Consider the following 57,671-nt stretch of genomic DNA (forward strand, 5'->3'; position numbering starts at 1 on the left):
CATGCAAATACCTCAGGGTGATTTTCGGGCATAAAAAAGGCGGCCTTCCTGGCCGCCCTTCGGGATCTGGTGGTAACCGCGAGTCAGGGGTTCCTGATCAGGTCGCCAACCGCAAGCGCCTTGTCGGACTCGAGCACCAGCGCCAGGCTCATTTTTTCAAAAGAGCGGAATACCATCATGAAACCGGCACGCTCGTCCGGCAGCTTGACGGCATCGCGGGCAAGGCGGTCACGCACAGTTGCGCCACGCTTGTAGATGGCCAGCACGTGGCCCGGCTGCAGGCCCTCGCGCGCGCCGCGATTCAGCGCGACCACATCGTACTTGGCGATCTGGCTCACGCCATCTTCCACCGCCATGATCTCGCCATCCACCTCCATGGCCGGCGCACCCGGCTGGAACAATGCCGCGATGGCGCGCTCCTCGACCGGCAACAGGCGGTCCTCCAGGCGCACTTCGCGTGAAGTGCGGGTCACTTCCATGGTGGCGATGGCCCAGTTGTTGCGCTTCTCGTCTTCATCCAGCTGGTACAGGTCTACGGAACCCACATCCAGCGCCTGGCGCCCCAGGATTTCCTTGGTCTGCGGATCGCGGTACACCGGGCCCGGGCGGTAGATACCGTAGGCCGGCAGTGCATCGGCAAAGTCGCCGCGGGCATAGACGGTCTCACCGGTACCCACCAGCAGGCGCTCGCCCTCACCGGAGATAATGTACGGGGTGCCATCAAACGCATTCGGGTCGACGATACGGGTCTGCGACAGGAACGCATTGATGGCATCCAGCGGGATCGCGGGGATCGCGGTGGAAAGGTCCTGGCGCCGGACACCCGGGCTCAGTCGGTTGCTGTCGGGGGAAAGCCGGTAAGGCGTCGGGCCGCGGTCAACCGTCAGGCGCGGCTGGCCATCGATATAGATAAGACGCAGCTGGTCGCCGGGGTAGATAAGGTGCGGATTCTGCACCTGCGGGTTCACGTACCAGATTTCCGGCCAAACCCACGGGTCCCGCAGGAAGTAACTGGAGATATCCCACAGGGTGTCACCGCTCTTCACGGTATACACATCCGGATGCTGGGGGTTCAGGCGATCATCGGCACTGGCCAGTGTGGCGACCAGCAGGGCGGCGATGCCCAGGACTGTTTTTTTCATAGAAGCTTTCCCATGCTCTTTATACGCCAGAGCTTATTATCGCTATAATGTCATTCCACTAACGCTTGGTACCTTGATACAGGTACCGCTATACAAGTACCCGGATACACCAAACTCAGTCAGTGGCAATTTTCAGCGCGATCATAATGTTATCAGCGCAAGTTCCACTAAGACTAGAAGTTTGTCACAGGCATTTATGGCAAAACTGGAAATCCTTGAGTTCCCCGACCCGCGCCTGCGTACCAAAGCGCAGCCAGTGGCGGAAGTAAACGACGAAATCCGCACGCTGGTGGCGGACATGTTCGAGACCATGTACGCCGCGCCGGGGGTCGGTCTCGCCGCAACCCAGGTCAATGTGCACCAGCGCGTCGTGGTCATCGACGTGTCCGAGGAGCAGGACCAGCCGATGGTTTTCATCAACCCCGAGGTGGAGGTGCTGGACCCTGCGCCGCACGAGTACGATGAGGGCTGTCTGTCCGTACCCGGTTTTTATGAAACCATCGTACGCCCGGGCCGCGTGCGCGTCTCCGCGCTGGACCGGGACGGCAAAACCTTTTCCCTGGAGCCGGACGGACTGCTGGCGGTCTGCATCCAGCACGAGATCGACCACCTCGACGGCAAACTGTTTGTCGATTACCTGTCGCCACTGAAGCGCAACCGCATCCGTTCGAAACTGGAAAAGGCACACCGGCAGCGCGCCTGAACCTGGCCCGCTGTCGCAGTTAAGTCCAATTTCCGCCAATAAGCCAACCCTATGAGCCAGTCCCTGAAAATTATTTTTGCCGGCACGCCCGATTTTGCCGCCGTGCAGCTGCGCGCATTACTCGGCTCCGGGCACCAGGTATGTGCGGTCTACACCCAGCCAGACCGCCCAGCGGGCCGCGGCAAGAAGCTGCAGGCAAGCCCGGTCAAGCAGGTTGCGGTGGATGCCGGTATCCCGGTGCTGCAACCCGCCAGCCTGCGCGATGAAACCGCGCAGGCCGAGCTGCAGGCGCTCGATGCCGACATCATGGTGGTGGTGGCCTACGGCCTGATATTGCCGCAGGCGGTGCTGGATATGCCCCGCTACGGCTGCATTAATGTGCACGCATCCCTGCTGCCGCGCTGGCGCGGCGCCGCGCCGATCCAGCGCGCCATCGAGGCCGGCGACCCGGAATCCGGCGTGGCCATCATGCAGATGGAGGCGGGCCTGGATACCGGACCCGTACTGGTGGAGTCGCGCTGCAGCATCAGTGGGCGGGAAACCGGGGGCAGCCTGCACGACAAGCTTGCCGAGCTGGGCGCACCGGCGCTGCTGCAGGCGCTTGACGAGATTGCCGGGGGCCGCGCCAGCGCCAGGCCGCAGGACGACAGCCTCGCCAACTATGCTGCAAAGATCAGCAAGGAAGAGGCCCGGATAGACTGGTACCGCGATGCCACCAGCCTCGAGCGGCTGATCCGCGCATTCAACCCCTTCCCGGTCTGCTGGACCACCCTGAACGGCGAGCGCCTGCGGGTGTTCAGTGCACAACTGGAGCAGGGTTGCCACAACGAAGTACCCGGCACCCTGCTGAACGCCGATGAGGAGGGCCTGCTGGTGGCCTGCGGTCGCGGGGCCCTGCGCCTCAAGACCCTGCAGTTACCCGGCAAGCGCACCCTGCCGGTAGCCGAATTACTACGCGGGCATGCACAGCTGTTCCAGCCCGGCGTGAAACTGGGCAACTGATATGGCACGAAAGTCCGGCCGATCCAACACCCCCAAACAGACACGGGCTATTGCCGCGCAGGTGCTGGCAAAGGTATTGCTACAGCAGGGTTCGCTCGCGCGCTTGCTGCCTGCGGCCGAGCACGAACTGCCACCCAATGAGCACGGCCTGCTGAAGGAACTCTGCTACGGCACCACACGCCTGGCGCCGAGGCTGCAGCTGCTGCTGGGCAAGCTGCTGAAAAAACCCCTGCGCAAGCCGAACAGCGAAGGCAAGAAAGCCCTGGCCGGCGCCGAGGTGGAGGCCCTGCTGCTGCTCGGCCTGTACCAGTTGCAGTACACCCGCATCCCGGATCACGCCGCCATTGGCGCAACCGTCGAGGCCGCGCGTGAACTCGGCCACGACTGGGCCACGGCGCTGATCAATGGCAGCCTGCGCAATGCGCAGCGCCAGCGTGAGGCGCTGGAGAAAAAACTGTCAGGCAACCCGGAGTTCAGCAGTGCCCACCCGCTGTGGCTGTTCCAGAGTATGCGCGAGGCCTGGGGCGACGAGGGCAGCGCCGCAATCAAGGCCAACAACCTGCCCCCACCCATGTTTATCCGCGTCAACCGCGCCCACGAGAGCCGCGACAGCTATATGGGCAAGCTACAGGAGGCAGGGATTGCAGCCACGGCCAGCCTGCTTGCACCGGATTGCCTGCACCTGCCGAACCCGGTTGGCGTTGCCGAACTCCCCGGCTTTATGGAGGGCGACTGCAGTGTGCAGGACGAATCTGCGCAGCTGGCAGCAGTACTGCTGGCGCCGGCTGCCGGCGAGCGGGTACTGGATGCCTGCTGTGCACCCGGTGGCAAGACCTGTCATCTGCTGGAGTTGCAGCCGCAAATGGCTGCACTGCAGGCGCTCGACAGCGATGGCAATCGCCTGGGCCAGGTACAGGAGAACCTCGAGCGCATCGGCGTGGCTGCGGAGCTTGTCTGTGCCGACGCCGCCGATATTGACAGCTGGTGGGACGGCGAGGCCTTCGATGCGGTCCTGCTGGACGCACCCTGCTCCGCCACCGGTGTCATCCGCCGCAACCCCGATATCAAGCTGCTGCGCCGCGCCGAAGATATCCGCGAGCTGGCCCTGCTGCAGCGCCGCATTCTCGACAGCCTTTGGCAGACCCTGAAGCCCGGCGGCCGCCTGCTCTACGCGACCTGTTCAGTGATGCCCGAGGAAAACGCAGCGCTGGTGGCGGCATTTATTGCGGATACCGCAGATGCGAGCGACAATACCCCGGAGTCTATTTCCGCGGTTGGCTGGGGCATGGCACAGGATGCCGGACGCCAGATCCTGCCCTCGGAAACCGGCGGCGACGGTTTTTACTACGCATTGCTGCACAAAGCCGCGCCGCAAACACAATAAGGATCGCTCGCGCACCTCTGTCCGCCGCAGGACATGGCGTCCGCACGGATAAGCGGTAACCCGCAAAATTATGAAGATCATCATTCTCGGCGCCGGCCAGGTTGGCGGATCGCTCGCGGAAAGCCTGGCGTCCGAACGCAACGATATCGTGCTGATCGACAGTAACGACCGCATCCTGCGCGAGCTGCGGGATCGCATCGATATCGGCGTGGTACAGGGCCACGCATCCCATCCGGATGTGTTGCAGCAGGCCGGTATCGAGGATGCGGACATCCTGGTGGCGGTCACCAACGATGACGAAACCAATATGGCCGCCTGTCAGGTGGCCCACTCCCTGTTTCGTGTGCCCACCAAGATTGCGCGGGTACGCGCCGCCGCCTATCTGAACTACCCCGAGCTGTTCGACCTGAAGGCAGTACCCATCGACGTGCTGATCAGCCCCGAGCAGCTGGTTTCCGATTATGTGTCGCGCCTGATCGAGCACCCCGGCGCCCTGCAGGTGCTGGACTTCGCCGACGGCCTGGTACAGCTGGTGGCGGTGAAGGCCTATTACGGAGGCCCGCTGGTGGGCCAGGAGCTGCGCTACCTGCGCGAGCATATGCCGCGTGTGGATACCCGCGTTGCTGCGATTTACCGCCGCAACCGCCCAATCATCCCCGAGGGCTCGACCATCATCGAGGCGGACGACGAGGTGTTCTTTATCGCCGCGCGTGCCGACATCCGCGCGGTGATGAGCGAGCTGCGCCGTCTCGAACAGGGCTACAAGCGCATCATCATTGCCGGCGGCGGCAACATCGGCCTGCGCCTGGCAAGGCGCCTGGAGAACCGCTACTCGGTCAAGATCATCGAATACGGCCACGAGCGCTGTATCTACCTGGCGGAAGAGCTCAACCGCGCGATCGTATTGCACGGCAGTGCCTCGGACCAGGACCTGCTGCTCGAGGAAAATATCGAGGATACCGATGTATTCCTGGCGCTCACCAACGACGACGAAGCCAACATCATGTCATCGCTGCTGGCCAAGCGACTCGGTGCGCGCAAGGTGATGGCGCTGATCAACAACAGCGCCTATGTGGACCTGGTACAGGGCGGCGATATCGATATCGCCATCTCGCCACAGCAGGTCACGCTCGGCACCCTGCTGACGCACGTGCGCCAGGGCGACATGGTCAACGTGCATTCGCTGCGCCGCGGTGCAGCCGAGGCCATCGAGGTGATCGCCCACGGTGACCCGCGCAATTCGCGCGTCGTGGGGCGCAAGATCGAGGACATCGACCTTCCGGAAGGCGCCTCCATCGGCGCTATAGTGCGCGAAACGGACAAAGGCAGCAGCGTGCTGATTGCCCACGACGATATCGTGGTGCAATCCGGCGACCACGTGATTGTGTTCCTGGTGGACAAGCGCCAGACCCGATACGTGGAGCAGCTGTTCCAGGTCGGCTTCACTTTCTTCTGAACAGGATAACCCCCGGACATCCATGCACTTTGCAGTAATCGCCAGAGTCTTCGGGATACTCCTGACCATTTTCAGCCTGACGCTGTTGCCGCCGATCGCGGTGTCCATGTGGTATGCGGACCAGACCGAAGGCGCATTTGCCACGGCGTTTGCCATTACCCTGGTTACCGGCCTGCTGGTGTGGGTCCCGGTGCACAATGCGCGTGCGGACCTGCGCACCCGCGATGGCTTCGTGATTACGTCGCTATTCTGGGCGGTACTCGGAACATTTGGTGCTCTGCCGTTTTATCTGAGTGCGCAACCTGAGCTTTCCATCACGGACTCCATCTTTGAATCCATCTCCGGCCTCACCACCACCGGCGCCACTGTGATTACCGGCCTCGATGACCTGCCTGCATCGATCCTCTATTACCGCCAGCAACTGCAGTGGCTTGGCGGCATCGGTATCGTTGTGATCGCGGTGGCGATCCTGCCCATGCTCGGCGTCGGTGGCATGCAGCTATACAAGGCGGAGGCCCCGGGGCCGGTCAAGGATGCCAAGCTCACCCCGCGCATCACCGAAACTGCCAAGGCATTGTTCCTGATCTATGTGATCCTCACGGTGTTGTGCATCTTCGGTTTCTGGTGGGCGGGCATGACCCTGTTCGACGCGGTTGGGCACGGCTTTTCCACCGTCGCCAATGGCGGCTTCTCCACCCACGATGCCAGCATGGGATTTTTTGCCGACAACCAGATGATCATGCTGGTAAGCATCTTTTTCATGATCGCCGCCGGCACCAACTTCGGCCTGCATTTCTTTGCCTTCACCAACCGCCAGTTCCTGAGCTACTGGAAAGATGCCGAGTTCAAATTCTTCATGCTGCTGATGGCCTGCTTTAGCGCTTTTGTGATTTTTTACCTGTGGCAATTCCATACCTACGAGCTGGAAGAAAGCATCGTACACGGCACCTTCCAGGCCGTTTCGGTGATGACCACCGCCGGCTTCACGTCGGATAACTTTTCCGTGTGGCCCACGTTCCTGCCATTCGTATTATTGCTGTTCGGTTTTGCCGGCGGCTGCGCGGGCTCGACCGCGGGCGGGATCAAGTCGATCCGGGTGATGCTGGTAGTAAAGGCGGGATTGCGCGAGTTAAACCGTCTGGTGCACCCCAACGCGGTGGTGCCGATCAAGCTCGGCAAGAAACTGGTTCCCACAAAGGTGACTGAAGCCGTGTGGGGCTTCTTTGCGGTTTTCCTGTTTTCCTTCGTGATCTTGGTGGTGGCGGTGATGGCAACCGGGGTCGACTTTGTCACGGCACTTACTACCGTCGGCTCCTGCCTCAACAACCTCGGCCCGGCGCTGGGCGAAGCGTCGTCCCACTACGGCGATATCAACGACAACGCCAAGTGGTTCCTGATGTTCGCCATGCTGCTGGGACGCCTCGAGATCTTCACCCTGCTGGTGATTTTCACCCCGGCATTCTGGCGCCATTAGGCCCCGCCTCTATTCGACGCCCTGAATGAATCCGCTAAGGGCCCTACCTAAGGACGCGCGACCCGATAACCCTGTACGCTGCTGTCCCACTGGTAATAGATACCGTTCACAACGTAATAGACGCGTCCATCCACTCGTACACGCATCGCATTGGACGGTAGCGCATAGAGTACCCCGCGAAATGCGGGGGTGTTGCCATAGGCACCGTAGTAAGGCGCGTAGTACCCCGGGCGACGACGATTGTCGCGGATGATATAGACGCGGCCACGGCGTCGGTCTGCACGCCGGCCTTCATAATAATAGGGGTCGACGATGACCTGTTGCTTCAGACTGGTCAGCCTGTCTGCGGTGGCGACACCCGGCGCCAGCAAACAACCGAGCGCCACACCGATGACCGTACTTCCGATTTTCGTTTTGACCTTGCTTTCAAACGCCATACAAACGCTCCCTGCCCGGCCCACTGCAAGTGCCGGAACAGGTAAATTCTAGGGTGACGCCCAGGCAGATCCATCCGGAGCCGGCGCGCCACCTGTGGCACCTTTTGCTGGCATACGGCGCTCCCTTTTTTTGCACTACCCAGGCTTGCGTTCTTTCCGTCGATTGAGGTCCGCGTGGCTTATCCTTGCGATACAGAAATTAGATAGGGTAATCCGTGGTTAATCTTTGCAAAGAAGCGTTTCATCAGTGGCAATCGTAAAAAATTCATGAAGAGATTCAAAACAAACCCCGCATTTTCAAGGATAAAAAAAGCCGCAGGGAAAGGGGTGATGCCAGACGCATTGCGGGCGCTGGGTTGGAAAGGTTTTTTCCAGCAGCAGGTGGTCGGCGAGCCAGGAACACCAGTACGGATCGTGGCGGTGCACAGGGACAGGCTGGTTGCCGCAGGCGCAGAAGGCAACCTGGAAATCCCGGTCAGGGGCAGCTTCTTTGACGCGCCGCCCGAGTCTCTGCCGACGGTGGGTGACTGGCTGCTGGTTGATATGGAAACATCGCAACCGCTGCAGACCCTCGAGCGCAGCAGTCTGTTCCTTCGCATGGCTGCCGGCGGTGACAAAGCACAGTTGCTGGCGGCAAATGTGGATACCGTTTTTATTGTCTCGTCCTGTAACCACGACTTCAACCTGTCGCGGATCGAGCGCTACCAGGCGCTGGTACAGCAGGCAGGAGCCCGTTCAGTGGTGGTACTGACCAGAGCAGATACCTGTGCCGATGCCGATAATTTTCGCGAGCGGGCGCTATCGACAACGGCCGATTGCGTGGTGGAGACGGTCAATGCACTCGATCCAGACGACGTCTCGGTATTGAAGTGCTGGCTGGGCCCGGGTGAAACCATTGCCCTGCTTGGGTCTTCCGGGGTGGGCAAATCCACCCTGCTCAACAGCCTGATGCAAACTGAAGTCGCGCAAACCGCAGGAATTCGGGAGGACGATAGCAAAGGCCGCCACACCACCACCCACCGCGAATTGCACCATTTACCCGGCGGCGCCATGTTGCTGGATACGCCCGGCATGCGAGAACTCTCCCTGGCCGGGGCGGAAGCGGGTATCGATGCTGCGTTTGCGGAAATTGCGGAACGGGCGTCAGGCTGCCGTTTCAAGGATTGCCAGCACAGGAGAGAGCCAGGCTGCGCCGTTCGCAAGGCCGTCGCAGAGGGCGTGATCTCGGAGCGACGCCTGGAAAACTGGCGCAAGCTGCAACGGGAAAGCGCGCGTAACCAACAGACCCTCGCAGAAAAACGCTCTGGCGACCGCAGCCTGGCCAAGACCTACCGTGCAGTGCAGCAGCACGCGCGCGGGCGCAAGACCGACGGCAATACGGACTAGTCTGTCATTATTTCCGGTACAGCCGCGTCTTCATATCCGGCTGCTTGCGGAAACGCTTGTATTCCCACTGGTACTGCTCCGGCGCTAGCGCGATACAGGCTTCGACCCCGCGGTTCATGGCCGCAAGTGCCTGGTCCTGCTCCCCGCTGTACAACTCTTCTTCCGGCTCGATGAAATGGATATCAAAGCCGCCCTCCACCGGCAGCGCCACCCCGAATACCGCGCGGCAACCGGTGCGCTGGATCAGGTTGTGCACGAGCGTCATGGTGAGTGCCGGCTGGCCAAAGAATGGCGCAAAGGCACCGCCGCTGGTTTCCGGCTCCTGGTCCGGCAGAATCACCACGAGCTCGCGCTCGCGCAGGGCCTTGAACAGTGCCATGACACCGCGGCGGTTGGTGGGTACCAGCGTGGTGTTCTCGTTTTCGCGGCCGGCACGGATCACGGGATCCAGGGCCGCCATCTTCGGCGGTGCATAGAGTGCGGTCATCTGCGCCGCGCCGGCAAAATGGGGACTGAACATCTCCCAGTTGCCCATGTGCGGCAGTACCGCAATCACCCCGGTGCCTGCCGCTGCGGCACGATCATAGGCCTCTGCATTGTGTACACTGTGGATCAGCTTTTTACTGACGCTCCAGTCTCGTTGCCACACCCCGGCGACTTCCATGCCGGTACGCGCCGTGGCGACCAGACTGCGCCGGGCCAGGCGGCGCCGCTCAGGCGCTGGCATATCCGGGTAGCAGTGGGCGAGGTTGATTTCGGTGACAGCGCGGGCGCGGCTACCCGTCAGCCAGCTGATGTGGCCCACCAGGCTGCCGATCGCCCTGGCCAGACCCAGCGGCAGCTTGCCCGCCAATTTGAGTATGCCCAGCGCCAATTGCTCTTTCATCCCGTCACCCGATACCGTCACCCGGGCAGCGCCGGGCAAATAATTGCCAAATTTCCGATGCGCGCATTCAGTGATGCGCCGCCAGTCGCTATAATTGCGCCCTTTGCGCGGGCCCCTGTGCCCGTTGTTTACCGTTTGTAATCCGGAGGCGGCCTGTGGCCAACGAGTACGACCTCAGCACTTTCCAGGGGCTGATCATGTCCCTGCAGGAATATTGGGCGCGCCAGGGGTGCGTCATTCTACAGCCACTGGACATGGAAGTGGGTGCCGGCACCTTCCATCCCGCCACTTTCCTGCGCGCCATCGGCCCGGAATCCTGGAGTGCGGCCTATGTTCAGCCTTGTCGTCGCCCGACCGATGGTCGCTACGGTGAGAACCCGAACCGCCTGCAGCACTACTACCAGTACCAGGTCGTATTGAAGCCTTCGCCGGACAATATCCAGGACCTTTACCTGGATAGCCTGCGTGCGATGGGCATCGATACTGCGGTGCACGATGTGCGCTTTGTGGAGGACAACTGGGAATCCCCCACCCTTGGGGCTTGGGGCCTGGGCTGGGAAGTCTGGCTGAATGGTATGGAAGTGACTCAGTTTACCTACTTCCAGCAGGTGGGTGGCCTCGAGTGTTACCCGGTCACCGGTGAGATTACCTACGGTCTCGAGCGGATCGCCATGTACATCCAGGGCGTCAACTCCATTTATGACCTGGTGTGGACCCGCGACGCCAGCGGCAACCCGATCACCTATGGCGACGTGTTCCTGCAGAACGAGCGCGAGATGTCCGCTTTCAATTTCGAGCACGCCGACGTGAATTCCCTGTTCAAGGCGTTCGACCAGTGTGAAGCCGACAGCGAACGCCTGATCGAACTGGGCCTGCCGCTGCCAGCATACGAAATGGTGATGAAGGCTTCCCACGCCTTCAACCTGCTGGATGCGCGCCATGCCATCTCCGTGACCGAGCGCCAGCGCTTTATCCTGCGCGTGCGCACCCTCGCCCGTGCGGTTGCACAATCCTATTACGATGCCCGCAAGAAGCTGGGCTTCCCGCTCGCCGAAGAATCGTTGCGCGCGCAGTTACTCGCAGATTCGGAGGAGTCCTGAGTCATGGCAAAAGAATTTCTGGTTGAGATCGGCACCGAGGAACTGCCGCCAAAGGCGCTGCGTTCACTGATGAATGCCTTTGCGGAGGGAATTGGCGCCGGCCTGAAGGACGCGGAACTGTCTTTCGATGACGTTCAGCGTTACGCGACACCGCGTCGCCTTGCCGTGCACATTACCGGCCTGCCCGATCGCCAGGCTGACAAGACCATTGAAAAGCTCGGGCCGGCAGTGGCCGCCGCCTTTGACAAGGAAGGCAACCCGAGCAAGGCCGCAGAGGGCTTCGCACGGTCCAACGGGGTGGCATTCGGGGACCTGCAGCGTAAGCAGACCAGTAAGGGCGAGCGCCTGGCTTTCATTGCCGAACAGAAAGGCGCGGCAACAGCATCCCTGTTGCCAGCAATCGTGGAAAATGCGCTGGCCAAATTACCGATCCCGAAGCGCATGCGCTGGGGCGCGCGCCGCGAGGAGTTTGTACGGCCCGTACACTGGGCCGTAATGCTGCTCGATAACGAAATTATCGAGGGTAGTGTAGTCGGCCACAAAGCCGGCAATGTTACCCGTGGCCATCGCTTCCACTGCAACCGCGAGATCGACATCGCCAGCCCGCGGGATTACCTGCAGCACCTGGAGAAAACCGGTTATGTGATTGCCGACTTTGACGCGCGTCGCGAGATGATTCGCGAGCAGGTGATCGCCGAGGCCAACAACGTCAATGGCGAGGCCGTGATTGATGAGGCATTGCTGGACGAAGTTACTGCGCTGGTGGAATGGCCCGTTGCCCTGACCGGTCGCTTCGAGAAGCACTTCCTGCAGGTGCCTTCGGAAGCACTGATTTCCTCCATGAAGGAGCACCAGAAATATTTCCACGTGGTGGACGGTGACGGGAACCTGATGCCGTTCTTCATCACCGTTTCCAATATCGAGAGCATTGACGCCGCCAAGGTAATTGACGGCAATGAGCGCGTGATCCGTCCGCGCCTTGCCGATGCCGCTTTCTTTTACGAGACCGACAAGAAAACCAGCCTCGCGGACCAGCGCCAGAAACTGCGCAACATCGTTTTCCAGGCGAAGCTCGGTACCGTGTATGACAAGACCGAGCGTGTATCGCGCCTGGCACGCGCCATCGCCGAACGCATCGGTAGCGACCCGCAAAATGCGCTGCGCGCGGGCGAGCTGTGCAAGTCCGACCTGGTTACGGAGATGGTGCTGGAGTTCCCGGACCTGCAGGGTATTGCCGGCTACTACTATGCGGAGAACGATGGCGAGCCGCTGGATGTCGCCAAGGCAATGTACGAACAATACCGTCCGCGCTTCGCCGGCGACGAGCTGCCTGACACCAGCACCGGTACTACGGTCGCCATCGCAGACCGCCTGGATACACTGGTCGGCATCTTTGGCATCGGTATGGCACCGACCGGTTCCAAGGACCCGTTTGCACTGCGCCGCGCCAGCCTGGGCGTATTGCGCCTGCTGGTGGAAAAGAAGCTGGACCTGGACCTGCGCGAGTTGCTGCAACTGGCGCTGGCCGGCTACCCTGCCGATACCCTCAGTGAGCGCGACACCGTGGTGGAAACTGTGCTGCAGTACATGCTCGAGCGCTTCCGTGCCTGGTATGAAGACGAAAAGATCCCGGCAGAGGTATTTATGTCGGTTGCAGCCAAGAATCTTTCCCGTCCGCTCGACATCGACAACCGCGTGCGCGCGGTCAACCATTTCCGCCAGCTGCCGGAAGCTGCTGCGCTCGCCGCCGCCAACAAACGCGTTTCCAACATCCTGTCCAAGCTGGACAGTGCGCCGTCTGATACGCTCGAAAGCAGCCTGCTGAAAGAACCTGCGGAACAGGCACTGGCAGCCGCCGTGGCGGAAGCCGGCGAGGCGATAGGCCCGCTGTATGAGAACAGCATGTATGCCGAGGGACTGGAAGGGCTCGCGGAAATCCGCGAGGTTGTGGATGAGTTTTTCGACTCCGTGATGGTCATGGCCGAGGACGAGGCACTGCGCAACAATCGCCTCGCGCTACTTGCGCAACTGCGCGGCCTGTTCCTTGAAGTAGCGGATATCTCCCTGCTGGTACCGGCCAAGTAACGCGGCACACGGCTATGAGACTGATTATCCTCGACCGCGATGGCGTGATAAACCAGGACTCCGACGCCTATGTAAAGAGCGTGGACGAATGGATACCGCTGCCGGGCTCGGTCGAAGCAATTGCCGAGCTGAATCGTGCGGGCTATTCCATTGTCGTGGCCACTAACCAGAGTGGCCTCGGGCGCGGGTACTTCGACCTGGACGACCTGGAAGCGATGCACGACAAGATGCGCACGCTGGTTGAGGATGCGGGCGGCACCATCGCGGGCATCTTCTATTGCCCGCATGCGCCTGAGGATAACTGTCGCTGCCGCAAGCCACTGCCCGGCCTGATCGATGTGATCGAGGCGGAGCTGGATTGCAGCGTGCACGGGTGCTACCTGGTGGGCGATAGCCTGCGCGACCTGGAAGCCGGGCTCGAGAAAGGCTGCAAGCCGGTACTGGTACGCACCGGCAAGGGTGAAAAGACACTGCGCCAGCTGATCGACTCTCCGCGCGAGGACCTGTCTGCGACACAGGTGTTCGATGACCTTGCCGGCTTTGCGAACTACCTGCTCGGGCATGACTAGTACAGTAGCCGAAAAGACAAAGGGCCTCGTTTGAGGCCCTTTTTTATTGCCGGAAATTTGCCCTTCGTCAGAAGGTGAACTTCACGCCCACTGTAGCGGTGCGCGGTTTATTGGCGCGGGCACCATCCGGGCTGCGGGTGATAATTGCCTGGTCGTCCAGCAGGTTATCGACCTTGAAGTAGGCCTGGGTAGCTGGGGAGAAATCGTAGCTCGCCGCCATATCGAGCACCCAGTAGCTTTCGGTGCGCTCAAGGCTGTTGCCGCAGGATTTTTCCGTGCACATCTCATCAACGTAACTGGCGATCATGTTCAGCTGCCATTCGGCGCCGCTGTCGATACCGGCTGTCAGTGCCAGCTGGTTTTCCGGCAGGTAAATGAAGTTGTCGGCGTTACCCAGCTCGGCGCCATCGACACCCTCGGTCAACTCAGCATCAGTAAACGTGTAGGTGGCAGAGAGCGGCAAGCTCCAGTTGTTGCCCAGCACGAACGTACGCTGCAGTTGCGCTTCCACGCCCTTGATCTCTGCCTTGCCCAGTTCAATGGAACCGCTGGTGAGGTCACCGGCACAGGGCACGGCAAAGGAGCAGTTCTGGGTTGCGCTTTCGTAGTCGCTGTAGAAGCCGATAAGCTCACCACTGTAGGCGCCAAGATCAAAGCGTGCACCGTACTCGTAGTTGGTGGAAAGCTCTGCGTCTAGGCCTTCCTTGGAGCCAGCGGAAGGCGGCGCAAAACCACGGTGCACACCGGCGAGCAGGCTGACCTGTTCATTCAGCTTGTAAACCGCACCGAGGCCCGGCAACCACTCGCTGGTGTCGTTGCTGCGCTTGGAATCGATACCGGTGCGCGCCGGATCGCCGAAACGCTCCTGGCTGGAACTGTAGTCTTCATAGCGCAGTGCCGCAGTAACGACCCACTGCTCGCCGACCTCGACCTGATCGATGGCGAAGAAGGAGTTGGCATCCGCATATTCAATGCGGTTGTTGCTGCTGCTCGGTGCAGTGACAGAGTCAAACACTAGCGCGCCGTTGACCTGGTTGAAAACCTCGGTCGGCTGGAAGCGGTCGGTCTCGTCCCAGTGGCGACGCACACCAAAGGTCACATCGTGGTTTGCATCACCCTGCACGAAGTTCCAGTTTGCGTTCAGTTCGATGCCCTTGGAGATATAGGAGCGGTTGTTGTGCTTGATGCCAATACCGTCCAGGTCCATGGTGCCATCCAGCTGCGCCTGCGCATCCAGGTCACCGCTGTTTGCAGCATCGATGAGGCTGCCGAGACCACCGACCTTGAACCAGTCACGCTTGAACTTGTTGTAGTAGGCCAGGCTGTTCAGGCTGAAGTCGTCACTCAGGGCAATGCTGTGATTCAGCTGGATGCCACTGTGGCGGTTGTACATATTGTCCAGTGCCGTGAGGCCATAGCGGCGGTTCGGATCGCGATTGAAATCCGCTTCGCTCAGGCCCATGTAGCTCATGCCGGAATTTTCTTCGGAGTACTGCAGCTTGATATCCAGCTGCTGGGCGTATTTGGCATCGGCCGCACTCTTGAGGCGGCCCTTCACCATGTAATCTTCTTTCTCGATATCAGCGGTGCCGGCACGATCGATTTCACGGAAACCATCCGCATACTGCTGATGGGTTTCCACCAGCCAGCCGCTGCGGTCAGTCTGTGCACCGTAGTGGGCATGCAGGCGGTATTCGCCGTTCTGGCCGGCTTCCAGCTGCACACGGCCATCCTCGACTTCCGGAATTGGCGTGCTGATCAGGTTCACTGCGCCACCCACGGTAGCCGGGCCAAACTTGAGTGTGCCCGGGCCCTTCATCACCTCTACCGCGCTGATGCGGCCGCTGGTCGGGAAATAGTAGGCAGACGGGTTGCCATAAGGGGCCGGCGCGATCATGACGCCGTCTTCCATCAGGGTGACCTTGTCACTGCGCTCGCTGCCGGATCCGCGGATACTGATATTCGGGCGAAGGCCGTAACCATCCTCTTCCTGCAGATAGACACCCGGTACCTGGCGCAGGATGCGGTTGATATCCGCATATTCAAATTTCTCCAGTTCCTCGGCGCTCAGCACCTGTGCGGAACCGGACAGCTTTTCGATATTTTTCGAATCGCCGATTACGGTCAGGGTTTCGATCGAGGTGGTGGCGGCCATCGCCGGGGCAGTGATCAGTGAAACAATGGCAAGCGCCAGCGGGTTCGGCAGTAATCCCTTGGAAGACATCTCGTTGATTCCTATTTCAATGGAGTCTGTATCAGATGGGCGCAATTATAGCCGATCAGTAAATGCGAATCACTATCATTTAGATTTTTTTGACGGATATTTGTGGGTAGATTGATCTATCGCAGGGGTAGTTTGGAGTGATTACTCACTTACCCGACAAAGACACGGGGTACGGGCTGCACGTTTGTAGCGCGCACAAAAAAGCCCGGTGAAAACTTTCTTCACCGGGCTCTGTCGCGGTACACGCGTAGTCCTTATCGTCAGCCGATCAGACGTCCAGGTTACTTACCGACAACGCGTTGCTCTCGATAAATTCGCGCCGCGGCTCGACCTGGTCACCCATCAGGGTGGTGAAGATCTGGTCTGCGGCAATCGCATCTTCCACAGTCACCCGCAGCATACGGCGGCTTTCCGGATCCATGGTGGTCTCCCACAGCTGTTCCGGGTTCATTTCACCGAGACCCTTGTAGCGCTGGATATTGTAACCCTTGCGGGATTCTGCCATCAGCCAGTCCAGTGCCTGCGTGAAGGATTCCACTGGCTGCTTCTTCTCACCACGCTGGATGAAGGCATCCTCCTCGATCAACCCCAGCAGGCGCTCGCCGAGTTTGGTAAACGCCGTGTATTCAGTGGAGTCGAAGAATTCGTGGCTGAAGCGATAACTGCTGCTGACACCATGCGCGATGACATCGATCTGCGGCAGGAACAGGTGGCGCTCCTCATCCTCCACCACGGTGATGGTGTGACGGTGGCTGCCGCCACCGGCTTTCGCCGCCATTTTTTCCTGCAGCTGGCTGCACCAGACGCTGACCTGTTCCCTGTCAGCCAGTTGCTCGGCGGTGAGCGGCGGCAGGTAGATCAAAGCCTCCAGTACTTCTGCCGGGTAGACCCGGGACAGACGATCGACAATCGCCATGGTTGCGCGGTATTCCGTAACCAGGGTTTCCAGTGCCGCGCCGGACAGGCCCGGGGCCTCCGGATTCACGTACAGGGTCGCGGATTCGAGTGCGGCGTTGGTGAGGAACTGCGTCAGGGCCTCATCGTCCTTCAGGTATTGTTCCTGCTTGCCCTTGCTGATTTTGTACAGCGGCGGCTGGGCAATATAGATGTGGCCGCGCTCAATCAGCTCCGGCATCTGGCGGAAGAAGAATGTCAGCAGCAGGGTGCGGATATGCGCACCATCGACGTCCGCATCCGTCATGATGATGATGTGGTGGTAACGCAACTTGTCCGGGTTAAATTCGCTCTTGCCGATTCCGCAGCCCAGTGCGGTAATCAACGTGCCAACTTCGGCGCTTGAAAGCATCTTGTCGAAACGGGCTTTTTCCACGTTCAGGATCTTGCCCTTCAACGGCAGGATAGCCTGGGTCTTGCGCGCACGCCCCTGCTTGGCCGAGCCACCCGCGGAATCACCCTCCACCAGGTACAGTTCCGACAGCGCCGGATCCTTTTCCTGGCAGTCCGCCAGCTTGCCCGGCAGGCCGGCAATATCCAGTGCGCCTTTGCGACGGGTCATTTCCCGTGCCTTGCGGGCCGCTTCCCGGGCGCGCGCGGCATCAATCATCTTGGTAACAATCGACTTGGCTTCCTGCGGGTTTTCCAGCAGGTAATCGGTAAAGGCCTGCGCCATTTCCTGTTCCACAGCGGATTTCACTTCAGACGAGACCAGCTTGTCCTTGGTCTGGGAAGAGAATTTCGGGTCCGGGACCTTTACAGAAATAATCGCGGTCAGGCCTTCGCGGGCGTCATCGCCGGTCGTGCTGACCTTGTCCTTCTTTGCCAGCCCTTCCTTCTCGATATAGGTATTCAGGCCACGGGTCAGTGAGGCGCGGAAACCGGCCAGGTGGGTGCCACCATCCCGCTGCGGGATATTGTTGGTATAACAGTAGATGTTTTCCTGGAAGCTGTCGTTCCATTGCAGCGCAATCTCCACGCCGATACCGTCTTCTCGCTGGTTCTGGAAATGCAGCAGCTTGTTGATCGGGTTCTTGGCCTGGTTCAGGAATTCCACAAAGGCGCTGAGGCCACCAGCGTATTCGTACACCTCTTCCTTGCCGGAACGCTCATCCTGCAAAACGATGCGTACGCCGGAGTTCAGAAAGGACAGCTCGCGCAGGCGCTTGGCCAACTGTTCGTAGTGGAACTCGATATTGGAGAAGGTGCCGGCAGACGGCTTGAAGTGCACTGTGGTGCCGGTGGTATTGGCATCACCCACGACTTCCAGCGGGGCCTGTGGGACACCATGCTTGTAGACCTGCTCGTGGACCTTGCCATCGCGACGGATGGTCAGCTTCAGCTCCTCGGACAGGGCATTTACCACCGAAACACCGACCCCGTGAAGGCCACCGGAAACCTTATAGGTATTGTCGTCGAACTTACCACCGGCGTGCAGGACGGTCATGATGACCTCCGCTGCAGAAACACCCTCTTCCGCGTGCATCTCGGTAGGGATGCCACGGCCGTTATCGGAAACGGAAATGGACTCATCCGGGTGAATGGTCACACGAATTTCGTCGCAATGCCCCGCCAGCGCCTCGTCGATGGAGTTATCCACCACCTCAAACACCATATGGTGCAGGCCGGTGCCGTCATCGGTATCACCTATGTACATCCCCGGTCGCTTACGTACCGCGTCCAGGCCCTTGAGGACCTTGATACTACTGGAGTCATAGCTCACTGGCTCTGACATTCTGATACTCCATCCTTCTGGTTATTCGGTCGGGGCAATACCGCCATGTTCCACGTGGAACATCCTGATATCCCCCCATTGGCCACCCAACTCGCGCCAGGGTGCACCAACAACTGTCTTTTCTATTCCCGTGACAAGCACCTGTTCCGCGCTTTCACTGGCCCAGCGGGCCAAAACTGACTGATTCCCGGGGTCCAGCTCCGCTGGCAGGTCATCAATCAGGAACAGTGGCTTTCTGCCACTTTCCGCGACCAGATCAGCCATTGCGACCCGGAACGCGCAGGTAATCATCTTCTGTTGACCCCGCGACAAAACCCGCTCCGCCAACTCCCCCAGCACTTCAAAGCGCAGGTCAGCACGATGTGGCCCAACGCGGGAGACCCCCTGCTGGAGATCGCCATCGCGGGAGGCAATCAGGGCCTCGGCGAGGGACAATTCCTTTCGCCATCCGCGTCGATAACCCACACTGGTCTGACCGAAAAGCGGATCGGCCAGTTCCGCCAGACGCGCCCTGAAGCGGGTCTCCAACCGGGTAAAGACCTGACGGCGCATTTGGTCCAGGGTTTCCCCCAGCTGCGCAACCTGGGTATCCCACGCATCCAATTCGGGACCGTTTATTTTACCACGGCGCAGCAAAGCATTCCGTTGTTTTATCGTGCCCTGATACTCCGCCCAGCGTTGACCGTACGAATGTTCCACGTGGAACACCACCCAATCCAACTGCTTGCGCCGCTCCGCCGGGCCGCCGTTCAGGATGGCAAAGGTATCGCTATTGAACAACTGCAGCGGCAGACATGCCGCCAGCTGGGAGCTGCTGGCTGCGGGCGCGCCGTTAATCCTGATTCGACTGTCGCCAGCAATTTGTTTTTCAACACCCAGCCGCACCCCCGGGGAAGCTCCGGCAACGCCAAAAACCAGCAGGCCCTGCTGTTCATGCTGCACCAGCGCCCCGGTATGACGCCCCCGAAAGGAGCGCCCGGTGCCCAGCATATGCACCGCCTCGAGCACAGAGGTCTTGCCGCTACCGTTAATACCAAAGAAGCCATTGACCCCCGGCTGGAGATCAATGGCTACATTGGAAAGATTGCGAAAATGCTGGATTGCGAGGCGATTTAGCGCCAAGGGACACCCGACTTCTTACAAGCGCATCGGCATGATCACATAAACGGAGTCGCCGTCTTCCGGCTGTTGCAGCAGCGCACTGCTATTGGAGTCCGCCAGGGTGATACGAATCTGGTCGCTGGCAACAACCGCAGTGACATCCAGCAAATAGCTGACGTTAAAACCGATTTCCAGGGTTTCACCGTGGTAATCCACCGAAATGATCTCTTCTGCTTCTTCCTGTTCCGGGTTGTTCGCGACGATCTGCAGCTGGCCGTCGGACAGCTGCAGGCGCACACCGCGATACTTTTCATTGGACAGGATCGCCGCGCGGGAAAGGGCCTGGCGCAACTCCAGTCGGTCTGCGTAGATTTCCTTGGAGCCACCCTTCGGCAGCACGCGCTCGTAGTCCGGGAATTTGCCGTCCACCAGCTTGGAGGTAAACGTAAACTGGCTATTGCTGACCCGGATGTGGTTATTCCCGAGCACCACGCTTGCCGGTGCATCACTGTCTTCGAGCAGACGCGCCAGTTCCAGGATACCCTTGCGCGGCACGATGGCCTGGATCGGCTCCGCTACGTTGATACCCGGCACATCGCGATCACACATCGCCAGGCGGTGACCGTCTGTGGCGACCGCACGCAACTGTTGCGGGCGACACTCCAACAGCAGGCCATTGAGGTAGTAGCGCACGTCCTGCTGGGCCATTGCGAAACCAGTGGCTTCGACGAGGCGGCGAATCTCGGCCTGCGGAATGTCGAAGCTGGCCTTGGCGTCAGCTTCTTCCTGATTGGGGAAGTCATTGGTTGGCAACGTCGACAGCATGAAGCGGCTGCGGCCACTGCGTAGAATCATACGCTCACCGTCACGCTCGAATTTCAATTCGGCGTCGTCCGGCAGGGAACGGCAGATATCCACCAGCTTGCGTGCGGGGACAGTCACCTCCCCCTCCAGGTCAACACCAGTCACCGGCAGGCGACCAACAATCTCCACTTCCAGGTCCGTACCGGTCAGGGACAGCTCCTGGCCGCGCAGCTGCATCAGAACATTGGAAAGCACCGGCAGCGTCTGGCGCTTCTCAACAACGCCGGCAACCAGCTGCAACGGCTTCAACAACGCATCCCGGCTAACTGAAAATTTCATCGCGTTAAAATGCCCCTTTTTATTAGGATTCTTTCAAAGATAAATCTGGGCCCCGGCTACCTATGCGAAGCGCCGGGGCCACCGCCCGTCACGTCGTGAGGGAGCGGGTCAAAAGCTTTACGTCTTCACGGATATCCGCATCCGATTCCTGCAGCTCACGAATCTTGCGACACGCGTGCAGTACCGTCGTATGGTCCCGACCCCCAAATGCATCCCCGATCTCCGGCAGGCTGTGGTTGGTCAGTTCCTTGGCAAGCGACATGGCTACCTGGCGCGGCCGTGCCACCGAGCGACTGCGTCGCTTGGATAGCAAATCCGCGACCTTGATCTTGTAGTATTCAGCGACAACACGCTGGATATTCTCGATACTGACAAGCTTGTCCTGCAGCGCAAGCAGATCCTTGAGCGCCTCCCGCACGAGAATCTCATCTATTGCACGGCCGGTAAACTGCGCGCTGGCGATCACCCGCTTCAGCGCCCCTTCCAGCTCGCGCACGTTCGACCGGATTCTCTGCGCAATAAAGAAAGCCGAATCATGTGGCAGGTCAATGCCAACCTGCTCGGCCTTTTTCATCAGAATGGCCACCCGGGTCTCCAGCTCCGGCGGCTCCACCGCCACCGTGAGGCCCCAGCCGAATCGCGACTTGAGCCGCTCCTCGAGCCCATTGATTTCCTTCGGGTAGCGATCGCAGGTCAGGATCACCTGCTGACCACCCTCCAATAGTGCATTGAAGGTATGGAAGAACTCTTCCTGGGAGCGTTCCTTGCCGGCAAAGAACTGGATGTCATCGATCAGCAGTGCATCCACCGACCGATAGAAACGCTTGAAGTCGTTAATTGCATTGAGCTGGAGCGCCTTGACCATGTCCGCCACAAACCGCTCGGAATGCAGGTACAGCACCTTGGCATTCGGGTTACGCTCCACAAGGACATTACCGACCGCCTGCATCAGGTGGGTCTTGCCGAGCCCCACCCCGCCGTAGATAAACAGCGGGTTATAGGCACCACCCGGATTGTCGGCCACCTGCTGCGCAGCGGCGAGGCCCAACTGGTTGGACTTGCCTTCAACGAAGGACTGGAATGTAAAGTTGCTATTGAGGGAACCGGCGTGCTTGATCGCGCCCTCCACCTCCACTTTGCGAGGACGCAGGCGCTCGGGTGGCTTCTCGATGATCAGCGGCTTGCGCGGCGGTGACTCGGGTGAAGGTTCGGACTTGCGCGCCACTGCCGCCGTTGAAACAGGAAAGGGTTCCGGCTGCTGGCGAGAGGCATCCCGACGAAAACGGCTTGCCGGTACCGCTCGCTGTGCAATACCGATGGAAACCTCCAGATGCTCCCCCGACTCGGCAAACTGCTGCACCAGACTGACTATTCGGTCCAGGAATTTGTCGACCACCCAATCCCGCACAAAACGGTTGGGCGCAGTGAGATGCAGACCCGCGGCATCCGCGGTCCCATCGCCCACCTGCAGCGGCCTGATCCAGGTATTGAACTGTTGCGCAGGCAGTTCATCGCGCAAACACGCGGAACACTGCCTCCAAACGGCTTCCGGCAAAATAACCCCCCAAAATAAGCGACAAACAACGTCGCAAGCAGCGAGCGAGTATAAACTTATCCCCAGAATCTATCCACAGATTTCCCGACATCGCGCAAAAAAATTCCCAGCAGCTCAAGTCCTTTAGACAATAAGACTATTTTTTAATCGCACACTATTTACTTTTGGGAAAAAGGTATTTTACTCACAGACGCCTGTGGATATCCTGAGGAATAGCCGTGCGTAACAACCCCGCACACAGACAATCCGTACTTTCCGTACCAAAACCCGGACCTGCTTCCTTTATATAGGACGTATATAGGACGCGCCACCGCCACACTGCTAGGCTTAGCCACTGGAAAGCGCATTTTATCTGTCAAAGGCCGTTGCTTTCAGCGGTCGCCTTTTATACAATGCCGCGCCTTTGAGCCGCATCGCCCAACAGTTGCGAGCGAACTGAGAATTATTTGGACGGTAGACATGAAACGTACATTTCAGCCCAGCAATCTGAAGCGCAAGCGCACCCACGGTTTCCGTGCCCGTATGGCAACTGCCAACGGTCGCAAGATCCTCGCGCGTCGTCGCGCTAAAGGTCGCAAGCAGCTGGCTGCCTAATAGCGCCACCTGCCTGACCACTGCAGTAGCAGGCACACCTGGGTGAACACCGGACAGGATCGCCCCGATCAAAGCTTCGGTAAAACCCGTCGCCTGCTTACTGCCGACGCCTTCAATGCGGTCTTTAGTGAACCGCAAATCAAATCGGCTCATCCACAGGCCGTACTGCTGGCCCGGCCCAGCAACCAGCCCTGCTCCCGTATGGGCCTGGTAGTCGCCAAAAAGAAAATCCGCCTCGCCTGCGACCGCAACCGATTCAAACGTATTGCCCGTGAAGCATTCCGCTGTCACTTCGCTGTACACCTGCCTGTTGATGTGGTCGTGATCGCACGTCCCGGCGCCGGGGAGATGGACACCGCGGCCCTGCACAAGATGTTTGGCAAGTTATGGCGCAAACTGCAGAAGCGAGTGGAACAACACCTGCGCGAGGCGGGTGCATCGTGAACATCGCTCAACGTGCGGGACTGGCGCTGATCAAGGTGTATCGATACCTGCTCAGCCCCTGGGTAGGCAACCAGTGCCGCTTCTACCCCACCTGCTCCCACTATGCCGAAGACGCAATAAAGGAGTACGGGTTTCTCAAAGGGGGTTATTTAGCTGCGCTGCGCCTTATAAAATGCCATCCTTGGCACCCCGGGGGACACGACCCCGTTCCAGAAAAAAAGCCGCAAAGGCCACAACACAACGACAACCATTAGGTTTTGAAATGGATTGGCAACGAAATTTGCTCTTGGGTGGTATTGCCGCCTGTATCTTTGGCCTGATTATTCAGTGGAATAAGTTTCAGGAATCCCACAAGCCGGTCGTAGACCAGGAAACCGTCATCAGCCAGTCCCAGCAACCGGCGGCAGAGACACTGCCGGCAGCGGAAGCTCCTGCTGTGGCAGAAGACGGTATTCCGGAAGTTGCCGATGCCGAGACTGCCGGGGCCACGGATAGCGCCCGCAAGCTGGTACGTGTGCGCACTGACGTGCTCGAACTGCTGATCGACACCCAGGGCGGCGACATCGTCAAGGCCGCGCTGCCGCAACACTACGAGGAGATCGACACGCCCGACCGTCCGCTGATCCTGCTCAACCAGACCCGCGACCACACCTACATTGCACGATCGGGCCTGCTCGACGGCAAGGGCCAGTGCAGCGCCGGACGCCCGCTGTTCAGCACCGACCAGGACAACTACGTAATCAGCGAGGGCCAGGATTCCCTGGTAGTTGACCTCAAGCAACAGGTCAACGGACTCAACATCACCAAACGCTACACCCTGAAGCGCGGCGACTACCTGATCAACACTGCCTACCTGGTGGAGAACACCCGCGACCGCGCCATCCTCGCCACGCTGTGTGGTGACATCCGTCGCGACAGCAGCCCGGCAATCACCGACGCCGGCGTTGGCGTACGTCCGTTCCTCGGCGGTGCCATGCGTACCGAAGAGAAACAGTATTTCAAACAGGACCTTGAGGAAATTGCGGAGAAGTCCAGCGAGGCCTCCATCACCGGCGGCTGGATCGCCATGGTGCAGCACTACTTCATCAGCGCCTGGGTACCGGACGCCGAGGCACGCAACAGCTTCAAGATGCAGAAACTGCCGGGCAAGGACCTGTTCTCGCTGGGCTTCAGTTCCACCCAGACCCGCATCGATCCCAACACCAGTGCCGAACTGAGCGCCGACTTCTACGTGGGCCCCAAGGACGTTTACCGCCTGGAAGAGATTTCACCGTCACTCGACCTGACCGTAGACTACGGCTGGCTGTGGTGGATTGCCAAGCCCCTATTCCGTGTACTGAACTGGATTCACGACAACATCATCGCCAACTGGGGCTGGTCCATCATCCTGCTCACGGTACTGATCAAGGCACTGCTTTACCCGCTGTCCGCTGCCGGCATGCGCTCCATGGCGAAAATGCGCAAGTTTGCACCGCAGATGAAAGCCCTGCAGGAGCAGCACAAGGGTGATCGCCAGAAGCTGGCAGAAGCCACCATGAAGCTGTATCGCAAGGAAAAGATCAATCCGATGGGCGGCTGCCTGCCGATCCTGCTGCAGATCCCGGTGTTCATTGCCCTTTATTGGATGCTGATGGAATCCGTCGAGCTGCGCCACGCCCCGTGGATCGGCTGGATCCAGGATCTGTCCATCAAGGACCCGTATTTCGTGCTGCCGCTTATCATGGGTGTCTCCATGTGGTTCCAGCAGAAACTGCAGCCGCAGCCGACGGATCCGACCCAGGCCAAGATCATGCAGATGATGCCGATCATGATGACCTTCTTCTTCCTGTGGTTCCCGGCAGGCCTGGTCATCTACTGGATCGCCAACAACCTGATCACGATTGCCCAAACCTGGGTGATCAACAAACAGGTCGAGGCGGCGGAAGGGAAATAACCCGCCACCAGACACTACCTAGGCCAGCTTTTACCAGCTGGCCTTTTTATTTGTGCAGATCGACAATACTTAGCCCATGACCAGCAAAAGCCTGAACCAGGACACCATCGCCGCCATTGCCACCGCGCCCGGCCGCGGCGGCATCGGTGTGATCCGTATCTCCGGAGGCGATGCGCTCCGTATCGCCAGGCACATTTGCGCGCGCGAGATGCAACCGCGCCTGGCCAGCTTCTGCCGCTTCCGCGACCCACGCGCGGAAGACCAGGTGATCGACGAGGGCCTGGTGCTGTATTTCCCGGGCCCCAACTCTTTCACGGGCGAGGATGTCATCGAGCTGCAGGGCCACGGTGGCCCCGTGATTCTCGACCAGCTACTGCAGGCCGTGATTCACCTCGGCGCGCGCATGGCCAGGCCCGGCGAGTTTTCTGAGCGCGCCTTCCTCAATGACAAGATCGACCTGGCCCAGGCCGAGGCGATCGCCGACCTGATCGAAGCCAACAGTGAACAGGCCGCGCGCAATGCCGTCCACTCGCTGCAGGGCGCCTTTTCCGAGCGCATCAATGAACTGGTCGACGCGCTGACCCACCTGCGCATCTATGTGGAAGCCGCAATCGACTTCCCAGAGGAGGAAATTGATTTCCTCGCCGATGGCAAGGTCGCAACAGATCTCGACGCAATTACCCAGCGCCTGCAGAAGGTATTTGCCGAAGCCAAACAGGGCGCGATCATGCGCGAGGGCATGCAGGTAGTGATCGCCGGCAGGCCCAATGCGGGCAAGTCGAGCCTGCTCAATGCGCTTTCAGGCCGCGACACCGCCATCGTTACCGATATCGCCGGCACCACCCGCGACATCATGCGCGAGCATATCCACCTCGATGGCATGCCGCTGCATATTGCCGATACCGCCGGCCTGCGCGATGCGCCGGACAAGGTTGAGCAGATTGGTATCGAGCGCGCCTGGCAGGAAATACACCAGGCGGACCGAATCCTGCTGGTAGTGGACGCCAGTGAAGCGGAGTCATTGAATCCGGAAAAAATATGGCCGGCCTTCACTGAACAGCTGCCGGACAGCAGTCGCCTGACTGTGGTGCTGAACAAGATAGACCTGACCGACTACAGCGCCGGCCTGCAGGCACACACCGATTCCGTGCCGGTAATCGGTATCAGTGCCGCCACCGGTGCCGGTCTCGATACCCTGAAAACCCACCTGAAAAACTGCATGGGCTTTACCGGTGGCACCGAGGGGACCTTCAGCGCCCGCCGGCGCCATATCGAGGCGCTGCAGGAAGCCAGTGATCACCTGCACAATGGCAGCCACCAGCTGCATGAAATGGGCGCAGGCGAATTACTGGCAGAAGACCTGCGCCGTGCACAGCAGGCGCTGGGGGAAATTACCGGTGAAATGACTGCCGATGACCTGCTCGGAAAAATATTTTCGAGCTTCTGCATCGGCAAATAAAACAGTTTCAGTTACGGTCCTGGCTCAGGGGTTCCGGCTCGGCGACCAGTACCTTGAAGTAATCCGGTTGTTGCCGGACTGCCCCATCGGTAAATGTCAGGCTGGCAGAGGTGCCGTGCCCTTTCTTACTGGAGAGCGATACCTGCCAGCCATTCTGCTCACACAGGCGCTTTACGATCGCCAGTCCCACACCGTAGCCTGAACGGGACTGCTCACTGTCGCGTACGTGCGGATCGTAGATACTGGAAAGTTGCTCCGCGCTGATACCGGTGCCGCTATCGATCACCTGAACCACATCACCCTGCACCCGCACGCGCACCCTGCCAGCATCCGTATATTTCACCGCGTTACGTATCAGGTTGCCGAGCAATATGCCAACAACGCGCTGATTGGCGTGCAGCTCCAGTGCATTGCTCCCTTCCATGTAAAGGCCAATACCCTTCTCCCTTGCAACCGGCACCACAGACTGCAACTCTTTCTCAATGACATCGGCGACATCGAACTGTTGCGAGCGCGGGTTGCCGTCACGTTCGCGCGAGAGCGCAAGGAATGCATCCGTCAGTTCTTCCATGTCGTGGCACGCACGCTGGATCCGGTCCAGCTGCCGTGCATCCTGCTCACTTAGCTGGCCATTCGCCGCCATCAGCTCCGCAGACATGCTGATGACTGTAATCGGTGTACGAAGCTCATGGCTGGCATCGCGGGAGAAGGCCCGCTCACGCGCAACAAAAAGGGCGATACGCGCCCGGTACCGTTCGATCGCATCCGCCAGTACCGCGACATCGGTATCCAGGTTTTCCGGCAGTTTCCCTTCCAGCTCCCCCTCCACAAACTCTTCCGGCAGTTCCGCAAGGATCCGTGCGAGCTCGATAGTGGGTGAAACCGCGCGACGCGCGCGCAGATAACTGAACCAGAGCACCAAATAAAGCAGGGATAAAACCACCGCCAGTGGCACCAGGCCGTAAAGGCTGATCAGGCTTTTGACACCGGAGCGGTTGAACAGCAGGTACATGCGGTTGCCATCGCGTGTGCTGACGTACAACGCATTGAAACTCCCGGCACTGACCTCGTGGTAACCATTGGCAAGCTGGGAATCCAGCCCCGCCGGAAACTGGTCCGCATCGCGCGGTAACAGGTAACCGCGCAGGTTCAGGGAATTGGAAAGTTGCGCCGCCGGATGATTGTCGATCAGTTGCCAGTAATGCGCCGTTTCACGCTCCAGCGCTTCCTGCACCAGCAGCCGTGACAGCAGCCAGTTGGTCAGCAGGATGCCGAGTACCACAGCCAGGGCGATCAGGAACCCCTGCAGCGCAAACGCCCGGAAGATCCTGTCCTGTAAGCGATTAGTCTTCATCGGGCACCACCAGCTGGTAACCACTACCCGGGTGATTGAGGATCATCGGCTTGTCGAATGGCTTATCGATCTTTTTTCGCAGGCTGTACATGTGGCTGCGCAAGGTGTCGCTGTCCGGCAATACGTCACCCCAGACCCGGCGCTCCAGTTCGGCACGACTCAGTACCGCGGGAGAGCTGCGCATCAGGGTTTCCAGAATCTTCAAACCGGTAGGGGCAAGCCGGATCTCCTCGTCCCCCCGACTCACACACAGGGTGTCCTTATCCAGAACCAGGTCCCCTACACTCAGGGTTTCCCGCGCAACTTCCGACCGAACCCGGCGTAACTGGGCATTGACTCTGGCTTCCAGTTCGCGAATCGCAAAAGGCTTTACCAGGTAATCATCTGCCCCTGCATTCAACCCGGCGACCTTCTCATCAAGGGTGTCCCTCGCGGTCAGCATGATGATCGGAATATCCAGCTTGGCCTGCTCGCGCACCGCGCGACATACATCGAGGCCATCCATGCCTGGCAGGGAGAGGTCGAGTACCAGCAGATCCGGTGCGCGTGTTGTGGCCAGGTGCAGGCCGGTTACACCATCGGCAGCGTAGTCAACCGCAAACCCGCGCCCTTCGAGGTAGGAGGTGATCATCTCCGCGATATCGCGGTGATCTTCAATTAACAGTACGGTTCCGCCAACCTGCATGATCGTTTACCCACAAAGTAAAAAAAAACGGGCCCTGGACGGGCCCGAAGCACCTACGGGAAATAATACGCAAATCAGTTGGTCAGCACCAAGACTCCGAAGTCCTCGACATTGCCGCCCTGCTCGCTGGGGCCATAGGCCAGCACGCTGGCTACAACGCCGCCGTCCAGCTGGAAGTCTTCAACATTGATTGCGGCAACACCGCCAGCTACTACACGGATGTCGTACGCGCCGGGCGCCACGCTCACATAATCGGTGATCTCGGCAAAGGCAAAGTCATCGAGCAGCGGGTCGCCAGCGAGGCCGGCCTCAATATCCGTTGCCGAGAACTCACCGGCCGGGGTCACATACACGTCTACGTCACCTGCCGCAGGCGCCGCGTGAATCACCTTCACGGATGCCTGGGTCGCGATGGAACGGTTGTCATCCATGGTCGGCAACAGGCCAAAGGCTGGTGAACCCAGGACCCTGCCGGCCGCGACCACGGTGTATTCCTCACCGGCCATCAGCTCAACTTCGCCTGACTGGAAAACACTGTCGCCGACCATATCGGTGTCCGGAGCTACATCCAGCACATAGGTTGCGCCAGGAACACCCGCATAAGCGCCCTCGCCCGGGAACTGCTCCAGGTAGTCAAAGCCGGGAATCAGCTCCACCGGGTCCGCCCCCAGTACTTCGCTGGTGGCAAACACCTCGACATTGCCACCCGCAGCCCGGGTTGCGTCCGGGGAAGCGTGCACGACACGCACACCGGCATTGGTGCGAGCATCGATCAACTCAACAGACGCACCCTCTTCTGTAGTTACAAGCAGCTTCACCGGCGAAGTGGCCGCCTGAGTCGCATTTTCCGCAGCAATCGCCGTTACCAGCAGCTTCTGGCCCGCAAAACCTGAAAGATCGACCGTGCCCGAATCGTAGACCACGGTTTCCTCGACCCCTACCCGGATCCGCACCGGCTCAGCAGTGAGGGCACCGGCGTCGATGGACTCCTTGAAGCTGAAGGAAAAAGCGGCGGAAAGGGAGGAGAAGTCATCTTCCGGGCCACTGACATAGACATCCACCATCGGCGCTGCCGGCGCTGCATGGGTGACCGTCAGCGCAACCTGGTTGTCTGCAGGGTCGGTCGCGGACTCACTCACCACCAGCGGCTCTATCTCTGCGACATTGCCCACGGCGATCACAGTCGGGCGCGCATTCTCTTCCAGGTTAAAGCCGGCAACGTCGATTACAGTCGCATTGCCCCCCGGAATAATGCCCTCCACCGCGATGTCATAACTGCCGGCATCCAGTTCGGCAAAGCCGCTGTTGGCGGCGTAGTCCAGTGTCTCTATTGCGACACTGCCATTCAGCAGTACGTTGACTGCCGGAGCATCAGGTGATGCGTGCACTACCTGGATAAAGCCCGGTGCTGCAGCCTCCTCGGCAACAGGTGGCAGGCGGAAGACTTCATCATCGCCATCATCGGAACAGCCGGCGAGGAAAATCGCCAGAGGCAGTGCAGCCATCAGTTTGACCGCGGGAAACTTATTCGTGCTTTTCATGGAACCCCCTCTCGTTGAGTTAGGGTCCGTATCTTGCAGGGGGGCTCATCAGGTTCGCGTCAAAACCGCGTGAAAATTGCGTAAAAAAAATGAACTGGCCGCCAAAGACAACCATTTCACCGGTTGCCGCCGCCGTAGCCATCACATCTGCCACGTTCAGCGATCCGCACCCGCGCCAGAAAATACCCACAGGGCCTGCTCAGTCATCCAGCTAAATAACAGGTTACCCACAGGAGTCCCCCAGCAAGCACCCCGCTTCGCCCAGAATCCCGGCGAACAGCGGGCCAATGTGGATAAATCAGTGGGTTATGGTGGGTAAAAACCGGTACGCACCCGGGTACAACTTTCTGCCTCGTCGGTCGGGCAAAAGTTATCCCGTTTGTCCACAGGGCTATCCCCGCGTTATACCCCCGTTTCCGAGCAGCTTTCCAGCCTGGTTATCATCTCAGTAACCGGTTGTTTTAATTGAGCTTTTTAAGGTTTTCCACTGAAACTGGCGCCCCTATTAATAACAACAAACACTATCTTCCATCTATTCATACATGAATATATTTTTTAATTAAGTATTCATAAGTAAGACAGGCCAAACACAGATTGAACATTTGCTGTCCAGTCGCGGATTGCACGCCTATAATGTGCGGCCATTTTTGAGCGGCCCCTGGCTGGCTGCCGGTTGAACAGCAAAAGGTTGGAACAACACTGCATGGATTACCCCAGGTCCTACGACGTTATTGTGATTGGTGGCGGTCATGCCGGTACCGAGGCGGCACTGGCCAGCGCACGCATGGGCTGCGCCACCCTGTTGCTGACCCATAACATCGATACCCTCGGGCAGATGTCCTGCAATCCGGCCATTGGCGGCATCGGCAAGAGCCACCTGGTCAAGGAAGTGGATGCCCTGGGTGGCGCTATGGCCACTGCGACGGATTTCGGTGGTATCCAGTTCCGTGTCCTGAATGCGCGCAAAGGGCCGGCAGTGCGTGCCACCCGCGCCCAGGCAGACCGCGCCCTCTACCGGTCAGCGATTCGCCGCATCCTGGAAAACCAGCCCAACCTGGAGATATTCCAGCAGGCGGCGGATGACCTGATTGTCGAGAATGACGGCCAGCGTGATCGCGTCACCGGCGTGGTGACCAATACCGGGATCCGTTTCCGCGCGCGCAGCGTGGTCCTGACGGTGGGCACCTTCCTGGGCGGCCGTATCCACATCGGGCTCGACAGCCACTCCGGTGGCCGCGCCGGTGACCCGCCCTCCATTGCCCTCGCCGAGCGGTTGCGGGAACTGCCGTTCAGGGTTGACCGCCTGAAGACCGGTACGCCACCGCGAATCGACGCCAAGAGCGTGGACTTTTCCGGCCTTGAGGAGCAGTGGGGCGACCAGCCACTGCCGGTGATGTCGTACCTGGGCCGGCGTGAACAGCACCCGCGTCAGGTGTGCTGCTGGATCACCCATACCAACAGCCGCACCCACGAGATCATCCAGGGCGGGCTCGACCGCTCACCGATGTACTCGGGTGTCATTGAGGGCGTGGGGCCGCGCTACTGCCCGTCCATCGAGGACAAGGTGCACCGCTTCGCCGACAAGGACAGTCACCAGATCTTTATCGAGCCGGAAGGCCTGGAGACCTGCGAGCTGTACCCCAACGGGATTTCCACCAGCCTGCCTTTCGATGTGCAGGTGGAGATGGTGCGCTCCATCAAGGGCTTCGAGAATGCGCATATCACCCGCCCCGGGTACGCCATCGAATACGATTTCTTCGACCCGCGTGACCTGCAGGCCAGCCTCGAGACCCGGCACATGGCCGGGCTGTATTTTGCCGGCCAGATCAACGGCACCACGGGCTACGAGGAGGCGGCGGCACAGGGCTTGCTGGCCGGCGCCAATGCCGCGCTGCAGGCGCGCGGCAAGGAAGCCTGGTCACCGAGCCGCGACCAGGCCTATCTCGGCGTGCTGGTGGATGACCTGATTACCCTTGGCACCAAGGAGCCCTACCGCATGTTCACCAGCCGTGCGGAGTACCGCCTGTTGCTGCGTGAGGACAATGCCGACCTGCGCCTGACCGAGCGGGGCCGCGCCCTAGGGCTGGTGGACGACACCCGCTGGGCCGCGTTCTGCCGCAAGCAGGAAGCCATTGCGGCGGAGGAGGAGCGCCTGCGCAGCAGCTGGGTGCAGCCCGGCAGCATGGCCGCCGAGGCAATCAACCCGAGCCTGGCGCAGCCGCTGACCCGCGAATACAACCTGATGGACCTGCTCAAGCGCCCGCAGCTGGAATATGCGCAGGTGGCTGGTCTGGTGGGCGAGCCGGTTGCGGATGAACAGGTAGCGCAGCAGGTGGAGATCTCCGCCAAGTACGCCGGCTATATCGACCGCCAGAAAGACGAGATCGAGCGCCTGCGCACCTACGAGCAGACCGAGATACCGGCGGACTTCGAGTACAGCGATATCTCCGGCCTGTCCAACGAGGTGCGCCAGAAACTCAGCGATGCGCGCCCGGCTACCCTGGCCAGCGCCTCACGCGTGCCCGGCGTGACCCCGGCGGCAATTTCGCTGCTGCTGATCCAGCTCAAGAAGCGCGGCCTGCTGCGCAGGCGGGCGAGCTGACATGGAGCAGTTTCGTTCGCGCCTGCAGTCTGCCGCGCGCCATATGGGCCTGTCCCTGGCGGATGCGACGGTGGACCAGCTGCTCGCATACCTGGCCCTGTTTGCCAAATGGAACCGCGCCTACAACCTGTCCGCCATCCGCGACCCGGCCGAAATGCTGGAGCGCCATCTGGTGGACAGCCTCAGTGTTGTGGACCTGTGCGGCAGCGGGCCGATTATCGACGTCGGCACCGGTGGCGGCCTGCCGGGTATCCCGCTGGCAATCTGCCACCCGGAGCGACCGGTGACCCTGCTCGACGCCAACGGCAAGAAGACCCGCTTCCTGTTCCAGGTCGCCACCGAGCTGGGGCTGGCCAATGTCACGGTAGTCAATGAGCGGGTTGAGGCATTCCGGCCACAACAAAAATTTGACGGCGTGGTCTCGCGCGCCTTCGCCAGTTTGCGTGATATGATTGACGGAAGTGAGCACTTGCTAACTTCGCGTGGGAAGTTCTATGCGATGAAGGGCAAGCTGCCGACGGACGAGTTGAGCGAGTTGCCAAAAGGGATTAAGGTCGAACAGACGCACCCCTTGACGGTACCGGGCTGCGATGCTGAGCGCCACCTGATCGTACTGGCGCCGGAGCGGTAACACCGGCTGCAGCGACTCCTCTCACTCCAGAACAAGAAAATGGCGCCAATCGGGCCGCGCACTGGCGCCGCCCCAACGCAACGCGATTTTTAGGACAAGACCTTGAACAAGATTTTTGCGGTAGCCAACCAGAAGGGCGGCGTTGGCAAGACGACCACTTGTGTAAACCTGGCTGCCTCGCTGGTGGCCAGCCGCCAGCGTGTTTTGCTGATCGACCTGGACCCGCAGGGCAACGCCACCATGGGCAGCGGTATCGACAAGAGCGAGTTGCAGCTGTCCGTGTACGATGTACTGACCTCCGAGATGGACCCGCGCAAGGCGATCGTTGCCACCGAGAGCGGCTACGATGTACTGCCGGCCAACGGCGACCTGTCCGCGGCGGAAGTGGAGCTGCTGGACATGGACGCGCGCGAAACCCGCCTGCGTGGAGCCATCGACCGCATCGGCGACGATTACGATTACGTGGTGGTGGATTGCCCGCCGTCGCTCAACATGCTCACCGTGAACGCCCTGTGTGCCGCCAACGGCGTACTGATCCCGATGCAGTGCGAGTACTACGCGCTTGAGGGCCTGTCTGCGCTGATCAATACCATCAACCAGATCCAGCAGGTCGCCAACCCCGACCTCAAGATCGAGGGTATCCTGCGCACCATGTACGACCCGCGCAACAGCCTCACCAACGATGTATCCGAGCAGCTGACCGAGTACTTTGGCGACCGCCTCTACAGCACCTGCATCCCGCGCAATGTGCGCCTGGCGGAGGCGCCGAGTTTCGGCAAGCCCGCGCTGACCTATGACCGCCAGTCCAAGGGTGCTATCGCCTATCTCGCCCTGGCAGGCGAGATGACACGCCGCCACGCGGCCAACAGTCGCCCGGCCGTTGCCGAAGCCAGCTAAGTTTTTCCAGGAGTTTTTATGGCTGCCAAACGCAAGGGCCTTGGCAAAGGTCTCAATCACCTGATTTCCGGCGACGCCAGCAAGGCGATTGCCTCGGCGACTTCCGGGGCCACGGCGGGCGATGCCGATGAGAGCCTTGACGGCAAGCTGATGGAGCTGCCAATCGAGTTCCTGCAGCGTGGTCGCTACCAGCCGCGCCGGGAAATGGCCCAGGAGGCCCTGCAGGAGCTGGCCGAGTCCATCAGGGCGCAGGGCATCATGCAGCCGATCGTGGTGCGCCCGGTGGGCACCCAGCGTTATGAGATCATTGCCGGTGAGCGTCGCTGGCGCGCCGCGCAGCTGGCGGAACTGGAAAAGGTCCCGACCCTGGTGCGTGAGGTGCCGGACGAAGCGGCCATTGCCATGGCCCTGATCGAGAACATCCAGCGCGAGGACCTGAATCCTGTCGAGGAAGCACTGGCGCTGAAGCGCCTGCAGGATGAGTTCCAGCTTACCCAGCAGGAAGTCGCGGATGCCGTGGGCAAATCCCGTACTGCGGTGACCAACCTGCTGCGCCTGTTGAGCCTCACCGACGAAGTGCGGACGCTGCTCGAGCGCGGCGACCTGGAACTCGGCCACGCCAAGGCCCTGCTCGGCCTCGCCGGTGATCGCCAGCGCGCTGCCGCGCGCCAGGTGGTCGACAAGGGTCTGACCGTACGCCAGACCGAGGCACTGGTGCGGCGCCTGCACGAGAATGCCGACAAGCCGAAGAAAGCACCCACCCCGGACGCCGACGTACGGCGCCTGGTCGAGGGTTTGTCAGAAAAGATCGGTGTACCGGTGGACATCAACCAGGGCGCCAATGGCAAGGGCAAGCTGGTGCTGAGCTACAATAGCCTCGACGAGCTCGAGGGCATCCTGTCCCACCTGGGTTACGAGGCCTGAGACCAAGTCCTGAGACTAAGGTCTGAGAGCGCCCTTTTCTGGTGCAAACCCCTGCCCGCCTTATGGCGGGTAATTCATTTCTCCGGCCTGTCTGGCTGGTCTGGTAAGCAAGTATTCACAAACCCTGCACCTTTTGCGCCAACCCCAGCAACGATGCGGCCTACAGCGGTTGAATAGCCACCCCGCTTCCTCCATAATTCGCACGCCCGAAAACCAGTGGTTACAGCCGCCGCGGGCATGAGAGGCCTGAGTGGTTCTGCCGGTGTGTCCACGGGCGGGCTTGCCGGGGAGTCCACAACTACTGCTGCGGGTGGCGCTGCCTCCGTCGGGCGAGTGATTGTTACCTTCCATGAAAAAGTCTCCCGTTTTGCGTATTGCCCTGGTCCAGCTGCTGCTCACCCTTGCGGCTGCGCTTGCGCTACTGGCTTTCGATACGGTAGCCGCGCGCTCGGTGCTACTGGGAGGTCTCTTGTGTGCGGTGCCGAATGCCTACTTTGGCTTCTATGCATTCCGGCATAGTGGTGCGCGCAATACGCGCGAAGTGCTGAAGGGCTTCCAGCGCGGCGAGGCGGGCAAATTTGCCCTGACCCTGGCGGGATTTGCGGCAGTGTTTGCCACGGTGCGGCCACTCAACGCACTGTTGCTGTTTATTGCCTTCGGCGTCTGCACCTTGCTGCAGTGGCTGCTGGCAGCGCGATTTACCCGGTAGTTTGCCCATGACCTTTGGTCAGTGATCGGCGAGCTCCCCGGTAACTTGCGCTTTTAACTTTTGGAAATTTTGAGGAACTATGGCTGGCGAATCTCAAACCGCAACAAGCTATATCCAGCACCACCTGCAGAACCTTGCCTATGGCAAGCTGCCCGCTGGATACACCCGTACAGATGGCACCGTGCTGAACGAAAGCACCTGGACCATCGCGCACAGCCCCAAGGAAGCCGCCGATATGGGTTTCTGGGCCATTCACCTGGACTCCATGTTCTGGTCGATCGGCCTCGGCATGCTGTTCTGCTGGCTGTTCTATCGTGCGGCCAGGAAAGCCAGCACCGGTGTGCCAACCGGCTTCCAGAGCTTTGTCGAGCTGATCGTCGGCTTTATCGATAGCACCGTAAAAGATGTGTTCCTGCACCGTAACAAGATGGTTGCGCCCATGGCTCTGACCATTTTCGTGTGGGTGTTCCTGATGAACCTGATGGACCTGGTACCGGTGGACTGGTTGCCACTGGCATTTGCCCACGGTACCTCTGCCCTCACCGGTGCTGACCCGCACCATGTTTACTTCAAGGTAGTACCTACCACTGACCTGAATATCACCCTGGGTATGGCGCTGGCCGTATTTGCGCTGATGATTTTCTTCAGCGTCAAGGAAAAGGGCCTGCTCGGCTTCGTCAAGGAGCTGACCCTGCACCCGTTCCACACCGGCAAGTGGTTCATCGATATTTTCCTGATTCCGTTCAACTTCCTGCTGGAAGCGGTTGCCCTGATCGCCAAGCCGATCTCCCTGGGCCTGCGTCTGTTCGGAAACCTGTACGCCGGTGAAATGATCTTCATCCTCATCGCCATCGTATTCGGCGTGGGCGTACTGGGCTTTATCGGCGCCGGCTTCCTGCAGATGGGCTGGGCGATTTTCCACATCCTGGTTATCACCCTGCAGGCGTTCGTGTTCATGGTTCTCACCACGGTTTACATGGGCATGGCCCACGACGTGGAAGACGAGCACAAGACGGATCACTGATTTTTCGATTTTTTGCCGGGGCCCCGGGTCCCGGCCGGATTTTTTTACCAACTAACTCAACTAGTCACTTTCATATTTAGGAGAAAACAATGGAAGCATTAGGTCTGGTATACGTAGCAAGCGCACTTCTGATCGGCCTGGGTGCCCTGGGTACTGCAATCGGCTTCGGCACCCTGGGTGGCAAGCTGCTGGAAGGTTCTGCGCGTCAGCCTGAACAGGCTCCGGCTCTGCAGGGCAAGATGTTCCTGATGGCGGGCCTGCTCGATGCGGTTCCGATGATCGGCGTTGGTATCGCAATGTACCTCATCTTCGCGGTTGCTCCGGGCTTGGCGGGTTAATTCAATCGATCCCCTTAAATCTTTCACAGAGCAAGAGGTGTCGGTGTGAATATCAACCTGACTCTTATCGGCCAGTCGATTACTTTCTTTGCGTTCGTATGGTTCTGCATGAAGTTTGTCTGGCCTGCGCTGCTTGGCGTTATGCAAGAGCGCGAGCAAAAAATTGCGGCAGGCCTGGAAGGCGCTGAGCGCGCGCAGAAAGACCTGGAGCTGGCGCAGAAGCGTGCCGGTGAACAGCTGCGCGAAGCGAAGGAGCAGGCTGCAGAGATCATCGATGGCGCGAACAAGCGTGCCATCCAGATCGTCGATGAAGCAAAAGAAGCTGCACGTGCCGAGGGCGATCGCCTCAAGGCCGCTGCAGAGGCTGAAATCGCACAGGAAGTTAACCGTGCGAAAGAACAGCTGCGCGCCAAGGTTTCCACACTGGCTATTGCCGGTGCGGAGAAGATCCTGGCCAAGAACATCGATGCAGCCGCGCACAGCGAAATGATCGACAAACTGGCAGCCGAGCTGTAAGCGAGGAACTCCCATGGCGGAACTCAGCACACTAGCCCGGCCCTATGCCAAAGCTGCATTCAACTATGCGCTGGAAGCCTCCGACCTCAACGGTTGGTCTTCCGCGCTGGCCACAGCAGCAGCGGTCAGCCAGAGCGACAAGGTAAAGGAACTGCTGGAAAACCCCCAGCTCACCGCCGAATTGCGCGCGGAAAACTTCCTTTCTATCTGCGGTGACGAGATCGGTGCCAACGCACAGAACTTCGTCAAACTGCTGGCAGAAAACCATCGCCTGGCGCTTTTGCCGGAAATTTCCAGCCTCTACGAAGTACTGAAGGCGGAACAGGAAAAATCCCTCGATGTTGAGGTGATTTCTGCCCACGCGCTGTCTGCCGAGCAGACCCAGCGCCTGGTTGAATCCCTGGGCCGCAAGTTCGACCGAGAAATCACCCTGCAGGGCTCCGTAGACGAGTCCCTGCTTGGCGGCGCGATTATTCACGCCGGCGATACCGTGATTGACGGTTCCGTGCGCGGCCGACTGGCCAAGCTCGCAGAGGCGATGAACTCCTAAACACTGTTGTTCTCACAGTGTGGGAATTGAGGAAAAGACAATGCAGCAACTGAATCCATCCGAGATCAGTGAAATCATCAAGAGCCGCATCGACAGTCTCGACGTGGCCACTGAAGCCCAGAATGAGGGCACCATTGTTTCCGTCTCCGACGGTATTATCCGTATCCACGGCCTCGCGGACGTGATGTACGGCGAAATGATCGAGTTCGATGGTGGCGTCTACGGTATGGCGCTGAACCTGGAGCGTGACTCCGTAGGTGCCATCGTACTGGGCGAATACAAATCCCTGGCCGAAGGCCAGAAGTGCCGTTGCACCGGCCGCATCCTGGAAGCACCGGTTGGTCCGGAACTGCTCGGCCGTGTTGTAGACGCGCTGGGTAACCCGATCGACGGCAAGGGCCCGCTGGGCAACAAGCTGACCGACGCGGTTGAAAAGGTTGCACCGGGCGTAATCGCACGTCAGTCCGTAGACCAGCCGGTACAGACCGGTCTGAAGTCCATCGACACCATGGTGCCGATCGGCCGCGGCCAGCGTGAGCTGATCATTGGCGACCGCCAGATCGGTAAGACCGCGGTTGCGATCGATGCGATCATCAACCAGAAAGGCACCGGCATTAAGTGTGTCTACGTTGCGATCGGCCAGAAGCAGTCTTCTATCGCCAACGTTGTACGCAAGCTCGAAGAGCACGGCGCAATGGACCACACCATCGTGGTTGCCGCTGGCGCTGCCGACCCGGCTGCGATGCAGTTCCTGGCACCGTACGTGGGTTGCACCATGGGCGAGTACTTCCGCGATCGCGGTGAAGACGCCCTGATCATCTACGATGACCTGACCAAGCAGGCGTGGGCCTACCGCCAGATCTCCCTGCTGCTGAAGCGCCCGCCGGGCCGTGAAGCCTACCCGGGTGACGTTTTCTACCTCCACTCCCGTCTGCTCGAGCGCGCCGCGCGTGTTAACGCCGACTACGTGGAGAAGTTCACCAACGGTGAAGTGAAAGGCCAGACCGGTTCCCTGACCGCGCTGCCGATCATTGAGACCCAGGCCGGCGACGTTTCCGCGTTCGTACCGACCAACGTGATCTCCATTACCGACGGCCAGATCTTCCTGGAAACCGACCTGTTCAACGCTGGTGTACGCCCGGCGATCAACCCGGGTATCTCCGTATCCCGCGTTGGTGGTGCGGCCCAGACCAAGGTTGTGAAGAAGCTGTCCGGTGGTATTCGTACCGCTCTGGCACAGTACCGCGAACTGGCGGCGTTCTCCCAGTTTGCTTCTGACCTCGACGATGCCACCAAGGCCCAGCTGGACCACGGTGAGCGCGTAACCGAGCTGATGAAGCAGAAGCAGTACTCCCCGCTTTCCATCGCTGAAATGGCGATCTCTGTATTCGCGGTGGACAACGGCTACATGAGCGAAATCGAAGTTGCCAAGGTACTGGACTTCGAAGCTGCCCTGCACTCCTACATGAACAGCGACCACGCTGAGCTGATGGAGAAGGTAAACAGCACCGGTGATTACAACAGCGACATCGAAGGCGCCTTCAAGGCCGCTCTCGACAAGTTTGTCGCTACTCAGACCTGGTAATCGGGAAAGGAAAACAGGCGCAGTCATTCCGTTCAGGGATGGCGGCGCCACTGGCAAGGTAAATTACTATGGCAGGCGGAAAAGAAGTACGCACCAAGATCGCCAGCATCAAGAGCACGCAGAAGATTACTTCGGCCATGGAAATGGTGGCCGCGAGTAAGATGCGCAAGGCTCAGGATCGCATGGCGTTAGGTCGTCCCTATGCCCGGCGCATTCGCGCCGTGATCGGCCACATTGCCAATGCCTCTTCCGAATACCAGCACATCTACCTGCAGGACCGCGAAGTGAAGCGTGTCGGGTACGTTCTCGTATCCACTGACCGCGGCCTTTGCGGTGGCCTGAACGTGAATATGTTCAAGGCTGCCATCAAGGACATGCAGGCATGGTCTGAAAAAGGCGTTGGTGTAGAAATCTGCTCGATTGGCAACAAGGCGGCAAGCTTTTTCCACAACTACGGCGGCGACGTCGTGGCGGCTGTTAAGGACCTGGGCGATGAGCCCCAGGCGGCGAGCCTGATTGGTTCGGTAAAGGTCATGCTGGATCGCTTTACCGATGGCTCTATCGATCGCCTGTACCTGGTGGGCAATGAGTTTGTGAACACCATGTCGCAGAAGCCACAGATTGAGCAGCTGCTGCCCCTTCAGGCAGACGAAGATGAATCACTGCAGCACAAATGGGATTACCTGTATGAGCCGGAAGCTGGCGTCCTCCTGGATGGCATGCTGAACCGCTACATCGAATCCCAGGTGTACCAGGCTGTGGTTGAGAACAAGGCCTGTGAACAGGCGGCGCGGATGATTGCGATGAAGAGCGCAACTGATAACGCCGGTGAACTGATCGACTCCCTGCAACTTGTTTATAACAAGGCGCGCCAGGCAGCGATCACACAGGAACTGTCTGAAATTGTGGGCGGCGCCGCAGCGGTCTAACCGCGGGCAGAACAGAATTTATATTCGAGGATCCGGAAATGAGTAACGGACAAATTGTGCAAGTGATCGGCGCCGTGATCGACGTGGAATTCCCACGCGATTCCGTGCCGAATGTATACGACGCACTCGTGGTGGATGGCAAAGACCTCACCATGGAAGTGCAGCAGCAGTTGGGCGACGGTATCGTGCGCGCGATTGCGATGGGTTCATCCGAGGGCATCAGCCGCGGTCTGCCGGTGAAGAACACCGGTGCTCCGGTTTCCGTACCGGTTGGTACCGAGACCCTGGGCCGCATCATGGATGTACTGGGTAACCCGATTGACGAGTGTGGCCCGATCGGTGAAAAGGAGCGCGCCTCCATTCACCGTGCTGCGCCGACCTACGAAGAGCAGTCCAGCTCCACTGACCTGCTGGAAACCGGCATCAAGGTAATCGACCTGGTCTGCCCGTTCGCCAAGGGTGGTAAGGTTGGCCTGTTCGGTGGTGCCGGTGTAGGTAAAACCGTAAACATGATGGAACTGATCAACAACATCGCAACCGAGCACTCCGGCCTGTCCGTGTTCGCGGGTGTTGGTGAGCGTACCCGTGAAGGTAACGACTTCTACTTTGAGATGCAGGAAGCCGGCGTTGTAAACGTCGAGCAGTTCGACCAGTCCAAGGTAGCGATGGTTTACGGCCAGATGAACGAGCCACCGGGCAACCGTCTGCGTGTAGCGCTGACCGGCCTGACCATGGCTGAGAAGTTCCGTGACGAAGGTCGTGACGTACTGCTGTTCGTCGACAACATCTACCGTTACACCCTGGCCGGTACCGAAGTATCCGCACTGCTGGGCCGTATGCCTTCTGCGGTAGGTTACCAGCCGACCCTGGCGGAAGAGATGGGCGTTCTGCAGGAGCGTATTACCTCCACCAAGACCGGCTCCATTACCTCCATCCAGGCGGTATACGTACCGGCGGACGACCTTACTGACCCGTCCCCGGCTACTACCTTCGCGCACCTGGACTCCACCGTTGTACTGTCCCGTGATATCGCGGCCAAGGGTATCTACCCGGCAGTAGATCCGCTGGATTCCACCTCCCGTCAGCTGGACCCGCTGGTAATCGGCCAGGAACACTACGAGACTGCTCGTGGCGTCCAGTCCGTACTGCAGCGATACAAGGAGCTGAAGGACATCATCGCGATCCTGGGTATGGACGAACTGTCCGAGGAAGACAAGCAGATCGTAGCGCGCGCGCGTAAGATCGAGCGTTTCCTGTCTCAGCCGTTCCACGTTGCGGAAGTATTTACCGGTTCCCCGGGCAAGTACGTTTCCCTGAAGGAAACCATCCGCGGCTTCAAGGGCATTCTCGCTGGTGAGTACGACAACCTGCCGGAGCAGGCGTTCTACATGGTCGGCACCATCGATGAAGCCGTTGAGAAAGCCAACAAGAAGTAATCTTGTTTAAAGCTTGCCGGCGTCGGGGGAAACCCCGCACGCCGGGGCAAAGAGGCATATAGTTATGGCTATGACAGTACACTGCGATGTGGTGAGTGCCGAGGAATCCCTCTTCAGCGGCCTGGTAGAGCTGATTGTTGCTACCGGTGTCGAAGGTGAGCTGGGTATTTCCTACGGTCACGCCCCGCTGCTGACTGCGCTGAAGCCGGGTCCGGTCCGTATTATCAAGGCCGGTGGTGAAGAGGAAGTGCTGTACGTCTCCGGCGGTTTCGCCGAGATCCAGCCGACCGTGGTCACCATTCTCGCCGATGTCGCCGAGCGTGATATCGACGAAGCCGAGGCAGAAAAAGCGCGCGAAGAGGCGCTGGCAGCCATGAGCGGTCAGCCGACCGAGATCGATTACGCGCACGTCTCTGCCCAGCTGGCAGAAGCGGAAGCCCGTCTTCGCACCCTCAAGGCGATCCGCAGGGCCGCCGGCAAGTAAGAAGCAATTCTTACGGCCACGAAAAAGCAGCTTCGGCTGCTTTTTTTTCGCCCGGATTTTCCTTTTGCACAATCTAGTGCTGACCGTTGCCGCTTTCGGGTGGCCTGCGCTGGCTATCGGGATGCAGTTGCCCGGCCAGTGCCCTCAAATAACGGGCGGCCCGCTCCGTTTCTCCAGCCAGCGTCGCTGCCTGGATAGCGCCATACAAACTGTTGTAGCGCCCGGGCGATTTCTGCAGGGATTTTTCATAGGCCACCAAAGCCTCCGCCGGCCGTCCTGCCAGCATCAGCATGTCACCGAACAGTTCCCGTGCCGGTAATACCGAACCGGGCGATACCGGGTGCTTATCCACACTGTCTTCGAGATCCGCTGCTTGTACCATCATCGCCAGCGCCTGCTCTTCGTCACCGGCTGCATAATCTGCCCAGGCCCGTACAGCGATTTCCCGGGCACCGGTAACCGTGGCCCAGTACCGTTCATTCGATGCCTCTACCTTTTGCTGCAAGTCCTTGATATTACGGGCGGCTTTGCGTGCGGCTGAACTGTCGCCACTACGTGCGGCGCCGATACCCTGGGCAAAATACACCAGTGCCTCAGCCCAGGGATATTTGTCCCACGGAAAACCCTTGTGACTGCGCGGCACAAGGCTTGCCGCCACTTCCCAGTTACGCGTTTCGAGTGGCAGGCGTGTCCTTGCCGCGGCAATGCCATAGGCCGAGGCAAAACTGTCCTGTGCCTTGCCGGCTCCCATCACCTGTTCGAGCACCGCAGCTGCGGCCCTGTCGTTACCCTGCTGTAAATGTGCATACATCAGGTAATCCAGCGCATGGTAATAGTGCAGTGATGTCATGCCATCACTGACCGGTTGTGCCAGTGCTGCGCGTGCAGAGCGGATATTCCAGTCGATGGTTTCGGGCCACTTTCCGAGCCGGACGAAGATATGGCTTGGCATGTGCAGCGCATGCGGTACTTCCGGCGCAATCTTGTCGTAGGCGCGCGCCACTTCCAGTGCCTTTGGCCGTAATGCGAGTATTGGGTTGTCGTATGCGTGAATCAGGTAGTGGTGCAGCCCGGGATGCTGCGATGCGCGCTCGAGCAGGGATTCCAGAATCTCACCGGCACGTCTCTGTTGCCGGTATTGCCTGTCTGTTTTGGGTGCCGTTGCGAGCAGGGAAAGGGCATAAAAAGCGCCGGCGTCGATGTCGCCAGGAAACTCCCGGTAAATTGCCCCCAGGGCTTTCTCCCAGGCGCGAAGTTTTTCCCGGTGATTACCTGCGTCCCAACCCTCGTAAAAAATTGCGATAGCATCGAGGTATGCCTGCTCCCTTGGTGTTGACCCACCAATGGCCTGTGCTTTTTCGATTGCCGCGCGACCGTCCGCGAGTTCGGCGGCAAGCGGCGGTGCCCAAAGCGGGTGGAAACGGGACATGGCCAGACCCCAGTAAGCCATCGCGCAGCTTTTATCCTGCTCGATAATTTTCAGGAATGCATTGCGCGCCTGTTCGTACATCATATGGTGCAGCAGCGCGACCGACTGTTGTATGGGTTTCTGCAGCGCCGGACTGCAGCTTGTTTCAAAACTGACATGTCCGAGTGATTTTGTCAGGTTGTCTTCACGCGGGTACGCGAGCGGCGCTTGAGTGAGCAGGCCGGCCAGTATCAGGGCAGTAAACAACGCACGAATGGCGCCTATTTGTCGGGTTTTCATCGCCTTGTCGCAAGCTGTTGGAGGTGGATTGGTGACTGCCAGAAGTGTAGTTATCGAAATTCGAAACTCGAAACCCGAAAAAAGGGCCACGCACCGCCTGGCCTGTTGACCGCCATAAAAAAAGCCCCTCATCGAGGGGCCTTGTTTACATCGCCTGAATGCGGGGCAATTTAAATCTATGCTTCTGTTTAAATCTTTGCTTCGATGATCAGGTTCGCCATGGACTCGGTGGCTACCCGCACGCCACTGAATCCGGCCTGGTTCAGTACTTCTGACAGTCGCTTCGGCCCAGCCTGCGCGCCCAGTGCAAGGCCTACTTCCTGAGACTTGGAGCACGGCGTGCAGAGGAAAGTTGAGCCGGCATAGAACAATGCGCTGAGCGGGTTCATATTATCTTCCAGCGCATCCTTCGCCATAGGCTCCACCAGCAACAGTTTGCCGTCCTTTGCCAGGCAGTTCCGTGCCTGTCGCGCGGCGCCCACCGGATCCCCCATGTCGTGCAGGCAGTCGAAGTAGCAGATCAGGTCATAGGGACCGCCGGCGATATCCTTCGCAGTACAGACTGAAAAGTGGGTGCGGCCATCTACCCCGGCTTCCATCGCCGCCTGTTCTGCCGCGGCAATGGAGTCGACGTGGTAATCGACGCCGTAAAACTCGGAGTTCGGGAAAGCTTTGGCCAGGATGATCGTTGAAGCGCCGTGGCCACAGCCTACATCCAGCACTTTCGCACCGCGCTCGAGTTTTTCCACCACGCCGTCCAGCTTGTGCAGCCAGTCATCGATCAGGAAGGTCTTGTAACCGGGGCGGAAAAACCGCTCGGTACCCCGGAACAGGCACTGGTGGTGCTGGTGCCACCCAAAGCCGTCACCGGTCCTGAATGCCTCTGCGATATCATCCGCCGAGTGATACATGCTCCGTGTCACGGACGCCGCTGCCGCCATAAAAGCTGGCGAGGTGTCATCCGCCAGCACCGCGGCATGTTCGGGCGGCATACTGAATTTCTTTGTGGCGGCTTCGTAATCGATATAGCCGTGCGCCGCCAGCCCACTGAGCCACTCGCGCACATAGCGCGCATCGAGTGCAGTTTTTTCAGCCAGTTCATCACTGGTCACCGGCGCTTCTGCCAGTGCTGCCAGCAGGCCGAGCTGGTCGCCAACATAGACCAGCGCCTGCGCGCCGGTTGCGGCCAGGTCGCCGATCACACGGCCGGCAAAAGCTTCCACTTTTGCCATATCGATGGGGGTTGCCTCAGCAGTTACTTCTACTTCTACCTCGGAAATCTCGGTTGTCATGGGGTTCTCCAGTAGGAACGATACCGCGGAAGAGCGCGAATGTCCGGGCAGGGGGCTGCCCCTGAGCTCTGATGTCCGGAAAGGTTTTTTTAACGAACGGCCGATGAATGCGCCACGGGGTTTCGCCAGGGAAAGAAGTTTGTCCCGCCATCCGGCAAAAATAGCGCCAGTGGCTTGCCCAACTGTGATGTAGCTTCCAGAATAGGCGCCCTTCAGTGCCCCGCTGCGGGACGCAGGAAAACAGAACAAGAGAACGAAGTATGAGCATCGATGTTGTCATCCTCGCCGCGGGCAAAGGTACCCGTATGCGCTCCGACCTGCCCAAGGTCCTGCACCCGATCGCGGGCAAACCCATGTTGGGCCACGTGGTCGATGCCGCCAAGGCGCTCGGTGATGTACAGATCACGGTGGTGATTGGCCATGGTGCGGAGCTGGTACGGGAAACCTTCGCTAACAGCGATGTGGCATTCGTGGAGCAGACCGAGCAGCTCGGTACCGGCCATGCGGTGGCGCAGGCACTGCCAAATTTGCGCCCCGGCGCCACCACGCTGGTGCTGTATGGCGATGTGCCCCTGATCCGTGCGGGCACCCTGCAGGGCCTCCTGGCAGCGGCGGAACACGGGCCAGCCCTGCTTTCCGTGGATATGGACAACCCCGCCGGTTATGGCCGTATCGTGCGCGACAACGCCGGCCGCGTGCAGGCGATTGTCGAGGAGAAGGATGCCAGTGGCGAGCAGCTGCAAATCTGCGAAATCAACACCGGCATCCTTGCCGCGCCGGCGGACCGGCTTGCGGAATGGCTGCCAAAGCTGTCCAACAACAACGCCCAGGGCGAGTATTACCTGACCGATGTGGTGGCCATGTCGGTGTCCGAAGGTGTGGCGGTCAGTGGCGTACGCGCCAGCGACCCGGTGGAGGTGGCCGGCGTCAACAGCCGTTTGCAACAGGCGGAGCTGGAGCGCGCCTGCCAGCGGCGCCAGGCGCAGGACCTGATGGTCCAGGGTGTGACCCTGCTGGACCCGGCCCGGATCGATATTCGCGGCAGCCTGCAGTGCGGCACCGACGTCAGTATCGACATCAACTGCGTGTTCGAGGGCGATGTGGTGCTTGGCGACGGCGTGCAGGTGGGTCCCAACTGTGTCATTCGCAATGCACAGATTGCGGCTGGCACTGTGGTCAACGGCTTTACCAGTATCGATGGTGCCGACGTCGGCCCGGACTGCAACCTCGGCCCCTACGCGCGCCTGCGCCCGGGTACGGCACTGGCCCGCGGCGCCAAGATCGGCAATTTCGTGGAAACCAAGAAGGCGCAAATCGGCGCCGGCTCCAAGGTCAATCATCTCTCCTATGTGGGTGACGCCGAGCTGGGCAAGGATGTGAATGTCGGTGCCGGTACCATCACCTGCAACTACGACGGCGTGAACAAGTTCCGTACCGAGATCGGCGACAACGCCTTTATCGGTTCCAACAGTGCGCTGGTAGCGCCGGTGAAAGTCGGCGCCGGTGCAACCGTCGGAGCGGGTTCCACCCTGGTGCGCGATGTGGAAGATGCCGAACTGGCCGTGGCGCGTGGCAAGCAGCGCAATATCAGTGGCTGGCAGCGGCCCACCAAGAAAAGCTGAACCCCGCCTAAAAAGCCGGATCAGCCCTGATCCGGCTCTAATATTGCTCTAAAATCATTAAAAACCCCTGACTTTGCACAATCTTCCGTGCGAATCCTGCGCTTTCGCCTTGAAATTCCTGCTTTCGCAACGATAATAACTAAGTTTCAAAACGAAAGATAAGCATGTCAAAACGTAATACCGCGCAGCGCCGCCACCAGATACTGGCGCTGTTGCAGGAGTCCGGCGAGATCAGCGTCGAGCAGTTGTCGCGTCGCTTCGCCACCTCGGAAGTCACCATCCGCAAGGATCTTGCGGCCATGGAGAGCCACGGCCTGTTGCTGCGGCGCTACGGTGGCGCCGTACCGGTGCCGCGCGAGGTGGTGGACGACAACGCCGTGTCCGCCAGCAAGCGTGCAATCGGCGCAGCAGCGGCACAGCTGGTGCGCGATCACAACCGCATCGTCATCGATTACGGCCGCACCACTTCCGCGCTGATACCGGCGCTGGAACAGAAACGCGGCCTGGTGGTGATGACCAACTCCCTGCATGTTGCCGCGGCCCTGCGCGAACTCCACAACGAGCCCACCCTGTTGATGACCGGCGGCACCTGGGACCCGCACTTCGAGGCGTTCCAGGGCCAGGTGGCGGAACAGGTACTGCGCAGCTATGACTTTGACCAGGCATTTATCGGTGCCGACGGGCTCGACCTGGAGCGTGGCACCTGCACGTTCAATGAACAGGTCGGCCTGTCGCGGGTGATGGCGGAAGTGGCCCGCCAGGTCGTGGTGATGGCGGAGTCGAGCAAGATCGGGCGCCGGATTCCCAACCTGGAACTGCCGTGGGAGAAAGTTTCCACGGTGGTCACCGACAGCAGTATCAGCGCAGAAGCACGTGCTGCGCTGGAGCAGCGCGGCGTGACCCTGGTGGTGGCCGAACTGGATAACGAGATAACGATGGAAGCGCGCGACGCTTCCGGTAAGTGAGGACTGACTATGTGTGGAATCGTTGGGGCGGTTGCCCAGCGTAATGTGACCGAGATCCTGCTGGAGGGCCTTCGCCGCCTGGAGTATCGCGGCTATGACTCGGCCGGCGTATGCCTGGTCAATGGCGATGGCAGCCTGCAGTTGCGCAAGCGCATCGGCAAGGTGGCGGAACTGGAGAAGCGCCTGCACGAGGAACCGGCATCTGGCCACCTGGGCATTGCGCATACCCGCTGGGCGACGCACGGGGTACCGTCGGACGCCAATTCCCACCCGCACCAGTCCGGCAATATCGCGCTGGTGCACAACGGCATCATCGAGAACCACGAGGAAATGCGCAGCCGCCTGCAGGAGGCCGGCTACGAGTTCCGCTCCGACACCGATACCGAAGTGGTGGTGCATCTGGTCCATTCCCACGTGGCCACCGGCAAGGATCTGCTGCAGGCGGTGACCGATGCCAGCAAGGAACTGAAGGGCGCCTATGCCCTGGGCGTGGTAAGCGCCGAAGAGCCGGGCAAACTGGTGTGCGCCCGTTCAGGTAGCCCGCTGGTAGTGGGTGTGGGCATCGAGGAGAACTTTATCGCCTCGGACACACTGGCGCTGCGTCAGGTGACGGACCGCTTTATCTACCTTGAAGAGGGCGATATCGCCCTGATCACCGGCGACCAGATCAGCGTGCACGATGCTGCTGGCGAGGAAGTCAGCCGCCCGGTCAACAAGATCCAGGGTGGCCACGGTACCGCCGACAAGGGTCGCTACCGCCACTATATGCAGAAGGAAATCTTCGAGCAGGCGGAAGTCGTGGCGGAAACCATGCGCGGGCGGATCAGTGATACCAGTGTGCTGGAGCAGGCATTGGGCGCCCGTGCCCGCGAAATCCTGCCGCAGGTGGAGCATGTGCAGATCGTCGCCTGTGGTACCAGTTACCACGCCGGCATGGTGGCGCGCTACTGGCTCGAGGACTGGGCCGGCATTCCCTGCTCGGTGGAGGTGGCCAGCGAGTTCCGCTACCGCAAGACTGCGGTCCGCCCCGGCACCCTGTTCCTGACCATCTCCCAGAGTGGCGAGACTGCGGATACCCTGGAGGCATTGCGCCAGGGCAAGTCCCAGGGCTACCTGTCCTCACTGGCGATCTGCAATGTCCCCAACAGCTCTCTCGTGCGGGAATCCGACCTGTGCCTGATGACCGAGGCCGGCCCGGAAATCGGCGTCGCCTCCACCAAGGCGTTCACCACGCAGCTGGTGGCGCTGCAGCTGTTCACTATCGCCCTGGCAAAACTCAACGGCATGGCCCATGAGCGCGAGGCCGAGCTGGTGCGCGACCTGCACCGCCTGCCGCAGCTGATGGCGGAAGTGGCGTCACTGGACAGCGTGATCGAGCGCAAGAGCGAGGCGTTTGCCGAGAAGCACCATGCCCTGTTCCTCGGCCGCGGAGTGCACTACCCGATTGCGCTGGAGGGTGCGCTCAAGCTGAAGGAAATTTCCTATATCCACGCCGAGGCCTACCCCGCCGGGGAGCTCAAGCACGGCCCGCTCGCACTGGTGGATGCGGACATGCCGATTGTGGTGGTGGCGCCCAACGACGAGCTGCTGGAAAAGCTCAAGTCCAACCTTCAGGAAGTGAAGGCGCGTGGGGGCGAGTTGTTTGTATTTGCCAGCCGCGATGCCGGTTTCCGCGACGAGGAAAACGTGACGGTCGTGGACCTGCCGGAACTGCCGGACAGTCTCGCGCCGATCCTGCTAACCGTGCCGCTGCAGCTGCTGTCCTACCACGTGGCGGTGCTGAAGGGCACGGATGTGGACCAGCCGCGCAACCTGGCCAAGTCGGTAACAGTGGAGTAACCCATATCAGTGAACGGATTCTTTTGTTTGGTCACAAATCGTTTTGCGTGATTTGCCGAATTGCTCGTCTAATAGGCAAACGCAATGAAAAAAGGCCCTCTCCCGGGCCTTTTTTTTTGATCTACGGGGTCAGAGCCAAGGATTTATGGGGTCAGAGCAAAAGCTCTGACCCCATAAATCGAAAATCGGGACCCTCGGGGTCAGAGCTTTTGCTCTGACCCCACACATCCCGGCTCTGACCCCACTCATCTACAGACCGGGTTTGCTCCCCTGCCCACTCTCCCAGTGACCGTCCAGGTGCAGGTCCACCTCGCGCCGGTCCTCCTGCAGGGCCTGCAGCAGCTGCTCGCGATAGGCCTTGGTTTTCTCGATATGCTGTGACTCATCTTTCCAGTAGGGGAACAGCTGCTCCAGCATACGCTGGTCGTAGGCCTTGAACTCCAGCGCCGCGCGGCGTGCGCGGCTGGCGCGCCAGCCCAGTAGCCGCAGCGCGCATTCACCAATCGCCAGTGCGCTGTCCACCGTCTCGCGGAACACATGGGTCACCCCCGCTTCCATCAGTGCGTACTGGTGCATGCGGTTGCGCGCCCGCGCCAGGATTTTCAGGTGCGGGAAATGGGTGCGGACCTGGTCGACAATAGCCAGTGACTCTGCCTGGTTGTTCAGGGTCAGGACCAGCAGTTTGGCCTTGTCCGCACCGGCAGCCTTGAGCAGCTCCGGTCGTGATGCATCGCCGTAGAAGGCGCGGATGCCATAGCGCCGCACCAGATCCAGCTGTTCCGCGTTGCGCTCCAGCAGCGTGGTTTCGAATCCGCACAGGTTCAGCAGGCGACCGGTAATCTGGCCAAAGCGGCCGTAGCCGACGATGATTACCGGCGTGTCGGTATCGGGAATCTCATCCGCCTCGCGATCGCTCTCGCCGCGCAGGAAGCGCGGTTGCACCAGCTTTTCATGCACCAACATCAGCAGCGGTGTGGTGGCCATCGACAGCGCTACCACTGCCACCAGTATTCCTTTCAGGTCCTCGGAAACAATTTCGTGACGGCCGGCAAATGCCAGCAGCACAAAACCGAATTCACCGGCCTGCGCCAGCGAAAAGGAAAACAGGTAATTCTCTCCCGGTGACATGCCGGCAACCTTGGACAGCCCGAACAGGATCGCAAACTTGACCACCGCCAGCATGGCCACCAGGCCGAAGATCAGCATCGGTTCACTGGCAATCAGGCCGAAGTCGATGCTCGCGCCCACCGTAATGAAAAACAGCCCCAGCAGCAGACCCTTGAAGGGTTCGATATCAGCTTCCAGCTGGTGCCGGTATTCACACTCCGCCAGCGCAACGCCCGCGATAAATGCGCCCAGTGCCGGCGAGATGCCGATGGCATTCATCAATGCGGCGATGCCCACCACTATCAATAGCGCGGTGGCAATAAACAGCTCGCGCAGGCGACTGCCGGCAACGCGCCGCAACAAACGCCCGAGCAGGTAGCGTCCTGCCAGCAGGATACCCACCAGTGAAACCACCACCACCAGTGTCTGTTGCCAGCCGCTGAGCCCCTCGCCGGTGCGGATCTCGTAGGGCGCCAGCAGCGGCAGCAGTGCGAGCATCGGGATGACAGCGATATCCTGGTAAAGCAGCACCGAGAAGGCCGCGGTACCGCCCTCGGTTTTCATCAGCCCTTTCTCGGACAGCGTCTGCAACACAATGGCGGTGGACGACAGTGACAGCACCATGCCTACGGTGATGGCCTCGCGCATCTGCAGTCCCATGGCCAGTGCAACGGCAATCAATACGGCGCTGGTCAGCAGGACCTGTGCGCTGCCGACTACCAGGATGGGCCCGCGCATATCCCAGAGTTTTTTCAGCTGCAGTTCGAGCCCGATCAGGAACAGCATCATCACCACGCCAAACTCGGCAAAGTGCATCACGTCTTCCTGTTCGCCAACGAGGCCGAAGATATGCGGGCCAATCAGCGCACCCGCCACCAGGTAGCCGAGCACCGAGCCGAGTCCGAGACGCTTGAAGATGGGTACCGCGATCACTGCCGCAAGCAGGTAGATACTGATCTGGACGAGAATATTGCCGTGTTCCATGGCGTACTTTTTTTGGAGCCTGTGTCAGGGGTTGATCTGTTGATTCAGGTACTGGCCGCCACCGAATTCACAGATATCGAATTTATTGGCCTTGGTCAGAAACGACAGCGCGCGGGCATAGGTCTGCGCCGTTTTTTTCACTTCGCTGTCATCATTACGCATTTCGTGGGGGGCATGCACCACAAAAGGCTGCAGGTAGCGCATGCCACAGAATGCCGCTGTCTGCCGGAACGGTAACAGGTATTGCTCCAGCGAGGCACCGGGTTCGCTATAGGCTTCCAGGCTGGCACCGGTGGAGACTGCATTGCAAAGGTACTTGTCGCGCAATGCGATACCGCCTTCGCCGAAGGCAAATCCCGGCTCAAATACGCAATCCATCCATTACTTCATCAGTGCCGGGCAGCTGTACCAGAACAGTGGATGCTGCAGCACCACCACATCGTGATTGCGCAGCAGAGCCTGCTCCTGTGCCACGTCGACATAGAAATCCGGATAGCACTCATACAGGTCACGCACCGTTACATGAGGCACTGTGCCAGCTGCCTGCAGCATCGCGCGATTGATGCGCGAGCTTTCCAGGTGCGGGTGTGCAAAAACGACCAGAACAGAGCGCATGGGGGGAATGATCCTGAGATGGTTTTGGCGCTTCAGTATAAGGTAAAGCGCCAGTGGCCGCATGACGCGGCGGGTGGTGGTTACTCTGGTGCGATCGGCCGGTGCGCACGTGCCAGTACCAGTGCGCTGAACAGTGCCGCGCTTGCGCACAGCGCCATCAGCGCCGCAATGGGCACCAGGTTGCCGGTGTGTAGGCTGTTGGCCAGGGCGCCCAGGATCGCACCGGCAATAAACAGGGTCGCGCCGTAGAGCGCATTGGCACTGCCGCTGATGTTCGGAAAAAATTCCAGGTAACAGGCCGAGCAGTTCGGCCCGGTAATGCCGATGGCACCGATTGCGATCACCAGGGGCACCATCCATACCAGGATCTCGCGCACACCGGTCAGTGCCACCAGAAGCAGTAGCACGGTACCGAGCAGGTGCAGGATCACCCCGGCGACGAGGATGCGTCCCGGTTCGAAGTACCTGAGCAAGCGGATATTCAGCTGGATGGTGAGCGCCAGCCCCAGCACGCACATGCCGAAGTAGATCGGGAAAGTCGCCGCGTTTGCGCTGAAGAATTCCATGAACACGAACGGCGCGGTGGTGATGTACACAAACAGGGTGCCGCTCACCAGCGACTGGGTCAGCAGGAAGCCCATGGCACGTCGGTTGCGGATCACGGTGCGGTAATTGCCGAGCAGCTGTCGCGCGGGCTGGCGCTGGCGCTTGGCCCGTTTGTAGCTGGAAACCGTTTCCGGCAGCAGCACGCGCACCAGTACGAGCATCAGCGCGGCGTAGGCCAGCAGGAATACGAAAATGCTTTTCCAGCCGAACGGCACCAGCAATAGCGAGCCGATCACCGGTGCCGCCAGCGGTGCCAGCAGCATCATGGAAGTAATGATGGAGAAAATTCGCGCCGCCTCTCGGCCGTGGAACAGGTCGCGCACGATGGCCGCGCTGATGACGGTGGCAAAACCACCGCCAGCTGCCTGCAGGAAGCGCAGCAACACCAGTGTGTCGGCCCTGTCTACCAGCAGGATGCAGACAGTCGCGGTGATAAATGCGAGCAGGCCGGTAGTGCCGATCAGTCGCCGGCCATAGCGATCCGACAGCGGGCCGCCCAGCAGCTGGCCCAGGGCAAAACCGAGCAGGTAACTGGAAACCGACTGCTGGATATGCGCCACGCTGGTGCCGAAGGCCGCGGCCATGGCGGGAATCGCCGGCAGGTAACTGTCGATCGCAAACGGTGTCAGTGACACCAGTGCCGCCAGCCACAGGGCGAGGCCCTTGGGTGCTATAGCAGCGACAGGTGCCTGGGTTGGCCCGGGTGAATCAGCGCTCATGGGGTGGCTCCGCCGCGCCGTAAACGGATGGCGCGGCAATGAAATACGGGAAGTGGCTTACCTGGACTGGTCTTCGGGCTGCTTGCGCAGGTCGCGCAGGCCCTGCTTGAGCTTGAGCAGGTGCTCCTGCAGCTCCGGCCCTTTGCGCTGGGCCACGCCGATCGCCAGTACATCGATCACCACCAGGTGGGCGATACGTGAAGACAGCGGGGTGTAGAGTTCGGTGTCCTCCTCCACATCCACTTCCAGCGGAATGGTCGCCGCCTGAGCCACAGGCGACCCGCTCGGGGCCAGGCCGATCACGATACCACCCTGCGCCTTCACCAGTTCGATCGAGTGCAGCAGCGCCTTGGTGCGGCCGCTCTGGGAGATGGCCACCACCACATCGCCGGGCTTCATGCTCATCGCCGACATGTTCTGGATATGGTGGTCGGCGTGTGCCGCGGTGGCAAGCTGCAGGCGGAAGAACTTGTGCTGTGCGTCCGACGCCACTGCACCGGAGGCGCCAAAGCCGAAGAACTCCACCCTTTTGGAGTTCTCGATGGCGCGGATGGCGGCGTCCAGTGCGGCCGGGTCGACCTGGTCGCGTACCTTCACCAGTGTGTCGATGGTGGAGTCGAACACCTTGTGAGTGTACTGGCCGATGCTGTCCGCCTCGGTCACCGCGATCTGGCCAAAACTGGGGCTGGCGGCCAGCTGCTGGGCCAGGTTCAGCTTGAAATCCTGGAAGCCGTTACAGCCGATGGCGCGGCAGAAGCGCACCACCGTGGGCTCGCTCACCTGGGCCTCGGTGGCCAGGTCGACAATCCGCATATGGATAATGTCGTTCAGGTTGGCGAGGACATAGTCAGCTACCTTGCGCTCGGACTTGCGCATGGTGGTGATGTTGTCGCTGATTTTCTGGGTTAGTTCTGCCGGCTTCACGGACCACAGCCTTATATGCCTGAAAAGTGCGCCAGTTTATCACTATTGCCGCAAATCGTAGCCATTGTCGTAAGGGCCGATGGTTGAGGGGCCGGCGGGAATGGTGTTTCGAGACCGGTCAGGGTTCGAAATCCTTTTCAGGGGACTGGTTATGCGGGCTGGCTGGGAGGAGCTTTCAAGACCGTCGGCCGCATGGACGCGGCCGTCGAGCGCACAGGGATGTGTTCACAGCGTGTCTTGAAAGGTCCTACCGACCGGACCGCAAGTGATCACAGGACCTGTTTATTTGCACAGTAAAGCGCCCCACCCTCTGTTACAATCCCGCGCATGGACGTATCTCAGATTCTCGACCCCCTCAACGATGCCCAGCGCGAAGCTGTTGCCGCCCCGCCCTGTAACCAGCTGGTGCTCGCCGGCGCCGGTTCCGGCAAGACCCGCGTACTGGTGCATCGCATTGCCTGGCTTATGCAGGTGGAGGGTGCCTCCGCCCATTCGATCATGGCGGTGACCTTTACCAACAAGGCTGCCAAGGAAATGCGCGCGCGCATCGAGGAGCTGCTCGGTATCAATACCTTCGGCATGTGGGTCGGTACCTTCCATGGCCTGGCCCACCGCCTGCTCAAGCAGCACTGGCAGGAAGCCAGGCTGCCGCAGAACTTCCAGATTCTGGACAGCGACGACCAGCTGCGCCTGATCAAGCGGGTGCAGAATGAACTTCAGCTGGACGACAAGCAGTGGCCGCCACGCCAGACCCAGTGGTGGATCGGGGCCCAAAAAGATGAAGGCCTGCGTCCGCAGCATGTGAATCCGGGGGCGGATCCCTGGGCCAATACCATGGTGCGGATCTACAGCGCCTATGAGGAGGCCTGCCAGCGCGGTGGCCTGGTGGACTTCGGTGAATTGCTGCTGCGCGCGCACGAACTGTGGCTCAACAACCCGTCATTACTCGCCCACTACCAGCAGCGTTTCCCGTTTGTACTGGTGGACGAGTTCCAGGATACCAACACCATCCAGTACGCCTGGCTGCGGGTGCTGGCCGGCGATCGCTGCAAGCTGACTGCCGTGGGCGACGACGACCAGTCCATCTACGGCTGGCGCGGCGCGCGCATCGAGAATATCCAGATGTTCTCGCAGGACATGCACGACGTGCAGACCGTGCGCCTGGAGCAGAATTACCGCTCCACCAGCACCATTCTCAAGGCCGCCAACGGCGTGATTGAGAACAACGCCGGTCGCCTGGGCAAACAGCTGTGGACCGAGGGCGCCAAGGGTGAACCCATCTCCCTGTACGCGGCCTACAACGAGCAGGACGAGGCGCGCTTTATCGTTGAGCGCATCCGCGACTGGACCGTGAGCGGGCGCCGCCTGGACAGCATCGCCATCCTGTATCGCTCCAACGCCCAGTCGCGTGTGCTGGAAGAGGCGCTGCTGCGGGAAAAGATTGCCTACCGTATCTACGGCGGCCAGCGTTTCTATGAGCGCCTGGAAATCAAGAACGCCCTCGCCTACATGCGCCTGCTCAGCAATCGCGATGACGATACCTCGTTCGAGCGGGTGGTGAACACACCGACACGCGGCATCGGTGCGCGTAGTGTCGATGCGATTCGCGAATGCGCGCGCATGCAGGGTTACTCCATGTGGGACGCGGCCAAAAAGCTGGTAGCCGAGCGCGCCCTGGCGTCACGCGCGGCCAACGCGGTGCAGGCCTTCCTCGACCTGGTGGATACTGTGGCCGAGGAAAGTACCCAGCAACCGCTGGCGGAAATTGCCGAGCTGGTGCTGAACAAGACCGGCCTGCTGGAATTCCATCGCAACGAGAAGGGTGAAAAAGGCCAGACCCGTGCGGAGAACCTCGAGGAACTGGTGAGCGCCTGTCGCAGTTTTGACGGCGATGAAGACGAGGAGCGCCCGTTGCTGGACCAGTTCCTCGACAGTGCGGCGCTGGATGCCGGCGAGGGTCAGGCCGACGAGTTCGAGGACGCTGTGCAGATGATGACCCTGCACTCGGCCAAGGGACTGGAGTTCCCGCTGGTGTTCATGGCCGGGGTGGAGGAAAACCTGTTCCCGCACAAGATGTCGGCCAGCGAGCCGGGCCGCATGGAGGAAGAGCGCAGGCTCTGTTACGTGGGTATTACCCGTGCAATGGAAAAGCTCTATATCACCCATGCAGAGAGCCGCCGCCTGCACGGCCAGGAGACCTTCAACCCGGTATCGCGTTTCGTCCGCGAGATTCCCGTGGATACCATCGAGGAAGTGCGCCTCAAGACCGAGGTTTCGCGACCATTGTTCCAGCCGCGCGGTGGCGCTTTCGGGCGCAAG

At 60.1% G+C, this 57,671-nt stretch carries 48 protein-coding genes and 1 pseudogene (2 of these 49 running past the window's edge); 31 read left to right on the forward strand and 18 right to left on the reverse strand.

Going from position 1 to position 57,671, the window contains the following annotated elements; translation table 11 throughout:
- Positions 1–3, reverse strand: the beginning of a protein-coding gene (gene dprA, locus QSJ80_RS01740; protein ID WP_285762542.1) for a DNA-processing protein DprA. The gene continues 1,161 nt to the left of window position 1, outside the view; 3 of the gene's 1,164 nt are visible here — the first part of the coding sequence; the start codon lies at positions 1–3; its stop codon lies off the left edge, out of view.
- Between the two features lie 80 nt (positions 4–83).
- On the reverse strand, positions 84–1,142 hold the full coding sequence (locus QSJ80_RS01745; RefSeq protein ID WP_285762543.1) for a LysM peptidoglycan-binding domain-containing protein: 1,059 nt from the start codon (positions 1,140–1,142) through the stop codon (positions 84–86).
- Between the two features lie 196 nt (positions 1,143–1,338).
- Here QSJ80_RS01745 and def point away from each other — a divergent pair, with 196 nt between their 5' ends.
- The 5 genes from def (at position 1,339) to QSJ80_RS01770 (ending at position 7,161) form a co-directional block, all read left to right on the forward strand.
- Positions 1,339–1,845, forward strand: a complete 507-nt coding sequence (gene def, locus QSJ80_RS01750) for a peptide deformylase (protein WP_285762544.1) — start codon at positions 1,339–1,341, stop codon at positions 1,843–1,845.
- Positions 1,846–1,896: 51 nt separating this feature from the next.
- Positions 1,897–2,847 (forward strand): methionyl-tRNA formyltransferase, encoded by a 951-nt coding sequence (gene fmt, locus QSJ80_RS01755; protein ID WP_285762545.1) that lies wholly within the window; start codon positions 1,897–1,899, stop codon positions 2,845–2,847.
- Position 2,848: 1 nt separating this feature from the next.
- A complete protein-coding gene (rsmB, locus tag QSJ80_RS01760) occupies positions 2,849–4,231 on the forward strand; it encodes a 16S rRNA (cytosine(967)-C(5))-methyltransferase RsmB (RefSeq protein WP_285762546.1) in 1,383 nt (460 codons plus the stop codon).
- 70 nt (positions 4,232–4,301) lie between these two features.
- Entirely contained in the window at positions 4,302–5,687 is a 1,386-nt protein-coding gene (trkA, locus tag QSJ80_RS01765; protein ID WP_285762547.1) for a Trk system potassium transporter TrkA, read from the forward strand.
- A gap of 22 nt (positions 5,688–5,709) precedes the next feature.
- Positions 5,710–7,161, forward strand: a complete 1,452-nt coding sequence (locus QSJ80_RS01770) for a TrkH family potassium uptake protein (RefSeq protein ID WP_285762548.1) — start codon at positions 5,710–5,712, stop codon at positions 7,159–7,161.
- Between the two features lie 47 nt (positions 7,162–7,208).
- Here QSJ80_RS01770 and QSJ80_RS01775 read toward each other — a convergent pair whose 3' ends face one another.
- Positions 7,209–7,598, reverse strand: a complete 390-nt coding sequence (locus QSJ80_RS01775; protein WP_285762549.1) for a hypothetical protein — start codon at positions 7,596–7,598, stop codon at positions 7,209–7,211.
- Positions 7,599–7,928: 330 nt separating this feature from the next.
- Between QSJ80_RS01775 and rsgA the strand changes: the two genes are divergently transcribed.
- Positions 7,929–8,984: a ribosome small subunit-dependent GTPase A gene (rsgA, locus tag QSJ80_RS01780; protein ID WP_285762550.1), complete on the forward strand. Its 1,056-nt coding sequence runs from the start codon at positions 7,929–7,931 to the stop codon at positions 8,982–8,984.
- 7 nt (positions 8,985–8,991) lie between these two features.
- On the opposite strand, the gene QSJ80_RS01785 is transcribed toward rsgA, so the two are convergent.
- Positions 8,992–9,870, reverse strand: coding sequence for a lysophospholipid acyltransferase family protein (locus QSJ80_RS01785; protein WP_285762551.1), 879 nt, complete (start codon positions 9,868–9,870; stop codon positions 8,992–8,994).
- A 155-nt stretch (positions 9,871–10,025) separates the two neighbouring features.
- Here QSJ80_RS01785 and glyQ point away from each other — a divergent pair, with 155 nt between their 5' ends.
- Genes glyQ through gmhB form a run of 3 tightly spaced genes read left to right on the forward strand, consistent with a single transcriptional unit; the run spans position 10,026 to position 13,624 of the window.
- Positions 10,026–10,970, forward strand: a complete 945-nt coding sequence (gene glyQ / locus QSJ80_RS01790) for a glycine--tRNA ligase subunit alpha (RefSeq protein ID WP_285762552.1) — start codon at positions 10,026–10,028, stop codon at positions 10,968–10,970.
- 3 nt (positions 10,971–10,973) lie between these two features.
- Entirely contained in the window at positions 10,974–13,055 is a 2,082-nt protein-coding gene (glyS, locus tag QSJ80_RS01795; RefSeq protein WP_285762553.1) for a glycine--tRNA ligase subunit beta, read from the forward strand.
- Between the two features lie 14 nt (positions 13,056–13,069).
- The gene (gmhB, locus tag QSJ80_RS01800; protein WP_285762554.1) at positions 13,070–13,624 is read left to right on the forward strand and encodes a D-glycero-beta-D-manno-heptose 1,7-bisphosphate 7-phosphatase; all 555 of its coding nucleotides are present in this window, start codon (positions 13,070–13,072) and stop codon (positions 13,622–13,624) included.
- 67 nt (positions 13,625–13,691) lie between these two features.
- Here gmhB and QSJ80_RS01805 read toward each other — a convergent pair whose 3' ends face one another.
- The 5 genes from QSJ80_RS01805 to dnaA form a co-directional block, all read right to left on the reverse strand.
- Entirely contained in the window at positions 13,692–15,848 is a 2,157-nt protein-coding gene (locus tag QSJ80_RS01805) for a TonB-dependent receptor family protein (RefSeq protein ID WP_285762555.1), read from the reverse strand.
- Between the two features lie 268 nt (positions 15,849–16,116).
- Positions 16,117–18,537 carry a DNA topoisomerase (ATP-hydrolyzing) subunit B gene (gyrB, locus tag QSJ80_RS01810; RefSeq protein WP_285762556.1) on the reverse strand — a complete coding sequence of 807 codons (2,421 nt, stop codon included), beginning with the start codon at positions 18,535–18,537 and terminating at the stop codon, positions 16,117–16,119.
- Between the two features lie 21 nt (positions 18,538–18,558).
- Positions 18,559–19,659: a DNA replication/repair protein RecF gene (recF, locus tag QSJ80_RS01815; protein WP_285762557.1), complete on the reverse strand. Its 1,101-nt coding sequence runs from the start codon at positions 19,657–19,659 to the stop codon at positions 18,559–18,561.
- A 15-nt stretch (positions 19,660–19,674) separates the two neighbouring features.
- Positions 19,675–20,781: a DNA polymerase III subunit beta gene (dnaN, locus tag QSJ80_RS01820; RefSeq protein WP_285762558.1), complete on the reverse strand. Its 1,107-nt coding sequence runs from the start codon at positions 20,779–20,781 to the stop codon at positions 19,675–19,677.
- Between the two features lie 88 nt (positions 20,782–20,869).
- Positions 20,870–22,300, reverse strand: a complete 1,431-nt coding sequence (gene dnaA / locus QSJ80_RS01825; RefSeq protein ID WP_434219155.1) for a chromosomal replication initiator protein DnaA — start codon at positions 22,298–22,300, stop codon at positions 20,870–20,872.
- Positions 22,301–22,795: 495 nt separating this feature from the next.
- Between dnaA and rpmH the strand changes: the two genes are divergently transcribed.
- From rpmH to mnmE, 5 genes are all read left to right on the forward strand, one after another.
- On the forward strand, positions 22,796–22,930 hold the full coding sequence (gene rpmH, locus QSJ80_RS01830; RefSeq protein WP_285762560.1) for a 50S ribosomal protein L34: 135 nt from the start codon (positions 22,796–22,798) through the stop codon (positions 22,928–22,930).
- Positions 22,931–22,972: 42 nt separating this feature from the next.
- Positions 22,973–23,374: a ribonuclease P protein component gene (gene rnpA, locus QSJ80_RS01835; protein WP_285762561.1), complete on the forward strand. Its 402-nt coding sequence runs from the start codon at positions 22,973–22,975 to the stop codon at positions 23,372–23,374.
- Positions 23,317–23,628: a membrane protein insertion efficiency factor YidD gene (yidD, locus tag QSJ80_RS01840; protein ID WP_434219156.1), complete on the forward strand. Its 312-nt coding sequence runs from the start codon at positions 23,317–23,319 to the stop codon at positions 23,626–23,628. Before rnpA ends, yidD begins: the two co-directional genes overlap by 58 nt.
- 8 nt (positions 23,629–23,636) lie before the next feature.
- Positions 23,637–25,307, forward strand: a complete 1,671-nt coding sequence (gene yidC, locus QSJ80_RS01845; protein ID WP_285762562.1) for a membrane protein insertase YidC — start codon at positions 23,637–23,639, stop codon at positions 25,305–25,307.
- Positions 25,308–25,383: 76 nt separating this feature from the next.
- The gene (mnmE, locus tag QSJ80_RS01850; RefSeq protein ID WP_285762563.1) at positions 25,384–26,766 is read left to right on the forward strand and encodes a tRNA uridine-5-carboxymethylaminomethyl(34) synthesis GTPase MnmE; all 1,383 of its coding nucleotides are present in this window, start codon (positions 25,384–25,386) and stop codon (positions 26,764–26,766) included.
- A 7-nt stretch (positions 26,767–26,773) separates the two neighbouring features.
- Here mnmE and QSJ80_RS01855 read toward each other — a convergent pair whose 3' ends face one another.
- The 3 genes from QSJ80_RS01855 to QSJ80_RS01865 all read right to left on the reverse strand — a co-directional run bounded on the left by QSJ80_RS01855 (position 26,774) and on the right by QSJ80_RS01865 (position 30,346).
- Complete coding sequence (locus QSJ80_RS01855) at positions 26,774–28,120, reverse strand: sensor histidine kinase (RefSeq protein ID WP_285762564.1); 1,347 nt, start codon at positions 28,118–28,120, stop codon at positions 26,774–26,776.
- Positions 28,110–28,805 carry a response regulator transcription factor gene (locus tag QSJ80_RS01860; RefSeq protein WP_285762565.1) on the reverse strand — a complete coding sequence of 232 codons (696 nt, stop codon included), beginning with the start codon at positions 28,803–28,805 and terminating at the stop codon, positions 28,110–28,112. The genes QSJ80_RS01855 and QSJ80_RS01860 overlap by 11 nt, the downstream gene beginning before the upstream one ends.
- A gap of 74 nt (positions 28,806–28,879) precedes the next feature.
- On the reverse strand, positions 28,880–30,346 hold the full coding sequence (locus QSJ80_RS01865) for a DUF4397 domain-containing protein (RefSeq protein ID WP_285762566.1): 1,467 nt from the start codon (positions 30,344–30,346) through the stop codon (positions 28,880–28,882).
- A 703-nt stretch (positions 30,347–31,049) separates the two neighbouring features.
- Here QSJ80_RS01865 and mnmG point away from each other — a divergent pair.
- The 13 genes from mnmG (at position 31,050) to QSJ80_RS01930 (ending at position 42,971) form a co-directional block, all read left to right on the forward strand.
- Positions 31,050–32,948: a tRNA uridine-5-carboxymethylaminomethyl(34) synthesis enzyme MnmG gene (gene mnmG / locus QSJ80_RS01870; protein ID WP_285762567.1), complete on the forward strand. Its 1,899-nt coding sequence runs from the start codon at positions 31,050–31,052 to the stop codon at positions 32,946–32,948.
- Between the two features lies 1 nt (position 32,949).
- On the forward strand, positions 32,950–33,579 hold the full coding sequence (gene rsmG / locus QSJ80_RS01875; protein ID WP_285762568.1) for a 16S rRNA (guanine(527)-N(7))-methyltransferase RsmG: 630 nt from the start codon (positions 32,950–32,952) through the stop codon (positions 33,577–33,579).
- A gap of 102 nt (positions 33,580–33,681) precedes the next feature.
- Positions 33,682–34,476 carry a ParA family protein gene (locus tag QSJ80_RS01880; RefSeq protein WP_285762569.1) on the forward strand — a complete coding sequence of 265 codons (795 nt, stop codon included), beginning with the start codon at positions 33,682–33,684 and terminating at the stop codon, positions 34,474–34,476.
- 18 nt (positions 34,477–34,494) lie between these two features.
- Positions 34,495–35,400, forward strand: coding sequence for a ParB/RepB/Spo0J family partition protein (locus QSJ80_RS01885; protein ID WP_285762570.1), 906 nt, complete (start codon positions 34,495–34,497; stop codon positions 35,398–35,400).
- 349 nt (positions 35,401–35,749) lie between these two features.
- A complete protein-coding gene (locus QSJ80_RS01890) occupies positions 35,750–36,109 on the forward strand; it encodes an ATP synthase subunit I (RefSeq protein WP_285762571.1) in 360 nt (119 codons plus the stop codon).
- 79 nt (positions 36,110–36,188) lie between these two features.
- Positions 36,189–37,133 carry a F0F1 ATP synthase subunit A gene (atpB, locus tag QSJ80_RS01895; protein WP_285762572.1) on the forward strand — a complete coding sequence of 315 codons (945 nt, stop codon included), beginning with the start codon at positions 36,189–36,191 and terminating at the stop codon, positions 37,131–37,133.
- Between the two features lie 89 nt (positions 37,134–37,222).
- Positions 37,223–37,471, forward strand: coding sequence for a F0F1 ATP synthase subunit C (gene atpE, locus QSJ80_RS01900; RefSeq protein ID WP_285762573.1), 249 nt, complete (start codon positions 37,223–37,225; stop codon positions 37,469–37,471).
- A gap of 45 nt (positions 37,472–37,516) precedes the next feature.
- The gene (locus QSJ80_RS01905; RefSeq protein WP_285762574.1) at positions 37,517–37,987 is read left to right on the forward strand and encodes a F0F1 ATP synthase subunit B; all 471 of its coding nucleotides are present in this window, start codon (positions 37,517–37,519) and stop codon (positions 37,985–37,987) included.
- Between the two features lie 13 nt (positions 37,988–38,000).
- The gene (locus QSJ80_RS01910) at positions 38,001–38,537 is read left to right on the forward strand and encodes a F0F1 ATP synthase subunit delta (protein WP_285762575.1); all 537 of its coding nucleotides are present in this window, start codon (positions 38,001–38,003) and stop codon (positions 38,535–38,537) included.
- 40 nt (positions 38,538–38,577) lie between these two features.
- Entirely contained in the window at positions 38,578–40,122 is a 1,545-nt protein-coding gene (gene atpA / locus QSJ80_RS01915) for a F0F1 ATP synthase subunit alpha (protein ID WP_285762576.1), read from the forward strand.
- Positions 40,123–40,190: 68 nt separating this feature from the next.
- Positions 40,191–41,051: a F0F1 ATP synthase subunit gamma gene (gene atpG / locus QSJ80_RS01920; protein ID WP_285762577.1), complete on the forward strand. Its 861-nt coding sequence runs from the start codon at positions 40,191–40,193 to the stop codon at positions 41,049–41,051.
- Positions 41,052–41,089: 38 nt separating this feature from the next.
- Positions 41,090–42,487: a F0F1 ATP synthase subunit beta gene (gene atpD, locus QSJ80_RS01925; RefSeq protein WP_285762578.1), complete on the forward strand. Its 1,398-nt coding sequence runs from the start codon at positions 41,090–41,092 to the stop codon at positions 42,485–42,487.
- A 64-nt stretch (positions 42,488–42,551) separates the two neighbouring features.
- The gene (locus QSJ80_RS01930) at positions 42,552–42,971 is read left to right on the forward strand and encodes a F0F1 ATP synthase subunit epsilon (RefSeq protein WP_285762579.1); all 420 of its coding nucleotides are present in this window, start codon (positions 42,552–42,554) and stop codon (positions 42,969–42,971) included.
- 73 nt (positions 42,972–43,044) lie between these two features.
- On the opposite strand, the gene QSJ80_RS01935 is transcribed toward QSJ80_RS01930, so the two are convergent.
- Positions 43,045–44,679 carry a tetratricopeptide repeat protein gene (locus tag QSJ80_RS01935; protein ID WP_285762580.1) on the reverse strand — a complete coding sequence of 545 codons (1,635 nt, stop codon included), beginning with the start codon at positions 44,677–44,679 and terminating at the stop codon, positions 43,045–43,047.
- Between the two features lie 188 nt (positions 44,680–44,867).
- The gene (locus QSJ80_RS01940) at positions 44,868–45,971 is read right to left on the reverse strand and encodes a class I SAM-dependent methyltransferase (RefSeq protein ID WP_285762581.1); all 1,104 of its coding nucleotides are present in this window, start codon (positions 45,969–45,971) and stop codon (positions 44,868–44,870) included.
- 260 nt (positions 45,972–46,231) lie between these two features.
- Between QSJ80_RS01940 and glmU the strand changes: the two genes are divergently transcribed.
- The 3 genes from glmU to glmS all read left to right on the forward strand — a co-directional run bounded on the left by glmU (position 46,232) and on the right by glmS (position 50,397).
- Entirely contained in the window at positions 46,232–47,593 is a 1,362-nt protein-coding gene (gene glmU / locus QSJ80_RS01945; RefSeq protein WP_285762582.1) for a bifunctional UDP-N-acetylglucosamine diphosphorylase/glucosamine-1-phosphate N-acetyltransferase GlmU, read from the forward strand.
- 164 nt (positions 47,594–47,757) lie between these two features.
- Entirely contained in the window at positions 47,758–48,558 is an 801-nt protein-coding gene (locus QSJ80_RS01950) for a DeoR/GlpR family DNA-binding transcription regulator (RefSeq protein WP_285762583.1), read from the forward strand.
- Positions 48,559–48,567: 9 nt separating this feature from the next.
- Positions 48,568–50,397: a glutamine--fructose-6-phosphate transaminase (isomerizing) gene (gene glmS / locus QSJ80_RS01955; RefSeq protein ID WP_285762584.1), complete on the forward strand. Its 1,830-nt coding sequence runs from the start codon at positions 48,568–48,570 to the stop codon at positions 50,395–50,397.
- Between the two features lie 249 nt (positions 50,398–50,646).
- On the opposite strand, the gene QSJ80_RS01960 is transcribed toward glmS, so the two are convergent.
- The 4 genes and pseudogenes from QSJ80_RS01960 to hexR form a co-directional block, all read right to left on the reverse strand.
- Positions 50,647–52,488, reverse strand: coding sequence for a monovalent cation:proton antiporter-2 (CPA2) family protein (locus QSJ80_RS01960; protein ID WP_285762585.1), 1,842 nt, complete (start codon positions 52,486–52,488; stop codon positions 50,647–50,649).
- 24 nt (positions 52,489–52,512) lie between these two features.
- Positions 52,513–53,166: pseudogene (locus tag QSJ80_RS01965) on the reverse strand (NAD(P)H-dependent oxidoreductase).
- 17 nt (positions 53,167–53,183) lie between these two features.
- Positions 53,184–54,428, reverse strand: coding sequence for a multidrug effflux MFS transporter (locus QSJ80_RS01970; RefSeq protein ID WP_285762586.1), 1,245 nt, complete (start codon positions 54,426–54,428; stop codon positions 53,184–53,186).
- A 57-nt stretch (positions 54,429–54,485) separates the two neighbouring features.
- The gene (gene hexR / locus QSJ80_RS01975; protein WP_285762587.1) at positions 54,486–55,352 is read right to left on the reverse strand and encodes a transcriptional regulator HexR; all 867 of its coding nucleotides are present in this window, start codon (positions 55,350–55,352) and stop codon (positions 54,486–54,488) included.
- 327 nt (positions 55,353–55,679) lie between these two features.
- On the opposite strand from hexR, the gene uvrD reads away from it, so the two are divergent.
- Positions 55,680–57,671, forward strand: the 5' portion of a protein-coding gene (uvrD, locus tag QSJ80_RS01980) for a DNA helicase II (protein WP_285762588.1). Its footprint extends 213 nt past the window's final position; only the first 1,992 of its 2,205 coding nucleotides appear in the window; its start codon is at positions 55,680–55,682; the stop codon falls past the right edge of the window.

The sequence above is a fragment of the Biformimicrobium ophioploci genome (genome assembly GCF_030270605.1).
Lineage (GTDB): Bacteria > Pseudomonadota > Gammaproteobacteria > Pseudomonadales > Cellvibrionaceae > Biformimicrobium > Biformimicrobium ophioploci.

Excerpts from the sequence above, each read along its gene's own strand:
- QSJ80_RS01745 (WP_285762543.1), bottom strand. The coding sequence starts at position 1,142 with ATGAAAAAAACAGTCCTGGGCATCGCCGCCCTGCTGGTCGCCACACTG.
- def (WP_285762544.1), top strand. The coding sequence starts at position 1,339 with ATGGCAAAACTGGAAATCCTTGAGTTCCCCGACCCGCGCCTGCGTACC.
- fmt (WP_285762545.1), top strand. The coding sequence starts at position 1,897 with ATGAGCCAGTCCCTGAAAATTATTTTTGCCGGCACGCCCGATTTTGCC.
- rsmB (WP_285762546.1), top strand. The coding sequence starts at position 2,849 with ATGGCACGAAAGTCCGGCCGATCCAACACCCCCAAACAGACACGGGCT.
- trkA (WP_285762547.1), top strand. The coding sequence starts at position 4,302 with ATGAAGATCATCATTCTCGGCGCCGGCCAGGTTGGCGGATCGCTCGCG.
- QSJ80_RS01770 (WP_285762548.1), top strand. The coding sequence starts at position 5,710 with ATGCACTTTGCAGTAATCGCCAGAGTCTTCGGGATACTCCTGACCATT.
- QSJ80_RS01775 (WP_285762549.1), bottom strand. The coding sequence starts at position 7,598 with ATGGCGTTTGAAAGCAAGGTCAAAACGAAAATCGGAAGTACGGTCATC.
- rsgA (WP_285762550.1), top strand. The coding sequence starts at position 7,929 with ATGCCAGACGCATTGCGGGCGCTGGGTTGGAAAGGTTTTTTCCAGCAG.
- QSJ80_RS01785 (WP_285762551.1), bottom strand. The coding sequence starts at position 9,870 with ATGAAAGAGCAATTGGCGCTGGGCATACTCAAATTGGCGGGCAAGCTG.
- glyS (WP_285762553.1), top strand. The coding sequence starts at position 10,974 with ATGGCAAAAGAATTTCTGGTTGAGATCGGCACCGAGGAACTGCCGCCA.
- gmhB (WP_285762554.1), top strand. The coding sequence starts at position 13,070 with ATGAGACTGATTATCCTCGACCGCGATGGCGTGATAAACCAGGACTCC.
- QSJ80_RS01805 (WP_285762555.1), bottom strand. The coding sequence starts at position 15,848 with ATGTCTTCCAAGGGATTACTGCCGAACCCGCTGGCGCTTGCCATTGTT.
- gyrB (WP_285762556.1), bottom strand. The coding sequence starts at position 18,537 with ATGTCAGAGCCAGTGAGCTATGACTCCAGTAGTATCAAGGTCCTCAAG.
- dnaN (WP_285762558.1), bottom strand. The coding sequence starts at position 20,781 with ATGAAATTTTCAGTTAGCCGGGATGCGTTGTTGAAGCCGTTGCAGCTG.
- rpmH (WP_285762560.1), top strand. The coding sequence starts at position 22,796 with ATGAAACGTACATTTCAGCCCAGCAATCTGAAGCGCAAGCGCACCCAC.
- yidD (WP_434219156.1), top strand. The coding sequence starts at position 23,317 with ATGGCGCAAACTGCAGAAGCGAGTGGAACAACACCTGCGCGAGGCGGG.
- yidC (WP_285762562.1), top strand. The coding sequence starts at position 23,637 with ATGGATTGGCAACGAAATTTGCTCTTGGGTGGTATTGCCGCCTGTATC.
- mnmE (WP_285762563.1), top strand. The coding sequence starts at position 25,384 with ATGACCAGCAAAAGCCTGAACCAGGACACCATCGCCGCCATTGCCACC.
- QSJ80_RS01855 (WP_285762564.1), bottom strand. The coding sequence starts at position 28,120 with ATGAAGACTAATCGCTTACAGGACAGGATCTTCCGGGCGTTTGCGCTG.
- QSJ80_RS01860 (WP_285762565.1), bottom strand. The coding sequence starts at position 28,805 with ATGCAGGTTGGCGGAACCGTACTGTTAATTGAAGATCACCGCGATATC.
- QSJ80_RS01865 (WP_285762566.1), bottom strand. The coding sequence starts at position 30,346 with ATGAAAAGCACGAATAAGTTTCCCGCGGTCAAACTGATGGCTGCACTG.
- mnmG (WP_285762567.1), top strand. The coding sequence starts at position 31,050 with ATGGATTACCCCAGGTCCTACGACGTTATTGTGATTGGTGGCGGTCAT.
- rsmG (WP_285762568.1), top strand. The coding sequence starts at position 32,950 with ATGGAGCAGTTTCGTTCGCGCCTGCAGTCTGCCGCGCGCCATATGGGC.
- QSJ80_RS01885 (WP_285762570.1), top strand. The coding sequence starts at position 34,495 with ATGGCTGCCAAACGCAAGGGCCTTGGCAAAGGTCTCAATCACCTGATT.
- QSJ80_RS01890 (WP_285762571.1), top strand. The coding sequence starts at position 35,750 with ATGAAAAAGTCTCCCGTTTTGCGTATTGCCCTGGTCCAGCTGCTGCTC.
- atpB (WP_285762572.1), top strand. The coding sequence starts at position 36,189 with ATGGCTGGCGAATCTCAAACCGCAACAAGCTATATCCAGCACCACCTG.
- atpE (WP_285762573.1), top strand. The coding sequence starts at position 37,223 with ATGGAAGCATTAGGTCTGGTATACGTAGCAAGCGCACTTCTGATCGGC.
- QSJ80_RS01910 (WP_285762575.1), top strand. The coding sequence starts at position 38,001 with ATGGCGGAACTCAGCACACTAGCCCGGCCCTATGCCAAAGCTGCATTC.
- atpA (WP_285762576.1), top strand. The coding sequence starts at position 38,578 with ATGCAGCAACTGAATCCATCCGAGATCAGTGAAATCATCAAGAGCCGC.
- atpG (WP_285762577.1), top strand. The coding sequence starts at position 40,191 with ATGGCAGGCGGAAAAGAAGTACGCACCAAGATCGCCAGCATCAAGAGC.
- atpD (WP_285762578.1), top strand. The coding sequence starts at position 41,090 with ATGAGTAACGGACAAATTGTGCAAGTGATCGGCGCCGTGATCGACGTG.
- QSJ80_RS01930 (WP_285762579.1), top strand. The coding sequence starts at position 42,552 with ATGGCTATGACAGTACACTGCGATGTGGTGAGTGCCGAGGAATCCCTC.
- QSJ80_RS01935 (WP_285762580.1), bottom strand. The coding sequence starts at position 44,679 with ATGAAAACCCGACAAATAGGCGCCATTCGTGCGTTGTTTACTGCCCTG.
- QSJ80_RS01940 (WP_285762581.1), bottom strand. The coding sequence starts at position 45,971 with ATGACAACCGAGATTTCCGAGGTAGAAGTAGAAGTAACTGCTGAGGCA.
- glmU (WP_285762582.1), top strand. The coding sequence starts at position 46,232 with ATGAGCATCGATGTTGTCATCCTCGCCGCGGGCAAAGGTACCCGTATG.
- QSJ80_RS01950 (WP_285762583.1), top strand. The coding sequence starts at position 47,758 with ATGTCAAAACGTAATACCGCGCAGCGCCGCCACCAGATACTGGCGCTG.
- glmS (WP_285762584.1), top strand. The coding sequence starts at position 48,568 with ATGTGTGGAATCGTTGGGGCGGTTGCCCAGCGTAATGTGACCGAGATC.
- QSJ80_RS01960 (WP_285762585.1), bottom strand. The coding sequence starts at position 52,488 with ATGGAACACGGCAATATTCTCGTCCAGATCAGTATCTACCTGCTTGCG.
- QSJ80_RS01970 (WP_285762586.1), bottom strand. The coding sequence starts at position 54,428 with ATGAGCGCTGATTCACCCGGGCCAACCCAGGCACCTGTCGCTGCTATA.